The organism is Massilia sp. Root335 (assembly GCF_001425685.1).
GTDB lineage: Bacteria > Pseudomonadota > Gammaproteobacteria > Burkholderiales > Burkholderiaceae_D > Telluria > Telluria luteola.
In genome coordinates, this window is the sequence record NZ_LMCY01000037.1 from 197458 (window position 1) to 251852 (window position 54395).

The following is a 54395-nucleotide window of genomic DNA, read 5'->3' on the forward strand; positions in this document are numbered from 1 at the left end:
AAACATGTCGGCGTGTCGCGCTCGTCGCTCGAAGCCGCCTTTCGCCAGGAGCTGGGATGCAGCGTGCATGACGTGATCCTGAGCTTCAGGCTCAATGCCGCCAAGGCCGGCCTGGAAATCAGCAATTGCAGCATCGAGGACGTGGCGGTGGACAGCGGCCTGACGTCCATCCAGCACATGCATCGCGTGTTCAAACGCGAACTTGGCTGCACGCCGCGCGCCTACCGCGACCGCGTGCTCAGCGAGCGTGGACAGGAGTCGCCAGCGTAGAACCTAACGCGGTTTCACCTCCAATACAGCGCCATCGAAGCAGCTGATTGACCGTTATCGATAATAAAAGCAGGGAGACAGGACGTGCACCTCAAGCTCGTTCAATGCGGCAGCAAGCTGCCCGCAGACCTTTCCAACGTCCGCCTCGCGCACAGCCAGGCCTGGCCGGCCGGATCCGGCCGGCGCGACGCAGGCCGGCCCCCGCGGCCTCCCCGCGCAGCGCGCGTGTTTCCAATCCTGGCACGCTGCTTGTCCTGTGTTTTTGAAAACGTTTACATAACGACAGCGAGGCGACGCCAGTCCATACATCCTTGACCGGGACCATCGTCCATGCCGCCTAGCGGGGCAGGGACCATCTTTCCTTGTCATCGGCGTCGCCGGTGGCGAGCATTTTTAGAAAACGCAATAGAGAGGAAACATTAAAATGAGGAGACATACCATGGGATTCCAGCTTTCGGCCATCGGCCTTGCCTGCGCCACGCTGCTGGTCGGCTGCGGCGGCGGCGGCGCGGCCACGGGCGGCAAATCCCAGTCCATCGAATTTGCTTTCCCGGGCTCGCACTATCTGATGACGCCGGCCGCACCGCTGGTGGCGACCGCGTCGTCCGGGCTGCCGATCACCTTCACGTCGAGCACGCCGGCCACCTGCACCATGGATGGCGACAAGCTGGTAACGGTCAAGGCGGGCGAATGCTCGATCACGGCCAGCCAGGCCGGCGACAGCACCTACATGGCGGCCTCGCAGCAGCAGTTGTTCAATGTGCTCAAGCATACGCAGTTTGTCGACTTTCCCTCGCCCGGCTTCCAGTCGATCACCAAGACCCCGGATCCGCTCGTGGCAACTTCCGAGTCGGGCCTGCCGGTGACCTTCGCCTCGACCACGCCCGACGTGTGCACCGCCAGCGGCACCACGCTCACCCTGGTCTCCAAGGGTACCTGCTCGATCACCGCCGCGCAGGCGGGCAACGACACCTACGATGCCGGGTCTGCCAAGGCCGTCTTCATCGTTGGCGATGACAAACCGCCGGTGCTCACCATCATGAACGGCGTCGAGGCGGTCGACCGCACCGTCGACGGCGATCCGATCAACCGCTGGGCCGGCAGTAGCGTTGACGGCTGGGGTTGCGGCGACCCGAACTGGTGCAGCACGACGTTCAACGCCGCCGACAGCAGCTTCACCTACAAGTACGTGATCCAGACCAAGGACCCCAAGCATCCGTGGGACGGCAGCGATATCGGTGCCTACTTCGGCTTCGACGTGGTTCCCCACGGCGTGAAGGACGGCACCAGCGACGGCCTGCGCGTGAGCAATCAGACCACGATCAAGATCACGCTGGGCCAGAACGACGAGTGGGTCCAGACCGGCAACAATGACCTGTATCTGATCTTCGTGCTGGGCCACGTCAACAATAACTGCAACGTCGCCCCGCACGTGCTGCTCAAGCCCAAGGGCGGCGCGGTCGCCACGTATGAAGTTCAACTGAGCGACATCAAGGGCTACGACAACTCGTGCGGCTTGTCGAACCTGAATGAGGCCGACGAGATGAAAAAGTATCCGATCGTCGATTTCAAGGTGTACGGGCCGCGCTCGAACACCTCGGTGGCGGGCGCTTCACCGACCACGCCGGGCTATCCGACCGCGCTCACCGTCAAAGGCCCGATCACCATCCAGTAAGCCGGGGCGCCGGGAAGCGCTCGCGTTTCCCGGCCACCAGGCCAGATATTGCTTCCATGCCGCAGCAGCGCGCGGCTGGGCATTCGAGATTCGATCCAGAAAAGAGATAATGACATGAAGAGACCATTCAAAAAAACCGCGCTGTCCATCGCCGTGGCACAGGCCGCACTCATTTGCGGGGGCGCCGCGTTCGCACAAACCGCACCGGCGACCGAGGGCGGCGCCGTGAGCACCAACAGCGACGGCACCGTAACCGTCGTGGTGACCGGCCAGCGCGCGGCGCTGCAGTCGGCCGCCAAGCTCAAGCAGAACGCCGAAGAGATCATCGACGGCGTCGTCGCCGAGGAAGCCGGCAAGCTGCCGGACAAGTCGATCACCGAGGTGCTGCAGCGCGTGGTCGGCGTGACCATGGACCGCAACAGCCGCGGCGACCCGGAGCACTTCTCGGTCGAAGGGTCGGGCATCTCGGTGCGCGGCCTGACCTGGGGCTCGTCCACGCTCAACGGGCGCGAGTCATTCTCGGCCGGCTGGCCGGGACGCGAGCTGAGCTGGGGTGACGTGCCGCCGGAGCTGATGTCGGCCGTGATCGTGCACAAGAACCCGCCGGCCGAACTGGTCGAAGGCGGCGTCAGCGGCCAGGTCGACCTGCGCACCGCGCTGCCATTCGATTACAAGGTCGACAAGTTCGCCATCTCGACCAATGCCAATTACAACGCACTGGGCAAGAAATCCTCGCCGGGCGTGTCGGCCCTGGCCTCGAAACGCTGGGAAAACGATTTCGGCCAATGGGGCATGCTGCTGGACCTGTCGGCCAACCGCAGCAACGAGCACAACGACTCGATCCAGATCGACCCCTACTATCCGCGCACCAACGTCGTCGATGGCAAGACCGTCTGGGCGCCCAAGTCGGGCTCGTATCGCACCAACACCTCCCGCTACGACCGCGTCGGCGAGTATGCCGCGCTGCAGTGGAAGAAGAATGGGGTGGAGTCCTCGTTTACCGTGTTCAACTCGGCCTACACCAACAACAGCCAGGAACACGCCCTCTACACCGGCGTCGAGAACACCTACAAGACCAAGCTGAACAATGCCGTGTTCGACGCCAATGGCGTGCTGCAGTCGGCCAGGTACACCTATCCGGGCGGCCAGGGTGCGAACAATTTCGTCGAGGGCGGCCTGGAATTCAATTCGAACTCCACCGACTCGCTGGTCCACTCGACGACCCGCGAACTCGCCTGGAACACCAAGTGGACCGTCAACCGACGCCTGTCGTTCCAGAACGACTTGCAGTGGGTGCACGCCAAGGCCGACAGCACCTACCGCAACATGACCCTGTCGACCTTCGTGCCGAGCATGAACATCAGCGTGAGGGGCAGCGATCCGGCCGAAATCACCTTCGACGACGCGGCGACCCAGTTCCTGGCCGATCGGGGCCATTACTACCCGAACGCCTTTGTGCCGCAAATGGGCAAGGAAGACGGCGACCTGTACGCCTGGAAGGTCGACGGGCGCTTGAGGTTGGACCATCCGGTGCTGCGCGACCTGCGTTTCGGCGTGCGCGTGACCGACCGCAAGGCCACCCACGTCAAGGCCAGCGGCTCGGACTGGTACACCACGTCCCGGCCATGGGAGGTCGCCACGACCCAACGGCCGGGCACCCTGCCGACCTCGGCCGACACCGGGGGCTGGCAGCCGCGCGCCAGCTACGGCTACCTGAGCGATCCGCGCTACGGCGACCTGCTGCCGACCACGCTGTTCAAATACAACAACTTCTTCAACGGCAAGGTTCCGGCGCCGGCGGCGCTGGTGCAACCGACCACGGCGGCGATCCTGGGCTATCCCGATTCCTACGCGGTGGCGAAGAAGGTCGTCCAGTACCAGTGCGAGGACGGCGCCCAGCATTTCGGCACCACGGTGGACTGCTCGACGCAGGGCAACGACTGGACGCCGCTCTCCTACGACGGCGACCCGAGCAAGACCTTCAGCAACCGCGAGAAGACCCAGGCCGCCTATCTGTCGAGCCGCTTCGGCTGGGATGAGGTGCGCTTCCCGGTCGAGGGTAGCGTCGGCGTGCGCGTGGTGCACACCTCGACGACGGCGCATGGCTACACCGTGTTCAAGCCGACCTACGACACCCTCACGCCGCCGGCCATGCCGCGCTTCGGCAAGATCGACACCCCGCTCGACGGCAAGAACAGCTTCGTCGACGTGCTGCCGAGCCTGAACCTGAAGGCGGAACTGAGCGACAAGCTGCAGGCGCGCTTCGCCTTTGCCAAGTCGATGTACCGGCCCGGCTTTGGCGACCTGAGCGAGTACGTCACGCTCAGCCAGAACTACAACCAGGCCGTCGGCACCACGCCGGCGAGCGTCACCTATCAGGGCAGTGACACCGGCAACGTCAAGCTCAAGCCGACCCGCGCCTACAGCTATGACGTGTCGCTCGAGTGGTATCCGGGCAGCGGCAGCTCGCTGACGGCCGACGTGTTCTACAAGAAGGTGAGCGACATCATCTTGAATTCGGCCGTCAGCCACAGCTACGCCGACCTGGCCGGCAACTTGCAAAGCTTCATGATCCAGCAGAAGGACAACGCCTCGGACGGTTCCGTGGCCGGTCTGGAGCTGGCAGGGCAGACTTACTTCAACAACGTGCCCGGTTTGCAGGACGTGTTGCCGGAGTGGGCCAAGGGCTTCGGCATCTCGGCCAACTACACCTACATCAAGAGCAAGCAGGAGCTGCACCATCCGTTCGACCAGAAGTACTGCCCGGCGGCCGACTCGTTTAACGACGCCTCGCTCAACCTGTTCGGCTGCGACAGCAACGGTCTGCCGTTCACCACGATGCCGCTGCAGTACCTGTCGCGCAACGCCTACAACGTGGCCCTCATGTACGACAAGGGACCGTTTTCGGCGCGCCTGGCCTACAGCTGGCGCAGCCGCTTCCTGCAGGGCGTGAACGTGAACGGCACCTCGGGCAAGGACGCCACCAGTGCCGATCCGGCGCACCCGGGCGCCACCAACGTGGCCTTCGGCTTGCCGACCTGGCAGGAAGCGACCGGTCAGCTGGACTTCGGCATGGACTACCGCTACAACGAGCATCTGTCGGGTAGCGTCTCGATGACCAACCTCACCGACGCGACGGTTCGCCAGACCCAGCAGCAAGGGATCGGCATGATGGGCCGCGCCTGGTTCGAGTACGGCCGCGGCTACCGCGCCTCGCTGCGCTACCAGTTCTAAGCAGTGGCGGGGCGGCCCCGGGGCAGGGGTCGCCCCGCCGGCGGCGCGCAGGCCGGGCCACCTCGATGGGGGGCGCGGTGGCTTGAAAGGGGCAGCTTTGGCTGTTCCTTTTTATGCTGCGCTGGCGTTGATGGAAACACCAATCGGCAGTGATCGCCCGGCGTTGCGCTACGTTAGCCACGGGCAGAGGCGGTCCCGCCTGCGGGGCCATTGACCAAGTCCTTGCCGGCCTCGGCAAGGCATACATTAGAAAGTGACAACGATGAACGATAATCACATCCGTAAAGTCGTCATCGTCGGCGGCGGCACCGCCGGCTGGATGACGGCCGCGCCGCTGGCGCTCAAGCTGGGCGGGCGCTGCGAGATCGTGCTGGTCGAGTCGCCCGAGATCGGCACGGTCGGCGTGGGCGAAGCGACGCTGCCGACCATCCGCTACTTCAATCACGCCCTGGGCATCGATGATGCCGATTTCGTCAGGAAGACGCAGGCGACCTTCAAGCTCGGCATCGAGTTCAAGGATTGGGGTCATGTCGGCAACCGTTTCTTCCACGGTTTCGGCGACTTCGGCCCGCCGATCGAGCATCGCCCGGCCTATATGTACTGGCTGCGCCTGTCGCGCACCTTCAAGGATATGCCCTCGTACGAGCAATGGTCGATGGCTACGGCAATGGCGCGCAACAACCGCTTTGCCCCGCCGCACGACGAGATGCCCTCCGTGAGCGACGCCTATTCCTTCGCCTACCATTTCGATGCCGGCCTGTATGCCGCCTATTTGCGCGACTACGCGATGGGCCGCGGCGTGACGCGCGTCGAAGGCATGATCGACGGCGTCGAACAGCACCCCGAGACCGGCTTCATCACCGCCCTCAAGCTGCGCGACGGGCTGCGTGTCGAAGGCGACCTGTTTGTCGATTGTTCCGGCTTTCGCGGCCTGTTGATCGAAGGCGTATTCAAGGCCGGCTACGATGACTGGAGCGACATGCTGCCTTGTAACAGCGCGCAGGCCGTGCCCTGTGCCAAGGCCGAGCAGCTCACGCCCTACACGATTTCGACCGCCCAGAGCGCCGGCTGGACCTGGCGTATCCCGCTGCAGCACCGCACCGGCAACGGCCATGTCTACTGCGACGCCTTCACCAGCGACGAGGAAGCCGGGCGCGTGCTGATGGCCGGCCTGGATGGCGAAGCGCAGGGCGCGCCGCGCCAGCTGCGCTTTACCACCGGACGGCGGCGCAAGTCCTGGATCAAGAACTGCGTGGCCATCGGTTTGTCGAGCGGCTTTCTCGAGCCGCTCGAATCGACCAGCATCAACATCATCGAAGTGGCGGTCGGCTGGCTGGTCGAGTTTTTTCCCCAACGCGATTGCCGTCCCGAGCTGGCCGCCGAGTTCAACCGCATGATCACGGAACGCTACCAGTTTGTGCGCGACTTCATCGTCCTGCACTACAAGGTCACGCAGCGCTCGGATTCGGAATTCTGGCGCTACTGCGCCAACATGCCGATTCCCGATACGCTCAAGCACCAAATCGAGCTGTTCCGCGAAACCGGGCATGTGGCCATCTACGATCCGCAGGGGTTTTCCGCGTCCTCGTATTTCTCGATCCTGATGGGGCTGGGGGTGGTGCCGAAGGCCGACGATCCGCTGATCGACGCCCTGCAGTTCGACCAGCTGCTGGGGCATTTCGCCACCCGCCGCGAGTTCATCAACAAGATGGTCAACGCGATGCCCGATCACGGCCTCTACATTTCCCGGCACTGCAAGGCACCATGACACTCTCGTTCAAACGCATCGTGGTGGTGGGCGGCGGCACGGCCGGATGGATGGCGGCCGCCGCGCTCGCCACCGCCCTGAAGGGCAGTAGTGTCGAACTGGTCGAATCGGACGAGATCGGCATTGTCGGGGTAGGGGAGGCAACCTTTCCCTCGATCCGCAATTTCCACCGCCTGCTCGGTATCGACGAGGCCGAGTTTCTGCGCGCCACCAAGGGCAGCTACAAGCTGGGTATCGAGTTCCGCGACTGGCGCGCCGTCGGCGAAAGCTACTTCCACACCTTTGGCGATTTCGGCGAGCTGAGCGGCCCGAACGCGGTGTGGGGCCAGTATCACCGGCTGGGCGAGGCCAGCCTTGGCGCCCTGGGCGAGCAGTGCCTGTCCAGCGTGATGGCCAGCAAGGGCCGCTTCATGGTGCCGCGCGTAGAACACCGCTTCGATTACGCCTACCATTTCGATGCCGTGCTGTACGCCGCCTTCCTGCGCAAGCTGGCCGAGCAACGCGGCGTGCGGCGCACCGAAGGGCGCATCGTCGACGTGGCGCGGCGCGCCGACGGTGCCATCGACCGGCTCCTGCTTGCCGATGGGCGCGTGGTGGCCGGCGACCTGTATATCGATTGCTCCGGCTTCGCTTCGCTGCTGCTGGGGCGCGCACTGGAAGAGCCGTTTGTCGACTTCAGCCACTGGCTGCCGGTGGACCGGGCCTGGGCCGTTCCAAGCGAGCGGATCGGCACTGAACTGACGCCCTGCACGCGCGCCACCGCGCTGGAAGCGGGCTGGGCGTGGCGGATTCCGCTGCAAGACCGCATCGGCAACGGCCATGTGTTCGCGAGCCGCTACCTGGACGAGGAAAGCGCGCGCGCGCAATTGCTGCAGCAGCTGGACGGCCCTGCGCTGGCCGAACCGCGCTTGCTGCGCTTTCAGACCGGCCATCGCGCGCGTGCCTGGGTGCACAACGTGGTCGCGCTGGGCTTGTCGGGGGGCTTCCTGGAGCCGCTCGAGTCGACCAGCATCTTCCTGATCCAGCGCGGCTTGGGCAAGCTGATCGATTTGTTGCTGTCGGGCGCGCCGCTTAGCGAGCCGGTGGTGGCCGACTATAACGGCTTGAACGCCCGCCAGTTCGCGCGCGTGCGCGATTTCATCATCCTGCACTACTGCCTGAGCGCGCGCCGCGACAGCGCCCTGTGGCGCGCCATGACGACCATGGAGCTGCCCGACACCCTGGCCTTCAAGATCCACGCCTGGCGCAAGGCGGGCGCGCTGCAGCAGTACGACCTGGAGGGCTTCGATGCGACCAGCTGGCTGGCGATCCATGCCGGGATGGGGCACTGGCCCGAGCACACCGATCCCTCGCTGGGCGACATGACGCGCGCCGAGGCCCTGGCGGGGCTGCAATGGCGCCGCGAACGCATCATCGAAGCCGTGGCGGCCATGCCCACGCATGGCGCTTTCCTGCGCGGCATGCTGGGACGCTGAGTGCCCTGCTGTGCGCTCCTCGACGGCCGGCGCGAGGCGCCGCCAGCGGTTTGAGAAGTAATTCAGAAACGACGACACACACTGGAGTGATTTTGAAACGACGACAATTACTGAAGCATTTGGGTGCGGCGATTCCCGCCGTCGCCCTGTCGCCCTATGCGCGCGCCGCCGACGCGCTGACGCCCACTGGCACGGGCACGATCGCGGCCGGCCCGTTCGCGCCGACCTGGGATTCGCTGTCGACTTACCAGACGCCGGACTGGTTCCGCAACGCCAAGTTCGGCATCTGGGCGCACTGGGGACCGCAGTGCGAAGCGGAACATGGCGACTGGTATGCGCGCGGCTTGTACGAGGAAGGCAGCGACCACTACCGCTACCATGTGCAGAAGTACGGGCACCCGTCCAAGGTCGGCTTCAAGGATGTGATCCACCAGTGGAAGGCGGAGCGCTGGGATCCGGACGCGCTGCTGGCCCTTTACAAGAAGGCCGGGGCAAAATATTTCATGGCGCTGGCCAACCACCATGACAATCTCGACCTGTACAACAGCCGCCACCAGCCGGAATGGAATTCCACCAGGGTCGGTCCGGGCAAGGACTTGATCGCTGGCTGGAAGCGCGCCGCGCGCGCCAACGGCATGCGCTTCGGTGTGAGCGTGCATGCGGCGCACGCCTGGACCTGGTACGAGACGGCGCAGGGCGCCGACAAGAGCGGCCCCTACGCCGGCATCCCCTACGATGGCAAGCTGACCGCGGCCGACGGCAAGGGGACCTGGTGGGAAGGTCTCGATCCACAAGCGCTGTATGCGCAAAACCATCCCCTGAGCAAGAGCGGCGGCGATGGCGGCGTGTGGCAGGAGCAGTGGCACTGGGGCGGCGGCGCCGCCATTCCGGACAAGGCCTATTGCGACAAATTCTTCAACCGCACGCGCGACCTGATCGACAACTATGATCCGGACATGGTGTATTTCGACGACACCGTGCTGCCCTTGTTCCCGTTCAGCGACGTCGGCATGCGCCTGACGGCGCACATGTACAACCGCAGCATCGCCAGGAAGGGCAGGAACGAGGCGGTGGTCAACGGCAAGATCCTCAACGAACAGCAGCGCCAAAGCATGGTGTGGGACATCGAGCGCGGCCAGAGTCACCAGATCGAGCCCTTGCCATGGCAAACCTGCACCTGCATCGGCAACTGGCACTACGACCGGTCGCTGTACGAGCGCAAGGCCTACAAGAGCGCGCAGACGGTGGTGCATACGCTGATCGACGTGGTGAGCAAGAACGGCAACCTGCTGCTGAGCGTGCCGGTGCGAGGCAATGGCAGCATCGACGAACAGGAGCGCGCCATTGTCGAGGAAATCGGACGCTGGATGGCGGTCAACGGCGAGGCCATCTACGACACCCGGCCCTGGGCCGTGTACGGGGAAGGGCCGGTGGCGCAGGAGGCGGCCACGCCGATGTCGGGCGCAGGCTTCAACGAGGGCAAGGGCAAGCCGTTTTCCCCGGCCGACGTGCGCTTCACTGCCAAGGGCAGGACGGTGTTCGCCTTCGTCATGGGCTGGCCGGCATCGGGCAAGGTGTCGATCGAGGCCATGGGCAGTGCCAGTGCGCACATGTCGAGCCGCATCCGGCGGGTCGAGCTGCTCGGCGCCAAGGGTGCGCTGGCGTTCGAACAAACCGCACAGGGCTTGCAGGTCACACTGCCGGCCAATATACCCGCTCTGGCTTATGCCAACGCCTTGAAAATTTCTTGAGGAGAAAGACTTGAACATCGCAGCCTTCGTGCTTGCCGCATCGCTGGCAACACCCGTGCTGGCGCAGCCGGCGGCACCGGCATTTGCCGGCATCTTCGGCGACCATGCCGTGCTGCAGCGCGGCGAAGCTTTGACCTTGTGGGGCACGGCGCCCCCCGGACTTGGCGTGACGGTGCGCCTTGGCGGCAAGACCGCCGAGGCCAAGGCCGATGCGCAGGGCCGATGGCGGGCGAGCATGCCGGCCATGTCGGCCGGCGGACCGTACACGCTGTCCGCCAGCGGCGCCGGCGGTACCGCGACGCTCATGGACATCATGATCGGCGACGTCTTCCTGTGCGGCGGCCAGTCGAACATGGAGTTTCCGTTGCGCCTGTCGACGGGCGCGTGGCCGGCATTTCCCGCCAATCCGGACCTGCGCTTCGTCAATATTCAACGCATCAGCGAACTTGCCGTCCAGCAGGACTTGAAGCGGCCGGCGGTATGGAACGTGGTGACGCCCAAGACCGTCGGCGAGGCCTCGGCGGCGTGCTACTACATGGCGCGTACACTGCAGCAGAAGCAGAAGGTGGCGGTCGGCTTCATTGGGTCGGACTGGGGTGGTACCACGATCCAGGGCTGGATCGGCGAGGAATCGCTGAAGACCCTGCCGGCCTACGCCGAGCGGGTCGAGGCGCTGGCGGTGATGGCGTCCAATCCGTCCAAGGGGATGGCCGACGAAGCACGCCGCCTCGAGCGATGGTGGGACGCGCATGACCCGCAGGCCAAGGCGCAGCGTGCCTGGAGCTTGCCGGGATTCGACGACGCGGCATGGCCGAGCTTGTCGCCGAAGGGATCGTGGAAGGATGCCGGCGTCGCCGCGTTGGCGGGCTTCGACGGCGCCGCCTGGTTCCGCACCAGCGTGACGCTGAGCGAGGCGCAGGCGCGCGCGGCCAACGCCCTCCAGCTCGGTCCCATCGATACCTACGACAGCACCTGGGTCAACGGCGTGCGCGTGGGCGGCGGCACTATTGCGTGGATATCGCGCGACTATGCCGTTCCCGCGGGCGTTTTCAAACCGGGCCGCAACGTGATCGCCGTCCATGTTCTTGGGGGCGGCGGGCTGACCGGGCTGCCGGAACAGCGCGGCATCAAGACCGGCGACGGGCAGTTCATTGCCCTGTCCGCGCCGTGGAAATACCAGCTGGGCATGCGCGCCAAGGGCCTGACTATCCCGGCCGCGCCGTGGGAAGTGCCGATCAGCCTGTCCACGCTCCACAACGCGATGATCGCGCCGCTGGCCGGCTACAAGTTCAAACTGGCGGCCTGGTACCAGGGCGAGGCCAACACGGACGCCGCAAGTGAATACGAGACCTTGCTGCCGCTGCTGATCGCCGATTGGCGCAAGACCTTGGGCCAGCCGGAATTGCCCTTCCTCGTCGTCCAGTTATCCTCGTTCGGTTCGATCGCGACCAAGCCCGGGCCATCGAACTGGGCGCAGTTGCGCGAAGCCCAGGCCAGGACGGTGCGCAACGACCCGCATGCCGCGCTGATCGTGACGATCGACGTGGGCGACCGCACCGACATTCATCCCGCGCAGAAAGCCGTGGTCGGCGAGCGCCTGGCCCGCGCGGCGCGCGCGCTGGCCTACGGTGAAGCGATCACGCCTGGCGGCCCGGAAGCGGTCGGCGTGAAGCGGGAAGGGGAGGACCTGGTGGTCACCTTCAAGAACACCGGCGGGGGCTTGCGCACCTATAGTTCTAACCATGCGATCGGATTCGAAGCCTGTGCCGGCGCCGTGTGCCAGTTCGTGCTGGCGGTGGCGCAAGGCGACACGGTGACGCTGAAAGGCGCCAACCAGCCAGGCACCACGCGTGTGCGCTATGCCTGGGCCGATGCGCCGTATGTGAATCTGTACAGCGCCGACGACTTGCCTGCTGCGCCGTTCGAGATGGCGCTGTAAGCAGGCAGACGCCGGCCTATTGCATCACTCATTGAGCTTTCCCCTTGGGCTGTCGGCCATGTACTGCCTGCTCCAACCCGCCCTTGCGGAAACGGTCAAGGTGGACGATGTCCGATCCTTGCAGGCGGCCTTGGACAAAGCCCGGGTGAACAAGCGCATTACCCGCAACGAGCTGGCAGCGGGCACGTAGGCCTTGCGCGCGCCCATTGTCGTCGATGAGAGGCTGTCCGGCACGGCAGCGACACCGTTCGTACTGGCGGGCGCCACAGGCGCGCGTCCGTTGCCGACCGGTGCCGAACACCTGGCCAGCCTACACTGGGAGGCCTGGAACGGCGGCATCTGGCGTGCCACACTCGAGGACAAGGACTTCCAGCGCCTGTGGCTTGGCCCGTCGATGCTGGTCCGTGCGCGCTATCCCAACAGCGACCCCGCCAAGCTGGTCCTGGGCGCCCTGGCCAGTGGCGCCACGTCGAAGGAGCGCGTGGCGACCTGGCGCGATCCGGCTGGCGCCGTGCTGCATGGCCCTGCACGGCGGACGCTGGGGGGTGTCCATGTGCATCGAAGGCCGGCGCGCGCCTGTGCAGAACATCCGGATCGAGAACCTGGCGTTCGAGGACACCGACGCGACCGCTACTGGCATCCAGATCGCGCGGAAATGGATAGGCGACTGGCAGTGGAGCCTTCCCTGGCCACGCTGGACGCGATCGAACCAATTGTGATGCGGCGCAACCGCTTCGAGTGCGACCACGGCTGGGATGTTGATCTGGACGACGGCGCCTCGAATTACGTCATCGAAGAGAACCTCAAGTTGTCGGGCGCCCTCAAGCTGCGTGAAGGCGTGCACCGGGTCGTTCGCAACAATATCCTCGTGAACGGGAGCTTCCATCCGCATGTATGGTCACGGACGCGCACTCCGTTGCCGGCGCCCTTCGTGCATCCGGTCCGCGAAGTTGCATTCTTGGTACTTTAGGCATGTGTTGCGATCCTTGTAAGAGAGAAACTCAATATGAACGTAGCGCTAGCCGTTGCGTTTGAAAGATCGGTCGCTTTGTTGCACGGAAAATTCGCCGGACGCAACACCTGTTGAAAGTTAATTCTAAATTTCTAACATGGCTGTTGCGGACGAAACCGATCAGGTGCTTGAGCTCCAAAGCAACAAAGCATTGCGGGAAGGCAACAATGCAATGTGCCAGAAAGATTATTCCGAGTAAAATTCGTGCTCGCCCCCGCACGCCCAACCTTCAGGGCTCTCATCGTTGATCAGCTGGATAACTAAAGTGAAAGTCCAACAAATCGCCATACAGCAGCGCAAAATTATTCGAAATGCCCACATCGAACTGCGTACCGACAGGCAGCACCCAGCACTCGATCATGTCTATGGCAAGCTTTCCATTACTATGGTGGCTGGGCGTAATGGCTCAGGTAAGTCATCGCTACTGTCCTTTATCCCTCAGATATTCCACAACTTGGAGCGGAGCCCGGAGGACATTAAGGGGGAATTTTCGTTTCGCTATGTGATATCTCAGCCGCAGGGCGTAGAACTGCGATGTGAGCTGTACCAGACCTTCGATGGTACTGTTCGGTTAGCCGTTGGCGGCGTGTTCGACAAGAAGGTGGTTCGCGATAAGCTCGGTCGACGCGCAAAGGACGACGATGCGATCGCCTACGCCGACATCAAGGAATTTTTGCCGTCGAACGTAATCGTGTCAGGCTTCTCGATGAGCGGAGAATATCCCGCTGAACGGCTTGCAAATTTCAAGGGTGACCGGAGGCTGAGCGTCTTTGACATGAGCCAGCTCTACGGCCGAAATCACTACGGTTTTCCACCTTTCTCCCCAGGCATTGCCCGCCTGCTGACACTTTGGTTAGACCATGCCCCTGCCGTCCGGATGCTCGAAGTCATACTTGGTGCAAGCATCACAGGAATGGTAGTGGCGAGGGACAGGAACGTGCGGTCAGAGGACGAGGAATGGGTAGAGTTTTCCCCTACTCTCATTGAACGTGAAGCCCGCGGAGACATATGGTTGAACGACCTGGAATTGCGCTGTCGCGACGGGCGTATGATCACTTTGAGTATGATGAGTTCGGGTCAAAAGTTCTTGCTCGCGAGAATTCTTTCCATTCTCGGTGCGATCCGAGAACACTCTATCATCATCCTGGAAGAGCCCGAAATGCACTTGGATCCTAGCTGGGCACGCCAGGTCATCAGCCTCCTAGTGAGCTTTTTCAAAGATTACGCAGCGCACCTCTTTATTGCCACACACTCGTTCTCACTGCTGAATTCGGTGCCGGCACCATGGATCCTATTGGCAAATGCTGGTCGATTTACTAGCCTATCTGATGACGCGCGAACCTTGCTCGCCAATGAATCTGCGTTGGCGTATCAGCTCTACGAGCCATGGCCGCATTTGGTCGAACTCGAAATTCGCCAATGCTTGGAGAATGCATCGGTCAAGGAATTGCGGGAGTTACTTAGTATGCTGGGAGAATCCGCGCTGCGTTACGATGTTTTCCTTAAGCTGAGGGAGCAAAACGTTGATTTCGAGGAGGAAGGCGGAAACGAGGAGGGCGGCGAGAATGCGTAAAGTCATTAATCCCACGAACAAAGCCTTGTTGAAGACGCTGGGAGAGGAATTCATCGCACCCTTGCTGGAGGTGCTGGCTCATGCAAGGACACAGGGATGTCGGGTACAGACCCCACAGGCCTTAAAAGTTGTGTCAGCAACCCGCCAGAAGGTGCTTGTAGCGGCGTTTGCGATCTCGCTCGGGAAGTCAAACAGGAAGACCTTCGGCGCCCGCTGCAACGCTGCGATCAAGGCAGCCGATATCGCGGATCTGGCAAAGCTCTCAGGCGAATACGCAGCACAAGTCGCGGACCTGCGCGCCGGACGAAATCCACAGGTTACGGTTGTCGTCCCCAAATCCATTGTCGCACTATGCAAGGATATCATCTACGGCAAGTTGTTTGATCATAAAGACATCTGGACAGCGCTTGGCCTGCCCCCCCTTACACGCACGCAATTTCACGAGAACTTCAGGCAGGACAATGGCTATCCGAGCACCTGTCCTTACTGCGATCTGGATACGATGAATTCCGAAGGATCCAGCGTGGTTGAACACTTATTTCCCAAGTCAAAATTTCCTTTGCTCTCCGTGGATGGCTATAATTTGTTCAGTTCTTGCTGGGCCTGCAACGGCCCCGCCGGGAAAGGGAATCATACAGTCGCGCAGCTGGCTTCACCATATGACCACGAGGTCGGCATGCTTGTCGATTTCAAGCACGATGCCGCGCAGATGAAACTGGAAATCGTTGCGCAATCAGGGCGGCCCGATGTTGATGGCTATCTCCAATTACTGCAACTGCAGATCCGCTACGCGCGCCCAGGGGTCTGGAACCAATTCAATAGCCGCCGCGAAGCCATAGTAGAGTCTTTGCAGCAAAGGAAATTTGCAAGTCTCAACGAACTGGACGCCTATGTAGTGAAACAGCAGAAAGGCGCGGTGTTGACCTATGCGGTAGCACATTGGGCGCGTGCGGCGCTGCGGCCAGCACACGTCAAGCGCCCCCGTAAAGGCAAACCCTGAAATAAGAATCCGCCAGCCGGCCGCGTTATGCATCATTTAGCAGCGTGCTTTACGATCTTCGATTCTCTCGATCAGCTTGTGAGTGGCGTCTCTGCACTAATCCTTGCCGCGAACAACTAGGCCTCCCGGGCAAACTGCTAGTACGAGCGCCCTTGCAAAACGGAACTGAATCGCCCCGGATTTGATGGAGGCTCCAACTCTTGAGAGAATGGAGCTATGAACAAAAAGCCAAGCAAATTTTCGCCGGAAGTCCGGGAGCGCGCTGTCCGTCTGGTACGGGAGCAGCGTAATGAGCATCCTTCGCTGTGTAAGCGTCGTGCCTGCACCGTCTAGACACTAAATAGCACCAGTCGCCAAGATAGTCCCCACTAAATTTTGGTGGGGACTATTTTGGAGAGTGAAGTAAACCACGGCAGACGCCGGCGCAGCACGAACTACCCGCTGGAGTTCAAGCGGAAGCTGGCACAGCAGGCGTGCGAGCCAGGAGTGTCGGTTGCACAGCTCGCCCTGCAGCACGAGTTGAATACGAATATGGTGTTCAAATGGCGGCGCCAGTTGCGTGCCGGCGTGTTCGATCCACCAGGGCTGGTCGCGGTGACATTGGCTCCTATAGTACCGCCGCGACCTGTCATGAGCGATCAGCGCTGCGACGGCGTGATCGAAATCCGGCTGGGCAAAGCCACGATGCGCATTGAAGGCCGGCCCGATCCAGTAACGCTGGTAGCAGTCCTAGAAGGATTGCGCGGATGATCGGTCGGTCTGCGGGAACACGCATCTGGCTCGCGGCCGGCGTCACCGACATGCGCTCGGGCTTCAACGGTCTGGCGTCGAAAGTGCAGACAGCCCTGGAGGAAGATCCGTACAGCGGCCATGTGTTTGTTTTCCGAGGACGCCGCGGTGATCTGATCAAGGTTCTGTGGTGGACCGGTGATGGCCTGTGCCTGCTGTGCAAGCGCCTTGAACGTGGGCGTTTTATCTGGCCACAGGCCACCAGCGGTACGGTCACGCTGACGCAAGCCCAGCTGTCGATGCTGCTCGAAGGGATCGACTGGCGGCGACCGGAGCGCACCTGGCAGCCCCAGTCGGCCTTGTAAACGAACGAGGATCTGCGTAAACTAGACCGCATGCTGAACGCCGCCGACCTGCCCGACGATATCGCTGCCTTGAAGGCCATGCTGCTGGCAAGTGAGGCACGTGCAGCACAAAGCGAAGCGCGCGCAGTGCATCTGGCTGCCGAGCTGTCGACCCGCACCGCCGAAATCGAACACCTGAAGCTGGTACTGGCCAAGCTGAAACGCATGCAGTTCGGCCGCAGCTCCGAGAAGCTGGACCAACAGATCGAGCAACTGGAACTCCAGCTGGAAGACCTCGAAGCGGAAGAGGCGGTCGCCGAAGCCCAGGCACCGGTGGACGTGGCGCCTCGCAAAAAGGCTGAACGAAAGCTGCTGCCGCCGCATCTGCCGCGTGAAGAACGGGTGCAGACGCCAGCGGGCGATGCCTGTCCGGACTGCGGCGGCAACCTGAAATACCTCGGCGAAGATGTTTCGGAACAGCTGGAGTATGTGCCGGCCAGCTTCCGCGTGATCCGTCATGTGCGTCCAAAACTGGCTTGTGCCTGCTGCGACACGATCGTGCAGGCCCCGGCGGCCAGCCGTCCCATTGAACGCGGCATCGCTGGCCCCGGGCTGCTGGCCCATGTGCTGGTGGCGAAGTATGCCGACCACCTGCCGCTGTACCGCCAGAGCGTGATCTACGCCCGCGAAGGTGTGGAGCTCGAGCGCAGCCTGCTGGCAAGCTGGGTCGGTGCCGCCGGCATGCTGCTGCGACCGCTGGTCGATGCGCTGCGCCGTCATGTCTTTGCCGGTACCAAGCTGCACGCCGACGATACCCCGCTGCCAGTACTGGCACCAGGTAACGGCAAGACGCGCACGGCACGCCTGTGGACTTACGTGCGCGACGACCGCGCCAGCGGTGACGCAACGCCACCAGCAGTGTGGTTTGCCTACTCGCCCGACCGCAAAGGCGAACATCCGCAGGCGCACCTCGCCGGCTTCAAGGGCGTGCTGCAGGCCGATGCCTACGCCGGCTTCAACGCGGTCTATGAAACAGGCCACGTGCTCGAAGCAGCCTGCTGGGCACACGCGCGGCGCAAATTTTATGACCTGCATGTCGCTCGCCCGACCCCGCTCACGACCGAGGCGCTGCGCCGGATCGGTGAGCTGTATGGCACCGAAGAATCCATCCGCGGCAAGCCGCCCGATGACCGCCGGGCAGCCCGTCAGCTGCAGGCGAAACCGCTGCTCGGTGACTTGGAACGCTGGCTGCATGCCACACTGGCCACGCTGTCGCGTAAATCCGATACGGCAGCGGCGATCTTGTACGCCCTCAAGCTGTGGCCGGCGCTGACACGCTATGCCGACGACGGCCGCATCGAGATCGACAACTCGGCCGCCGAGCGCTCGCTGCGCGGCATCGCCCTGGGCCGGCGAAACTACCTGTTTGCCGGCGCCGACAGCGGTGGCGAACGCGCTGCCGCCATCTATGGGCTGATCGGAACGGCCAGGCTGAACGGAATCGATCCCGAAACCTGGTTGCGTCATGTGCTGACGCATATCGCCGATCATCCTGTGAATCGCGTCGACGACTTCCTGCCCTGGAACTGCGCCGCCATGCTGGCCGGCTGAATTCCGCTTCCCAGCGGTGTGGCAAGCATCATCTCGCTTCTTGCTGATCGGATCAAGACGGCACTGGGGCGACGCTTACTTCGCTGTGGGCAGCGGTCGAGTCAATCGCAGGGATGATCGGCTGCACGCCGCAAACGCTGCATGAATGGGTCAAGCGCGACCAAATTGACCAAGGGGAGCGCGCAGGAGCGACAACGGACGAGCGTGAGCGACTCAAAGCCCTGGAGCGCGAAAACAAGGAGCTACGGCGGGCGAACGAAATTCTGAAGCTGGCGAGCGCGTTTTTCGCCCAGGCGGAGCTCGACCGCCGTTTGAAGTCCTGAAGGCCTTTATCGATCAGCATCGCGACACCTTCGGGGTCGAGCCGATCTGCAAGATCTTGCGGATTGCCCCGTCGGGTTATCGGCGCCATGCAGCACAGCTTCGTGATTTGTCGAAGCGCTGCGCGCGGGCAAAGCGCGATGAGATTCTGCTGCCGGAAATCCGCCGGGTCTGGCAGGCCAACCTGCAGGTCTACGGCGCGGACAAGGTCTGGAAGCAAATGAATCGAGAACGCATCGCAATCGCTCGCTGCACAGTGGAACGTTTAATGAGGCGGCTGGGTTTGCAAGGAGCCGTGCGCGGCAAGAGAGTCCGAACAACGATTCCCGATGCTGCCGCCACGCGTCCGCTGGATCGTGTGAATCGGCAATTCTCAGCTGACCGCCCAAATCAGCTGTGGGTGTCGGACTTCACATACGTTTCGACGTGGCAGGGCTGGCTGTACGTAGCCTTCGTAGTGGACGTTTTCGCCCGACGCATTGTCGGCTGGCGGGTCAGTTCGTCGATGACGACTGACTTCGTTCTGGATGCGCTTGAACAGGCGCTGTATGCTCGCCAGCCCGGTGGCGATGGAACTTTGATCCATCACTCCGATAGAGGCTCGCAATACGTCAGCATTCGCTACAGCGAACGATTGGCCGAAGCGGGTGTCGAGCCGTCGGTCGGCAGCCGTGGCGACAGCTACGACAACGCGCTGGCTGAAACGATCAACGGCTTGTACAAGACGGAATTGATTCATCGCCGGACCTGGAAAACTCGGGAGTCTGTCGAACTGGCAACCCTGGAATGGGTGGCCTGGTTCAACCACCACCGGCTGATGGAACCACTTGGCTATATCCCGCCCGCTGAAGCTGAGGCAAACTACTATCGGCAACTTGATATCGCTGCCACTGAAACCGCTTTAACTTAAACCAACCAGCCTCCACGATTCCCGGGGCGGTTCAGTCGTGGTCGCTCAGCCAGGCCGGATACGCGCTGCACGCCACGGTCCGCGCATCAGTATGGCAAACGTGTTTTTTGTGCCGGACCGATGCTATGCCCAAAGCCGACGACGTGTCATTGAAATCTATTGCCATAGTTTTCGGGGCAGGAAAAGTCATCGAGACCTAAACCTCGGTTGGAAACAACAGGTCAATTTACAGGACCTAAACGTGTAGTGGAGACGTCAAAAGGCCTTAAATTCGTTTCGCGCTGACCGTTAGGTCTCGAATGGATATAGATTTAGGTCCGAGCGCTTACGTACTGCCATTTTTCGTGATGCGTTACGACGGCGGCGTGATTTCGCATAATCTATATTATGTTAAATCACATACCGACGCGTGGTCCCCGCTATAGGCAAGATTGGCAGGGTCCGTCGTCGCAGCGACATATCTCATCAGTGGAAGCAAACCTGCCATTTCACCGTAGAGTCCGGTGCAACTTTGCCGACGCCCCCGCCAGCGCTGCCCTTTTCGGCGCGACGCACCGCCCGCCGCTGACCCACTTGGCATTCTGTGGCTTGAAGTGGCCGACGACGCGTACAACGGCTTCTCGGGCACGTTCGTGCAAGACTCGGATTCGGGCGGCATCATCTGGTTCAACCTGTCCACGTTGTCGAACCGATTTATTCCGGGCTACGACTCGACGATCGCTCATGCATTTGAGTATGCGCCAGGTCATCCGACTGGCTTTATTGCCACGTCCAGCATCAATGGCTACTTCGATTCCATGATCGGTCCGGGCTTCGTGCCAGGTCCCACGCCCGGTACATTCTCGGTGGCCCCCAGTTCGTTCGCGTTATATGCGGAGACGTCGCTGAGTCCGCCCGTGACACACCAGATCCTGTCCGGTACCGTGACGGTGGGAACGATCGCGCCAAACCTGTTGTCCTACCTGGAAGATCCGAATTCCGGTCTGACTGTTTTTCTCCCCGCTAATTCTCCGGCGTCGGTGCCGGAACCGGGCAGTCTGGCGCTCATAGGCGTCGGCTTGGGCCTGAGTGGCCGTCTGCGCAAGCGCGCCAAGCCGGCGTGATGGAAGGGGGACGCGATAAGGCGCCCCACAGGGGCGCTGCAAAGCCAGTGCATATAACTCGACATTACAGAAAATAATGTCGAGTTATATGACATCACCCGGCAGAGCACGAGTTGCATGTCTTTATCCTCTTGCGATTGCGCTGATGCGGGCGCGCCACCAGGCTTCCGGAGCGGCGGCGCCGACGCCGACGCCCCGCTCGACGATACCCGCGCCTGGCCGGACACGGCTACAATGGGAAGTCGGTGTCGACGATCCTCCGGGAGAAAGGCGGCAACGCCCGCCTCGCGAACCGAAGCCGGGTGGCGTTCGTCAAACCGTTGGGCCACCTGAGCTGGCCAACCGGAACCCCGGTCCGCCTCGCTGCGGTTGATGCAGTTTCCGGCCCGCTCCGCTTTGCCGTGTCGTGACACCGGAAACGTCCAGGCGACGCGCTCGTTATCCCGGTCGTCCGACTGACGGACCGGGCGATCTCGCCATCGTCGATCATTCCAAACGGGGAGTCAATATGTGCATCAAACGCTTTCTGGCGGTAACCGCCCTCGCCCTCGCCAGTACCGTGACCTCCTCCGCCTTCGCGCACGCGAAGCTGCAGTCATCCGATCCCAAGGCCGGCAGTACGCTTGGCGGCGCACCGAAGCAGGTTCGCCTCAAATTCAACGAGGCGGTCGAGCCGGCCTTCAGCAAAATCATGTTGCTGGGCACCGGCGATAAGGAGATTCCAATCAGCGGCGCCACCGTCGACAAAGTGGACCCGACCGTCATGACGGCCCCGCTGCCGCCGCTCCCCGCCGGAGAATATCGCGTGCGGTGGTCGACGATGACCCATGACGGCCACAAGACGAAAGGTGACGTTCCGTTCACGATCAAGTGATGGGGCTCGACCTGCAGACCGTCCAGCGGCTCGTCACTGCATTGCTGAACCTGTCGGTGGCCGTGCTCATGGGGGCAAGCGTGGCCCGCTCATGGCTCGACCGCGACGCTTCCGACTGGGCTGCGGCGCGACGCCAGCCGGTCCGCAATGCCGCCATCGGCGCTGCCGTGGTCGCGCTTGCCGCCAGCGCCGCATGGCTGTGGCTCGAGTCGGCGGCAATGGCCGAGGTTCCGGTTACTCAGGCAGGAAGCGCCGTCTGGACGATGCTGAGCGCCACGCATCTCGGGCTTGCGTGCTGCGTTGGCATGGCCGGGCTGGCCGTTGCCATGGCCGGCGCCCTCCTCCGGGACGGCAGAAGCCGGCTTGCTGTGCTGCTGACCCCGGCGGCGCTCGCGGTGTTCTGGTACACGCGGAGCATGGTCAGCCACGCGGCAAGCGACGGCGACTTCAGCGTGCGGCTGCTGGCTGATTGGGTTCACCTGGGCCTCATCAGCCTGTGGGTCGGTGAAGTCGCCGTCGCCGGCGCCATCATCTTGAGAGCGCCTGGGAACATGGCTTCAACCGACCGGCGCGCCAGGGCGGCTTATGTCGTGTCGCTGTCGAATTCCGCAACCTTTGCATTGACCGGCATCTTCGCCACCGGGGTCTATGCGGTCTGGCGCAGCATCGGCGGATGGGCCGACCTGGTCGGCAACCCCTACGGCAACACCCTCGTGGCGAAAGTGCTGGTCGTCGGCCTGGCGGCCGCGCTGGGCGGGTTCAACCGCTTTTTCGTGATGGCGCCGTGGCTCGCACACGAGTCCGCGGGTCGTGCCGTGCCGGGCGTCTTGCCGGCGCGTTTCAAGCGTGTCCTCCGGATCGAGGCATTGCTGCTGCTGGCGGCCGTCGTGCTCGCGGCCTGGCTTGCATCGACGTCGCCACCGGGCGAGGCGATGTAAGGCGTACGGAAACCTGTCACTGGCAGGTCGTTTACGCCGCGCCCGCTGCGCCGGCGGCGCGGCCAGTCCCGCCAGAAGCAACCGCGCGGCGCCCGCCGATGCCCGCATACCGGTGCGCTGGCGCACTGATGGCTGTCAACGACGCTCAGTCCGTTTGTAACGATAGTGAGTGACGCGGGAATTCAGGATCGACCGCTTCGCGTTGCTGCGCGACATGCCGGCAGTCGGGAAGACTGCTCAGATTCCAGCGCTTGCAAGCCACTCAATGGAAAGGAATAATGCCGTGAAACATTCTTCAATCGAAGTCGGTCCGCAGCTCGAGGCCGCGGCGCCGCAGGTCAGGGCTGTCGAGACCATGCTGCGGGACATGCAGAACACCCCCGCCCCCGCTGCCCGCGCGGTCGCGCAAGCGAAGTCGAAGCTGTTCTTGCCGACCATGCCTGCAGATCAATACGAAGAGCTCAAGGCAACATTGCAGGCGCAGGGGCCGGCGGCCGAAAAGCCCTTCGACACCGAAACCGAAGCCGAGGCGTTGCCGCGCGCGCCGATCGGCCTGGTCGGCCCCAACGTGCCGGGCGCGACGGATGTCGATGGATTGATCCCGCCCGACACGCACGGCGCCATCGGGCTCGACCACTTCGTCGAGGTGACGAATTCGCACGTCGACATCTTTGTCCGGACCAACCCGAGCCAGCGCACCAGCATTTCGCTCGCGGCCTTCTTCGGCTATACCACCCGGGTCCTGTTCGACCCGCGCGCCGTCTACGACAGCGTCTGGAACCGCTGGATCATCACCGCCGACGCGTTCCAGGAATCGGACACCCGCCAGTTCCATTTCGTCGCGATCTCCACGACGTCGAACCCGCTCGGCTCGTATTTCATCTACGGGCTGAACGTCACGTTCAACGCCGGCGATTTCTGGGATTATCCGCAACTCGGCATGGACCAGGATTCGATCATCATCACGGCGAACGTCTTCACGTCGTCCGGCGGGTTCCGGGGCGCCGACATGTTCGCGGTCGCCAAGGCGCGCCTGTACAACGGGCTGGGTTTCGCGGTGCCCGTCTTCACGGGCCTGCGCGCCACGCTCGCGCCGCCGATCGTACTGGACCAGAACGCCAGGACGTTCCTGATCGCCGCGTCGGGCGGCAGCGCGCTGAGCCTGTACGCGCTCACCAATTCGAGCAGGCCGAACGCCATCCAGCTGACCGGGCCGGTAAATATTTCCGTGCCGTCGTATTCCGCCCCGCCCCCTGCCCCGCAACCGGGCACCAGTGCCGTGCTCGACACGCTCGACGGCCGGTTCGTCAACGCCAGCACGCAGACGGGCGATTTCCTGTGGCAGGTCCACACCGTCAACCTCGTCGGCTACGCGGCGCCCAAGTTCTACCAGATCAACACGGCCACCAACGCGCTCGTGCAAAGCGCGTTCTTCTTCGGGACGTCGACGTCGTTCGACTTCAACGCCTCGATCGCGGCCAACAGCGCCAACGACGTGTACGTGACGTGGACGCTGACCGACCCGCCCCGCGGCACCAACGCCCAGGTGCGGTTCTCCGGCTTCGACCACAACAACGGCAGCACGTACAGCCTGAGCCCGGGCACGGCGGCCTTCACGAGTCCGACGTGGTTCGGCGGCGGCCGCTGGGGCGATTATTCGGCGGTGACGGTCGATCCACGCAATACCAGGCGCGCCTGGCTGGTCAACGAGGACATCCTGTCGAACCATGACTGGGGCAGCCGTATCGTCGGCATCGGCTTTACGGCGTGAACCGGCGCGGGTCCGGCATCGTCACCGGATACCGCTGTCGTACACGATCCGGACCGACGTGACATGGTCCTTGACCACGGTCACCGTCTGGTCCGGCGCGTGCGGGTAGATCGCTTCGGACTCGGGGTGCAGGACGTACGTGCCCGGTTCGAGGATGATCTCGAAGCGGCCGTTCGCGTCGCTGCGCACCTCGGCCACCGGGCGCCCGGCCGCATCCGCCACGCCGATGACGGCCCGGTAAGGACGCTGGTTGGCCGAGCCGGGCCGTTCGACCGGGCTGAGCGGCCGCAGGATCACGTCGCCGTCGATGCCGCTGGCCATGTCGTGCGCTTGCATCATCATGCCTCAGTATAGGCACGATAGCGGCCGCATTACAGGATCCCGCGCCCGCGCGCGGACGCGATGATCTCGTCGTAACGCTCGTTGTCGGTCTTGTGCAGATAGGCGGCCGTCGTCGCGATGTTCGCGTGCCCGGCCGTGTCCTGCAGCGTCTTGAGCTGGACGCCGTTGTTTGCATGGTTCGTCAGCATGCTGTGGCGCAGCCAGTGCGCGGACGCCTGCCGCAGCGTGGCGGCCGTGTCGGCGTCGCCGCGGGTGTCGGCGACGCTTGCCGCGTCGGCGAAGACGGCCTTGATCGCTTCGGCGGCCGCTTCGTCGGTGATGCGCGCGAGGCCGCGGCTGCGGCTCGACAGGACGAGCGGCGTGCGGTCCGCGCGGTTCGCCTGCGGCAACAGATCAAACGCCTGGCGATAGGCGCGGAAGGCGTCCAGCATGTCCGGCGGGACCGGCAGGCGGCGCGGCTTGCCGCCTTTCCCGACGACGTCCAGCCACCAGCGGCCATTGCCTTCCGTGTAGATGGAACCCATCGCCGCGCCGACGATCTCGTTCAGGCGCGCGCCCGTGTGCGCGAACGCGACGAGCAGGAAACGGTCGCGCTCGCGCCGCTTGACGGCGGCCGGCGTGCCGGCCGGGCGCCGCGCGACGGTGTCCAGCGCCAGCGCGATCGCGCCCTGCGTCAGGTAGCGCGTGATGCGGCTGGCCGTCGGCGCCCGGACGTTGCGGACGAGCGCGGCCGGATTGCGGCGCAAATACCCCGTCTGCTCCGCGAAGCCCAGCAGGCCCTTCACGGCGATCATCGCCTGGCGCCGGCTCGCGTCCGACAGCGGCCCCGTGAACGGCCGGTAGCGCGCATCCGTGCGCGGCCACTTTGTCCTGGACACCCATTCGGGCGGCGGATTCTTGAGGAATTCCTTGTACGCGTTCAGGTCGGCGACGTTCAGCTGGCCCAGCGTCTTGCCGGGTTCTTCGCGGCACCAGGTCAGGAAGCGGAACAATTCCTTCTGCGTATTCTGGATGGATTTTGCGCTGAGCTCGCCGTGAGCGATGAACTCGCGTGCCAGTTCGATGTCGGTGGTCGCTTCCGTGATGGCATCGTCGGCCTGACGGTACATCTTGACGTGCAGCCGGCTGCTGGCACCGGGCGCGATCTCTTCCGGAAGCGTTGGACCGAGGTCGATGGGCGTAAAGGTCGGCATGAGGAAAGACATTACTGTGTTTTTGTACAGTATATCATCCGGCCGCGAAAGCGCCAGCGGGTCCGTTGCCGCGCACGCTTGAACGGCGTTTGCAGGCCGGCCGCGCCTACGGGACAATCGGCGTGACGCGGTCCGACTCGAAAGGAGCATGCATGAACATCACGGTGAAAAACACGACAGCCGACACGACCCGGGTCACTTTGTTCGGCGAACTGCGCGACGGCAGCTTCGACGCGAAGATCATGGCCGAGACCGACGTGCCCTACACACGCTGCTGGGATGACGAGGTCGAGCAGCGCATCGTCTACATCCAGCCCGATCCGGAGCAATTGCAGGCCATCCTCGCCGCCCTCAACGACCGCCGCCTGTCGCTCGAGCAGTTGCAGGCGTTCGGCAGCGTGGGCGGCGGCACGTCCGAGATCCCGGTCTGACCGGCAGAGCCGGCATCCTACACGCGCACGCAGCGCCTGCCGACAGACGGCTCGCCTGCGCGCGGCAACAATCGTTCATCGAGCTACGCACAGGGAGGCGGTATGAACGCACACACGACGAATCCGGGCGACGGCGCCGGCAAGGACCAGCAGAACGAGCAGTCGGCGACGATCGGCGTCGGCAACGCGACGAGCGGCGAACAGGGCAGTACGCCCACCCACGAGACGATGGCGGAAACGGGCGGCAGCGGCGGCCGTGCGCTGACGAAGCCGCGGCCGGAGGAAGAAGCGCCGTCGTCACGCGGCGCCAGCCAGTCCGGCGCGGCGGGCAGCCGCCAGGGCGGCCCCGATGACGAGGCCGAAGGCGCTGGCACGGCCGCGACGGCCATCAACCGCGGCTACCAGGACACCCGCAGCCGCCAGGCCAGCCCCGGTTCGACCGGACTGGGCGCGCCGGAGACCGGCGGCAACCAGACCGAGGCCGACCTGGCGCCGCGCCGCGATTGACCGGTCAGGCGCCCGCCATGCGCCGGCAGGCGTCCGCGCACGCGCGGCATGCCTGCGCGCAGGCCTGGCAATGGTCCATCGGATGCTTGCCGCATTCATCGCCGCAGGCCGCGCACACGTTCGCGCACAGCCGGCACAGGTCGCGCGCGAGGTCGCTGCCGCGCGCCATGAAGGCGGCTGCCGTCCGGCAGATCTGGGCGCAGTCCATGTCGAGCGCGATGCAGCGCGCCATCATCTTGACGTCGTCTTCCTGCAGACAGGCGGTCGAACAGCGGTCGCAGGCGGCCGCGCACGCGTTGCAGGCCTCGATACAGGCTTTGAAATCGTCGTAAGACATCGTTCCTCCTCGGTGGATTGGTGACATGTCCCGGACATCCCGATGAAGGCCGCGGCCGGTGTCTCCCGGCCTGCCGCCCCGCATATTATGGCGTGCTGCTCCGGATGACGGCGCCGCCCTTCATGACGAAGTTCACGCGCGTGAGTTCGGCCGGGTCCGCCAGCGGATCGCCGCTGACGGCGACGACGTCCGCATACTTGCCCGGCGTGAGCGAACCGATGCGGTCCTTCCAGCCCAGCAGGTCGGCGCCGTTGATTGTGGCGGCCTGGATCGCCTGCATCGGCGTCATGCCGTACTTGACCATGTAATGGAACTGTTTCGCGTTATCGCCGTGCGGATACACGCCTGCGTCGGTCCCGAACGCCATCTTGATGCCGGCCTTGAACGCCTTGCGGAAGTTGTCGCGCTGCAGTTGTCCGACCATGCGTTCCTTCTCCAGCGATTCCGGCAGCATACCGGCCCTGGCGCCTTCCTGCAGGATGAAGTCGTCGTTATAGATGTCCATCACGAGGTAGGTCCCTTTTTCGTGCGCCAGGCGGATGCCTTCGTCGTCGATCAGGCTCGCGTGCTCGACCGAGTCGACGCCGGCCAGGATCGCGTCGCGGATGCTGCTCGCGCCGTGCGCGTGGGCGGCCACGCGGCGCCCGAGCTTGTGCGCTTCCTCGACGATGGCCTTCATCTCCTCAAGCGTCAACTGCTGGGCGCCCGCCTCGTCGCCCTTCGAGAGCACGCCGCCGGACGCGCAGATCTTGATGGTGTCGGCGCCGTACTTCGCCATCTCGCGCACCTTGGCGCGCCCCGCCCACGGGCCGTCGGCCACGCCGTTCTCGACATAATGGAAATCGTGCGGCAGCAGGTTGTTGTCGCAGTGGCCGCCCTGGATGCCGATGGCGTAGCCGGCCACGCGCATGCGCGGGCCCGGCAGTTCGCCGTCATTGATGGCGTCGCGCAGCGCCACGTCGCCGAAGCCGCTGGCCCCGACGTTGCGCACGGCCGTGAAGCCGGCCTCCAGCGTGCGCCGCGCCGCGTAGGCGCCGTACATGGCGGCGCGGATGTCGGATACGCCCAGCGAACGGTAGCCGTGCAGGTTCGGGTCGCCCGTCAGGTGCACGTGCGCGTCGATCAGGCCCGGCAGCACGGTCTCGTGCGACAGGTCGATCACCCTTGCGCCGGCCGGCACTGTCGTGGCGGCGGCCGGACCCACGGCCGTGATGCGTTCGCCGCTGACGAGAATGGTCTGGTCGGTCAGCACCTTGCCGCCCACGACGTCGACCAGCCTGCCGGCGCGGATGGCGACGACCTGGTCGGCGCCGGCGGCGGAATACGTGAAGGCGAACATGGCCACCGCGGCCGCGAGCGATTTCTTGTTCATGGTTGAGAACTTTCGTAAGTGTGCGCATGTCTGGCGGACGCCGCCGCCACATGTCGCGCAGCCAGTCGGTACCAGTTGCGCCAGGAGACGACGGCGTTGACCCAGAAGCCGGCGTACAGCACGGCCGTCAGGACGAGGCCGCGGCTCAGATACAGGGGCGCGGCAATGCTGTTCACGAGCAGCCAGAACGCCCAGTTCTCGACCCGGCGCTGCATCATGAGGATCTGGCCGATGACGGAAAAGACGAGCACGGCCGAATCGAGGAAGGGCGCGTATGCGTTCGTCGTGAAGTGCAGCAGCGCGCCGTAGCCGGCCGTGGCGGCCACGCCCAGCGGCACGGTCCATGCCAGGTTCGTGGCGCTGGCGTGCGTGATCGGCAGCGGGTCGCCGTGGTCGCCGCGCGCCCATTTCCACCAGCCGGCGACGCTGGTGGCGACGAAGAAGACCTGCAGGGCGACGTCCGCATACAGCCGGTTCTGGGCGAACAGGATGGCGAACAGCGTGCAGCCGACGATGCCCGTCCACCACGTGTGGACGTTGTTGCGGCCGGCGAGCAGGATGGCCACGGCAGTGAGGCCGTTCGCCGCGAGTTCCAGCGGCCCTGTCATCGCACCCCGCCCTGCCCGTCCAGTTTCATCCACGCTCCCCGAAGAAGCGTGTACTGTACGCCAGCCCGTCCGATTATTGCAAGAGAGGAATGTTCAGCGCGTCGCGGTGCCTTACAGTTTCAGCGTACGGTGCTCCGCATCCAGGTCCGGCCGGGTGCCCGTCATGGCAGCCTTCGCGACGGCGAACAGGCGCACCATCTTGCTGTCGTTCGAATCCCAGTATTCGGCCGAGTGCGGCTCGACGCGGATCAGCACGGCGTGCTCGTCGTCCGGGCCGGCCGGGAACCACGCCTGCACGCCCGCGTTCCACATCGCGCGGATGCGTTCGCGGTCGACGACGCGCTCCGCGAGCCCGCTGACGGAGACGAACAGGCTGTCTTCCGGTTTCGCGAACGACAGGTTGACCTGGGGCCGGTGCGCGATGCAGTCCCACAGCGCGGTCTGCGTGGAGGTGAAGAACCAGACGCCGCCGCCGTCGTCGACCTCTTCCTGCGTCATTGGCTGGCTCAGCAGGTGGCCATGCTCGTCCTGCCACGTGAACATCGGGAAGCGGACTTCCCGGATCTTCGATTTCAGGTCGGCGATGTCTTTGGTGTCGTGTGTGCTCATGGTGGGTCCTCGTGCGGGTGGAAGCGCCATCCTAGCGTGCGCCTGGCCGGCGTTCGGTGCGGCGGCGTACACACCCGGTTGGACAAGTCCGGATCGCGGTTGCTGCACGTATTCGGCGCTTTCTTGAGACCAGTCAACGGCGCCGGAAAGCGAAAAAAACGCCCCGTTGCAGCGCAATATAATGAGCTCAGCGTCGACCGGGGCACCGGTCCGGCGCGCCCGTCAACGAGCGTGGAGCTGCCGCCATGAAGCATATCGACCGCCGTGCACGAACCCCTGGCCGCATCGGCAACGGCCGGGCCGAGCGCTGACGCGGGGCCGTATGGGCGCCCAGCATCCGCGCGCGTTGTCCCTGTGCGAACCGGACGCGCGCCCGCGCCTCGTCGTGCACGTGGTCGACGCGCTCGACACGGCGCAGACGGAAAACGGCCTGCTGAACCTCATCCGCCATCTGCCGCCCGAGCGCTATCGCCACGCCATCGTCTGCCTGCACGACCGCGGCGGCGACGAGGGCGGCATGCGCGAGCACGGCGTCGAGATCGTCAACCTGCACAAGCGCGCCGGGCGCGATCCGCTCCATTACCTGCGCATGTTCGGCGTGCTGCGGGCATTGCGGCCCGACCTGATCCACACGCGCAACGGCACCGGCCTGCCGGCACAGCTCGTCGCGGCGCTGGCCGGCGTCAAGCTGCGCGTGCATGCCGAACATGGACGCGCGGCGGTAGGCGCCGGCCGGTCGGCCGGGCTCGCCGCACGCGTGCTGCGCCGCATGCTGTGTCCGCTGATCGACCATTTCATCGCCGTCAGCGGCGACCTCGAACAATGGCTCATCGAATCCGTGGGCGCGGAGCCGGCGCGCGTGTCGCAGATCGCGAACGGTGTCGACAGCGTGCAATTCCATCCGCGGCTCGGGCCCCCGGCCGTCGTCGGCCCGCCCGGCTTCATGCATGACGGCGTCTTCGTCGTCGGCAGCGTCGGCCGGATGGACGACGCCGGCAACCACACGACGCTGGTCGAATCCTTCCTGCGCCTGATCGCGTCGCCGCACCCGGCGCACCAGCGGCTGCGCCTGCTGCTCGTCGGCGACGGGCCGGCCCGCACCGAATGCCAGGCGCTGCTGCACCGGGCCGGCGCGGCCGCGCGCGCGTGGCTGCCGGGCGCCCGTGCCGACGTCCCGCAACTGCTGCGCGCGATGGACCTGTTCGTGCTGCCTTCGCTGGCCGAAGACCGCTCCAACACGATCCTGCAGGCGATGGCGACGGGCCTGCCGGTCGTGGCCTCCGCCGTCGGCGGCAACACGGAACTGGTGCATCCCGGTTTCACGGGCATCCTCGTGCCGCCGATGTCGACGGAGCTATTGGCGTCGGCGGTCGCCGATTACTGCCGCATCCCCGCCATGGCGACGCGCCACGGCGCGCGGGCCCGCACTCAGGTCATCGCCCGCCACAGCATGCCGGCGATGGCGCGCGACTACCTGGCCGTCTACGATGCCCTCACGCGCAGCGAACCGGTGGACAGCCTGCGGCGAGTGCGCTGATGCGTGTCCTGCACGTGCTCGACGCGGCGTGCGCGCGCCCGACGGATTACGCCCTGCGCACACAAGCCCTGCTGGCGGCGTTGCGCGCGCAGGGCGTGCAGACCGTGCACCTGAGCGCCGCGGGCGCGTGCGCCGCCGATGACCGGGACGCCTGGCCCCATCACGCGTGGCACCTGTACCGCACGCCGGCGCCGCAGACGCCGCGGTGGCTGCTGCGCTGCTGCCCGGACGTGGCGAACGGCGCGGCGCTGGCCCTGCGCCTGCGCCGGATCACGCGGCTCACCCGGCCCGACCTGATCCACGTCCATGCGCCGAGCGTACACGCATCGGCCGCCTGGCCCGTGGCGCGGCTGGGCCGCTTGCCGTTCGTCGTCGATGCGGACCGCCGCGCCGCCGCGGGCGGCGGCAGCCGGCCGTTCGACCGCTTCGTCTGCGCCCGGGCCGATGCGCTGGCCGCGCCCAGCGTCGAAATGCGCGCGGCGCTGCGGGCCGGCGGCATCCGCCCGCGCCGCATCGCGATCCTGCCGCCGGCGGCCGACGTGATGGCCGCGTCCGGTTGCGTGGCGCGGCCGTCCGACACGCTGGATGCGCCGCTGCTCGCCTATGCCGGCGACCTCGATAGCGCGGCCGGCCTCGACCTGCTGCTGGCCGCGCTGCGCGACCTGCGCCGCAATCGTCCGACGCTGCGCCTGCTCGTCGCCGGCGGGGGCGCCGGCATGGAGACGCTCGAGGCGCGGATCGCGGCTACCGGACTGAACGGGTATGTGCGCGTCACGGGACGGCTGCCCGCCCGCCGCGCCGCCGACGTCCTGGCGCGGGCCGACATCGCCGTATTCCCCGCGCTGGCGGGAAGCGGAACGCTGGCGCCCTCGCGCCACCTGCTCAATGCGATGGCCCAGGGGTGTGCCGTCGTCGCGTCGGATATCCCGTGCCACCGCGACCTGCTCGTGCACGGGCACAGCGGGATGCTGTTCGCGGCCGGCAGCCGGCAGGCGCTCGCGGACGTGCTGGCGCGCCTGCTCGACGGGACGTATCGGCTGCGCCCGCTCGGACAGGCGGCCGCGCAATGCATCGCGGCCACGCACAACTGGACGGCGGCGGCGGCGCGTTACCGCCGGTTGTACGCATCCGTTCTCGCCGACGTACGGGGCGGCCGGCATGGATGCTGAACATCGCCCTCTCCCACATGTCCACGCCAAATCGTCTATAGTGATGCCTCTGTACAAAAGAAAAACCAAGAGAACGCGATGAAATTTGACGTAGCCATCGTCGGCAGCGGCCTGGCCGGCCTGTCGGTCGCCCTTCATTTGGCGCAGACCCGCAAGGTCGCCATCATCTCCAAGCGCGAACTGCTCGACGGCGCCAGCAACTGGGCCCAGGGCGGCATCGCCGCCGTGCTGGATTCCGGCGACAGCCATGACCAGCATATCGCCGACACGCTCGTCGCCGGCGCGGGCCTGTGCGACGAAGCGGCCACCCGCTACATCGTCGAGCACGGTCGCGAAGCGATCGAGTGGCTGATCGAACAAGGCGTGCCCTTTACCCGCGACGAGACCGCGGAACTGGGCTTCCACCTGACCCGCGAAGGCGGCCACAGCCAGCGCCGCATCATCCACGCGGCCGACGCCACCGGCCACGCCGTGCAGGTGACCCTGGAACAGAAGGTGCGCGCGCATCCGAACATCACCCTGTTCGAACACCATTGCGCGATCGACGTGATCACGTCGGACAAGCTGCAGCCGGGCGGCGTCCACGCGGGCCCGGCCCTCGTCGGCCAGCCGCGCTGCCACGGCCTGTACGTGCAGGACGAAAAAAGCGGCAAGGTGCTGACCTGCGAAGCGGAACACACGGTGCTGGCCACGGGCGGCGCCGGCAAGGTCTACCTGTACACGACGAATCCCGACACGGCGACCGGCGACGGCATCGCGATGGCCTGGCGTGCCGGCTGCCGCGTGTCGAACATGGAATTCATCCAGTTCCACCCGACCTGCCTGTACCACCCGTTCGCGAAATCGTTCCTGATCACCGAAGCCGTGCGCGGCGAAGGCGGCCTGCTCAAGCTGCCGCCCGAGGCGGGCCCGGCGGCCGGCACCCGCTTCATGCCGGCGCACGACGAACGGGGCGAGCTGGCCCCGCGCGACGTCGTGGCGCGCGCCATCGACTTCGAGATGAAGAAGCGCGGCCTCGACTACGTGCACCTCGACATCACGCACCAGAGCCCGGAATTCATCAAGGAACACTTCCCGACGATCTACGCGCGCTGCCTCGAACTCGGCATCGACATCACGAAGGAACCGATCCCCGTCGTGCCGGCCGTGCACTTCACGTGCGGCGGCGTCGTGACGGACATGGCGGGCCGCACCGACATCCCGGGCCTGTATGCGGTCGGCGAGACGGCGTACACGGGCCTGCACGGCGCCAACCGCCTGGCCAGCAATTCGCTGCTGGAATGCCTCGTCGTGGGCCGCGCCTGCGCGCACCAGATCGCCGCGGCGCCGCCCGTCGACCTGCCGCCGCTGCCCGCGTGGGACGAGAGCCGCGTGACGAACGCGGACGAGGAAGTGGTCATCGCCCACAACTGGGACGAGCTGCGCCGCTTCATGTGGAACTACGTCGGCATCGTGCGCACGACCAAGCGCCTGGAACGCGCGAAGCACCGCATCAAGCTGCTGAAGGAAGAGATCGACGAGTACTACCGCAATTTCCGCGTCTCGAACGACCTGCTGGAGCTGCGCAACCTCGTCGAAGTGGCGGAGCTGATCGTGCGCAGCGCGCTGTCGCGCCGCGAGAGCCGGGGCCTGCATTATTCCCGCGATTATCCGGACACGCTGCCCAAGGCCCTGCCCAGCGTGCTGACGCCGCGCCGCCGCTGACCGGGTTGATGAACCAGAAGCTGACGCCGTCCACCGCCCTGTTGCTGACCGTCCCGCCGCTGCTGTGGGCCGGCAACGCCATCGTCGGACGGCTCGTGCGTACGGCCGTCCCGCCGATGACGCTGAACCTGCTGCGCTGGACGATCGCGCTGGCGGTGCTGCTGCCGCTGGGCTGGGAAACCTTGCGCCAGGCCGGCGTACTGGCCGGCATCCGGGTCCGCTGGCGCCGGTATGCCTTGCTGGGCCTGCTCGGCATCGGCATGTACAACTCGCTGCAATACCTGGCGCTGCAAAGCTCGACGCCCATCAACGTGACCCTCGTCGCGTCCGGGATGCCTGTCTGGATGATGCTCGTCGGCCGGCTGTTCTACGGCATGGCCGTGCGGACGCGCCAGGTCGCGGGGGCATTGCTGTCGATCGCCGGCGTGCTCGTCGTCCTGTGCCGCGGCGACGTCGGTCAGTTGCTGGCCCTGCGCCTCGTCGCCGGCGACCTGTACATGATCCTCGCGACGATCGCGTGGTCGTTCTACAGCTGGATGCTGCTGCAACCGCAGGACGAGCCGCTGCTCCGCGCCGACTGGGCGGCGTTCCTCGGCACGCAGGTCGGCTTCGGCCTGCTGTGGTCGGGCGCCTTTGCCGGCGCCGAATGGGGACTGGGCGCGCACGCCATCGCGTGGAGCTGGCCCGTCGCGGCCGCGCTGCTGTTCGTCGCCGTGGGTCCGGCCGTGCTGGCGTTCGCGCTGTGGGGCGCCGGCATCCGCCGCGCCGGACCCGGCATCGGCGCGTTCTTCGTCAACCTGACGCCGCTGTTCACGGCGCTGCTGTCGTCAGCTTTCCTGGGCGAGCTGCCGCATGCGTATCACGTGCTCGCATTCCTGCTGATCGTCGGCGGCATCGTCGTGTCCGCCAAGCGTTGATACGTGGCCGCGGCGATGGCGGCGGGAATCGTGTTTTCGTCGGGGCATCGGTAATGTTACGATCCCATGCGGAAGGAGCACATCGATGGCCGAAGCATTCACCATCCACGACTACGCGGCGCGGATCGCCGCATTTCTCGACCGGCATCCGCGCGCCCTCGTGCTGACGGGCGCGGGGCTGTCGACCGCATCCGGCATTCCCGATTACCGCGACCGCGACGGCGCCCGGCGCGGCAAGCCGCCCATCCACGGTCCGGATTTCCGCAAATCCGACGCCGTGCAGCGGCGCTACTGGGCGCGCAGCATGATCGGCTGGCCCGTGCTCGCGCAGGCCCGGCCCAATCACGGCCACCGGGCGATCGCCGGGCTGGAGCAGCTGGCACGGATCGGTTCCGTGCTGACGCAGAACGTCGACGGCCTGCACGGCCAGGCCGGCAGTCACGGCGTGCTGGAATTGCACGGCAATATCCACACGGTCATGTGCCTTGACTGTTCGGCGGTGTTCCCGCGCGCGTTCGTGCAGGGACAGCTGGAAGAATTCAATCCGCAGATGGCCGGCGCGGACGCGACGCCGCTGCCGGACGGCGATGCGTCCGTCGAGCCGGCGGCGCTGGCCGATTTTCGCCTGCCTTACTGTACGTGCTGCGGGGGCACCTTGATGCCGAATGTCGTGTTCTTTGGCGATAACGTCCCGCCGGCACGCGCGGCCATCGCGCTCGCACAGATGGAGCGCGCCGATGCGCTGCTCGTCGTGGGATCGTCGCTGATGGTCTACTCGGGCTTCCGCTTCTGCCGCATGGCCCACGCCGCGGGCAAACCGATCGCCGCCATCAACCTCGGCCGCACGCGCGCCGATGACCTGCTCGACATCAAGATCGAGGAAACGGCCGAGCGCGTGCTGCCGCTTGCGCTGGAACTGCTCACCAAGGGTTCGGAACACACTGGAAGAGACACACCATCCATACCACTCGACGGGGGAATACTGTGACGACAACTTTGCGCAGCACGCCGATCAAGCCCTGGCAGGCCGGCGCCATGCTGGCCGGCCTTGGCCTTGCGGCATCCTATTTTTATGTACGTTCCAAAACGAAGCAGGCCGAAGCGGAGAATCCGCCCCAGGGCCGTTTCGTGAAAGCCGACGGCGTGCGCCTGCACTATGTGGAGCGCGGCAGCGGCCCCGTACTCGTGCTGCTGCATGGGAATGGCGTACTGGCCAGCGATTTCCAGACCAGTGGCCTGATGGACAAGGCGGCCGAGCACTACCGCGTGATCGCGTTCGACCGTCCGGGCTTCGGCTACAGCGAACGGCCGCGCGGCAAGGTGTGGACGCCGCAGGCCCAGGCGCGCCTGCTGCATCACGCGCTCCAGGAAATCGGCGTCGATTCGGCCATCGTCCTCGGGCACTCGTGGGGGACGCTGGTCGCGCTGTCGATGGCGCTGGAGGTGCCGGACTTCGTGCGCGGCCTCGTCCTGCTGTCGGGCTATTACTACCCGAGCCTGCGCGCGGACGTGCCGCTGCTGTCCGGTCCCGCGATCCCGCTCGTTGGCGACCTCATGCGCTACACCGTGTCGCCGCTCATCACGCGCATGCTGTGGCGGCCGCTGACGAAACGGGTGTTCTCGCCGCAAGCGGTCGACGCGCGTTTCCGCGAATTGCCGGTGTGGATGCTGCTGCGGCCGAGCCAGCTGCGCGCCAGCGCCGCCGAGACCGTGATGATGGTGCCGGCGGCGGTCGCGCTGGCCAAGCGCTATCCGGAACTGAAGGTGCCGGCGGTGATCATGGCCGGCACGCAGGACAAGATCGTCGATTTCAGCCACAACTCCGAGCGCCTGGACGAGCGCCTGCCGGACAGCGAGCTGCAACTGCAGCCGGGTGTCGGCCACATGACGCATTACGCGCATCCGGACAAGGTGCTGGCGGCCGTCGACGGGATCGCGGCGCGGGTGGGGGAATCCGTCTATCGGCGCAATCCGCAGGCGGAGGCGCTGGCGAGGGCCAGCGAGAGCGGGACGTAAGGAGCAAGACGCACAATGACCGTCGTTCGCGCGCAGGCGGGAGCGTGATTTCGGTGACGCATCATGAAATACTCGCGCTCCCGCGCAGGCGCGAGCTTAATTTCTGTGGTGCATCACGGAAAATTGGGTTCCCGCCTGCGCGGGAATGACGGTGTTTTAATGCGGCGTGAGTTGGCCAGCGCGAGTGGAACGCAAGGAACGTGACGCAACCGTGCGGTCGCTCCCGCGTAGGCACGAGCGTGATTTTGGCGACGGATCATGAACTACCCGTCGCTTGCGCGCAGCCACGAGCGTGATTTTGGCGACGGATCAAGAACCAACCGTCGCTCCCGCGCAGGCGGGAGCCTAATTTCTGTGGCGCATCACGGGAAATTGGGCTCCCACCTGCGCGGGAACGACGGAATTTTCGTGCAGCGTGAGACGCTCAGCCGACGATCCGCAGCGAGTAATCGGTTGCCTTCACATCCTTCGTGAGGCTGCCGATCGAAATGCGGTCGACGCCCGTCTCCGCGATCGCCCGCACCGTCTCCAGGTTGATGCCGCCGGACGCTTCCAGCAGCGCGCGCCCTGCGTTGATGCGGACCGCGTCACGCATCATGCCCAGGTCGAAATTGTCGAGCAGCACGGATTTGGCGCCCGCGACGAGCGCCTCCTCCAGCTCGGCGATAGACTCGACCTCGACCTGGATCGACACGCCCGCATCCAGCGCGGCGGCCGCCCGCAGCGCCGGCGTGATGCCGCCCGCGGCCGCGATGTGGTTTTCCTTGATCAGGATGCCGTCGTACAGCGCCATGCGCTGGTTCGCGCCGCCGCCGACACGCACCGCGTATTTCTGCGCGAGACGCAGGCCCGGCAGCGTCTTGCGCGTGTCGAGGATCCTGGCTTTCGTGCCGGCGACGACGTCCACATAGGTACGCGTGGCCGTCGCGACGCCGGACAGCAGCTGCAGGAAGTTCAGCGCCGCGCGCTCCGCCGTCAGCAGCGAACGCGGCGAACCCGTCATCGTGCAGACGATGCTGTCGGCCGCCATCACATCGCCTTCGGCGTAGCGCCAGTCGATCTCGATGTCCTGGTCGACGGCCAGCATGATGCCCTCGAACCAGGGCGCGCCGCACAGGACAGCCTGCTCGCGCACGAGCACGCGCGCCTGCGCGCGAGGTTCTTCCGGCACGAGCTTGCCGGTGAGGTCGCCGCTGCCGACGTCTTCCAGCAGCGCGGCCAGCAGGTTCTGTTCGAACGCGGCCTGCAGTTTCTCGTCGAACCGGCCTTCGTCGGCGTATGGATTGCGCAGTGTGCTCATGCAGGTCCGATCCCGTTGAAAAGTTTGGCTTCCTGTTCCAGCGCACCGGTCGGCAGGGCCTTCGCCTTCTTGGCGGCGGCGAAGTCGAGCATGCGGTCGATCGCGCGCCTGGCCTGCCTGCCGGTTTCCGGATCGACGAAGATCTCGTTCCTGCCGTCCGTCGCTTCCAGGACGTCGGCCAGGTTCTGCAGGCCGTTCATTGCCATCCACGGGCAGTGCGCACAGCTCTTGCAGGTGGCGCTGTTGCCGGCCGTCGGCGCTTCGATCAGCGTCTTGCCGGGCGCGGCCATGCGCATCTTGTGCAGGATGCCGTTGTCGGTGGCGACGATGAAGTGCGTCGCGTCCATCGTCTGTGCCGCATTGATCAGCTGCGTGGTCGAGCCGACGACGTCGGCCTGGGCGACGACGTTGGCCGGGGACTCGGGGTGCACGAGCACTTTCGCGTGCGGGTACTCGGCGCGCAGCAGGTCCAGCTCGACGCCCTTGAATTCGTCGTGCACGAGACAGGAGCCCTGCCACAGCAGCATGTCGGCGCCCGTCTGCTTCTGGATGTACGAACCCAGGTGGCGGTCCGGCGCCCACAGGATCTTCTTGCCCTGCTCGTGCAGGGACTTGACGATGTCCAGGCCGATCGACGACGTGACCATCCAGTCCGCGCGCGCCTTCACGGCCGCGGACGTGTTCGCGTAGACGACGACCGTGCGGTCCGGATGCTGGTCGCAGAACGCGGCGAACTCGTCGGCCGGACAGCCGAGGTCCAGCGAGCAGGTCGCGTCCAGGTCCGGCATCAGGATCGTCTTTTCCGGGCTCAGGATCTTCGCCGTTTCGCCCATGAAGCGCACGCCGGCCACGACGAGCGTCCTGGCCGGGTGGTCGCGGCCGAAGCGCGCCATCTCCAGCGAGTCCGACACGCAGCCGCCCGTTTCCTCGGCCAGGTCCTGCAGGTCGGCATCGACGTAATAGTGTGCGACGAGGACGGCTTCACGCTCCTTGAGCAGGCGGCGGATGCGGTCCTTCAGCGCGGTCTTTTCCGCGACTTCGAGCGGCGACGGGGTGCGGGCCCAGGCCTCGGCGGTGGAACAGACGCCGCCGACCGGGCGGTCGTATTCGAAGACTTTAACGGGGGCAATAGTATTCATGACTAGATTCTACTCTCCGAAACAAACGTGGGCACGGGGCGCCCACCCTACGGCACGCGACACGTAGGGCGGGCACCCCGTGCCCACCGATCAAGCGCGCTGGCGTATCAATCCAGGCCCTGGCTCTTGAGGTAATCCTCGTAATTGCCCTGGAAGTCGATCACGCCATCTTCCTTGATCTCGAGGATGCGGGTCGCCAGCGACGACACGAATTCGCGGTCGTGCGAAACGAAGATCAGCGTGCCGGCATACTTGTCCAGCGCGATGTTCAGCGACTCGATCGATTCCATGTCCATGTGGTTGGTCGGCTCGTCGAGCAGCAGCACGTTGTGGCGGCCCAGCATCAGCTTGCCGTACATCATGCGGCCCTTCTCGCCGCCGGACAGCACGCGCACCGACTTCTTGACCTCGTCGCCGCCGAACAGCAGGCGCCCCAGGATCGAACGTACGGCCTGGTCGTCGTCGCCTTCCTTCGTCCACTGGCCCATCCAGTCGGTGAGGTTCAGGTCGGTGGCGAATTCCTCGGTCGGATCCTGCGGCATATAGCCCGGGTTCGCGTTCTCGGCCCATTTCACGCGGCCGGTGTCGGCGTCGAGACCGGTGATCGGGGCGCTGCCGATCGAGCGCAGCAAGGTCGTCTTGCCGGCACCGTTGGCGCCGATGATCGCGATGCGTTCGCCTGCCTCGACCATGATCGAGAAATTCTTGAACAGCTGACGGTCGTAGGATTTCGACAGGCCTTCCGTCTCGACGGCCAGGCGGTGCAGCTTCTTCTCGCCTTCGAAGCGCACGAACGGATAGGCGCGCGACGACGGCTTGAATTCCTCGATCTTGATCTTCTCGATCTGCTTGGCGCGCGACGTCGCCTGGCGGGCCTTCGACTTGTTGGCGGAGAAGCGGCGCACGAAGTCCTGCAACTCGGCGACCTTTTCCTTGGCCTTGGCGTTGTTGGCCAGCTGCTGGTTGCGGGCCTGCGTCGACGCTTCCATGTAGTCGTCGTAATTGCCCGGGTAGACCTTCAGCGTGCCGTAGTCCATGTCGGCGACGTGGGTGCAGACCGAATTCAGGAAGTGGCGATCGTGCGAGATGATGATCATCGTCGAGTTACGCTGGTTCAGCATGTCCGCCAGCCAGCTGATCGTGTGGATGTCCAGGTTGTTGGTCGGCTCGTCCAGCAGCAGGATGTCCGGATCCGAGAACAGGGCCTGCGCCAGCAGCACGCGCAGCTTCCAGCCCGGCGCGACGGCGCTCATCGGGCCCTGGTGCAGGTCGGTGCCGATGCCCAGGCCCAGCAGCAGCTCGCCGGCGCGCGCTTCGGCCGAATAGCCGTCGTACTCGGCGACCTTGCCTTCCAGTTCGGCCGCTTTCATGTAGTCGTCGTCGGTCGCTTCCGGATTGGCGTAGATGGCGTCGCGCTCGCGGATGGCGTTCCACAATTCCGTGTGGCCCATCATGACGACGTCGAGCACGCGCACGTCCTCGTATGCGAACTGGTCCTGGCGGAGCTTGCCGAGGCGCTCGTTCGTATCGAGGCTGACGTTGCCGCCGGACGGCTCGAGGTCGCCGCCGAGGATCTTCATGAAGGTCGACTTGCCGCAACCGTTCGCGCCGATGAGGCCGTAACGGTTGCCGTCGCCGAACTTGACGGAAATATTTTCGAACAGCGGCTTGGCGCCGAACTGCATCGTGATGTTGGCTGTACTGAGCACTGGGAAACCTTATTGCGTGTGTTTTCGATTAACCGCGCATTTTACCACTGCGGGGGTGGCCTGCGTCAGGCACGCTGCAGTGTCGGGTAGGCGGACATGGTCAGCTTCCACTGTCCGCCGTCGCACAGCAGGCGGCCCTGGGCGCCGAACGGAATCGTCACGCGGCGCGGGATGTGGCCGAACTCCAGCCCCGTCAGCACGGGCACGGGCAACGTGGCGCGCACATGGGCGAGCATCTCGTCGAAGTTGTAACCGTTGTCCGCGGGCGCCAGCCGGTAGCCGGAGAAATCGCCCAGCACGACGGCGCGCTGGCGCGCGAGGACGCCCGTGTGCATCAGTTGCAGCAGCATGCGTTCGACGCGGTAGGGATGCTCGGCGATGTCTTCCAGGAACAGGATGCCGCCGTCGATCCGCGGAAAGTACGGCGTGCCCGCCACCGACATGACCATCGCGAGATTGCCGCCCCACACCGTGCCGGTGACGTCCAGGCGCGGATTCGCGGCACCGTGCCCGGACACGGTGTGCGTGGGGCCGGCCAGGCAGTGCCAGAAATCGTCCAGCGTGAAGGCGACGGGGTCCTGGGCGCCGAAGTCGCCGGCGAACATCGGTCCGGCATAACTGGGCGCGCCCGTCCTGGCGTACAACCCCATCTGGAAGGCGGTCATGTCGGAGTAGCCGACGAAGATCTTGCCGCTCGCGGCCATGCGTTCGAAGTCGATGTCCGCCAGCAGCCGGGTCATGCCGTACTGGCCGCGGATGGCCATCACGACCTGCACGTCCGGGTCGGCGGCGGCCGCCTCCAGCTGGGCGAGGCGCTCGGCGTCTGTCGCGCCGAAGCGCTGGTGCCGCTCTTCGTGCTTGTAGTAATTGTGGACCAGGATGCCGTGGGCTTCGAGGCGCGCGATGCCGCGCGGGATGGCGTCCGGCTCGGGGGCGCAGCCGCCCGGCGCGACGAGGGCGATGCCCAGCTTGGAAATAGTCACTGTTTGACGAAGAGCCTTGGAGTCGAGTCGGGCGCCATCTTACCGTGCGCGTGGGCGTCGATCAAGGCGAGGAGCCGTTCCAGCAGCTGGGCCGGCAGGTCGTGGCCCATGCCTTCGATGACCTCGAGGCGGGCGCCGGGGATGGCCTGCGCGGTGTCGACGCCGCAGGCCGGCGGCACGAGCGGATCGGCCGCGCCGTGGATCACGAGCGTGGGCGCGGCGATCGTCTGCAGTTGCGGGGTGCGGTCGCCGCAGGCCGTGACGGCCAGCATCTGGCGCACGACGCCACCGGGACAGCAGTTGCGGCGCAGCGCGCGCGCGACGCGGCGGCGCAGGTGTTTTTCCGGCGTCGGATACGCGGGGCTGCCGATGGCCTGCAGCAGCTGGACGTTGTAGTCGACGGCGCTGTCGATGTCGCCGGCGCCGTTCCAGCCGCGCGGCCGGCGCAGCAGTGCGCGGCGGGCGGCCTGCGTCGGGCCCGGCAGGCCGCGGCGGCCGCTGCTGGACATGATCGACGTGAGGCTGAGGACGCGCGCCGGGAACCGCGCCGCCATCAGCTGCCCGACCATGCCGCCCATCGATATCCCGACGATATGGGCACGCGCCACGCCGAGCGCGGACAGCACGCCGATGGCATCGTCGGCCATGTCTTCCAGGCGGTACGGCGGGCTCGAGGGCAGGCGCAGCACGGACTTCAGCCAGGCCAGCGTGAGGCTGGGCGTGCCGGCATGCTCGAACTTGGTGGACAGGCCGCTGTCGCGATTATCGAAACGGATCACGTAAAAGCCCAGCTCGACGAGGCCTTCGACGAATTCGTCGGGCCAGGCCGTCAGTTGCAGGCCGAGGCCGGAAATCAGCAGCAGTGGCACGGCTTTCGGATCGCCCGCAGTGTCGAAGGCGATGCGGATCCCGTTGGCGTTCAGACTAGGCATGGCGGCGTCGCCGGCACCGGGTCGACCGGATCAGGTAGGGGTGCCGAAAGTTGAGCGGTTGATCCAAGATGTACTCCCTGCCGTGGTGCAGCAGCGGCATGGAACCAGCATACCATTTTCGGCAAAGCGGTGGCGTCAGCGATGCGCGCCGGCGCGCGCCCGGTCAGTCCGTGGACGCGGGCGCGGCGGCAGCAGCTAGAGGCGTGCGCCGGGCGGCGCGGCGTTCGGCGAAGAAGGCCTTGAGCATGGCGCTGGCTTCATCGGCCAGCACGCCGCCGACGACGTCCGTGTGGTGGTTCAACTGCTCCAGCGCGAACAGGTCGAGGATGGAGCCGCACACGCCCGTCTTCGGGTCCGGGGCGGCATACACGACGCGCGCCAGGCGCGCATGCATCATGGCGCCCGAGCACATCGCGCACGGCTCCAGCGTGACGTACAGTTCGCAGCCCGGCAGGCGGTAATTGCCGAGCTTTTCCGCGGCCGCGCGCAGGGCGACGATTTCCGCGTGCGCCGTCGGGTCGTGGCGGCCGATCGGCTGGTTGAAGCCGGCGGCGACGACCTCGCCATCGCGCACGACGACGGCGCCCACGGGCACCTCGCCCGCCGCCCAGGCCTTGCGCGCTTCCTGCAGCGCCAGGCCCATCCAGGCGGCGTCGTCCGGGTCGGCGATGGCGATCGGGTCAGGCATCCGTGATTTCGGCCCAGCAGTTCGGCGTTTCGTGCAGCACGAGCTTTTGCAGGCGCAGCCCGGTGCCGTAGCGGTCCTTGTAGACGGCCTTGAGGATGTTCCACGCCACCTGCGCGAGGTTCTCGACGGTCGGGATGCGGTCGATCACGACGGTCTTGTGGCCCGGCAGGCTGGCGAGGAAGCCGCGCACGGACTCGTCCTTCTCATAGACGAGGAAGGCATGGTCCCAGACGTCGACGAGGTGCTCCTTCGCGAGCGCCTTGATGTCCGAGAAATCCATGATCATGCCGTTGTCGGAGTTGCCTTCGACGTCGATGACGGCGCCGGTCAGCGTGATTTCCAGCGTGTAGCGGTGGCCGTGCAGGTTGCGGCACTGGCTCTTGTGGTCGGGGATGCGGTGGCCGGCGTCGAATTCCAGCTTGCGGGTAATGGTCAGCATGTGTGCTTCAGGGAATGTTCAGGAGTTTATGGGTCTGGAGGCTGAGCTTCCACCTGGGATTGCGGCGGCACGTGTCGATGGCCAGTTGGGTGTTGAACCGGGCCAGCGGACCGTCCATCGGCTGGACGAAGAAATTCTCGAAATCCAGGTGCTCATAGGCGGACAGGTCCTGCCCCGCCTGCGGGATGACGACCTTGATTTCGTTGCCGCGCTCGACCACCAGCGTCGAGCCCACCTTGGGGCTCACGCAGATCCAGTCCACGCCGGCCGGCACGGGCAAGGTGCCGTTCGTCTCGATGGCGATCGTGAAGCCGACCGCGTGCATGGCATCGATCAGCGCGGCGTCCAGCTGCAACAGCGGCTCGCCGCCCGTGAACACGACGTATTTGCTGGCCGGATAGGTGTCTGGCCACAGGCTGGCGATGTCCGTGGCCAGGCTGGCGGCGTCCTTGAACTTGCCGCCGCGTTCGCCGTCCGTGCCGACGAAATCGGTATCGCAGAACTGGCAGACGGCCGTGGCGCGGTCGCTCTCGCGTCCCGTCCACAGGTTGCAGCCGGAAAAGCGGCAGAACACGGCCGGCCGGCCGGCATGGGCGCCCTCGCCCTGCAGGGTATAGAAGATCTCTTTGATGCTGTAAGTCACGGTAAAAATCCGGGGAAGTTCGCGTCAACCTTCCATTATACCGCGTTGGCACGGGGGCGCAGAAGCGGCCCGCTTTTGGCTGCGACGTGCCGTAAAGACGTCAAAATTGACGACGAGCAAAAACGCGTCGTTCGGAAAGTCGTACCTTTGAATACGGAAAGTTCCTAATCGCGTCGTCCTAGTCCTCGTCGAAGGGATCGTCATGAAAACCGTGCTGCTCCAGTCGCTGCGCGTCACCCTCGGGGCCCTGCTGGTGCTGACCCTGTGGATCGGGTTCGCCGGCCATGCCCGCGTGCTCGCCATGCCCGAGCGCATGCAGGCGGGCGTTCTGGTACTCGTGATGATGGGCGTGCTGTTCGCCGCGCTGTTCCGGCGTGTGCGCAGCGAAGACCGGATCGCGCGCCTGGAGGCTGCGCTGTGCCGCGAACAGAAGGCGCGCAGCCAGGCCGACCAGGCGCTGGCGGAGTCCGACATGCTGCTGGGCCGTCTGACGGGCGGCGCCGAAGCCCGCCGCGGCAGCCTCGATCCGCTCGCGCAGCTGGTGGCGATCCAGTCCGAGCTGCTGCAGGTGCGCCGCCAGTACGCGCTCGAAGATCCGCTGCTGGCCTCGCGCATCGACTTGTTGTGTACCCGCGTCGACCGGGTCGCCCACGCGATCGTCTCGGCCCACGCTTTCGACCCGGGGTGAAGCACCGCTGATCTCTCTTGCTAAAGATCAAGGGGGCGCCATTGTCCGGGGCGCACAATCGGTTCTCGTCAGCAAGTAATTGCTCAACAGACAGAACCGAAGGACGCCTCATGACAAGCACAACAACAATACAGCGCCTCATGGATTCCTCGGGCGCGACCGGCGCGCCGGTCGCTGCTGATCGCGCTTTCTCGCACCAGCTGATGGAGACGCTGGCCATTCCCATCTTCGTCCTCGACACGACGTCCCGCGTGATGTTGTGGAATCGCGCGTGCGAACGCCTGACGGGCGTGCCCGCGCACGAGATCATCGGCACGCGCGAGCACTGGCGCAGCTTTTTCGAAGACCGCCGCCCTACCCTCGCCGACCTGCTGATCGAAGAGCGCGCCGCGGAAGCGGGCCGGATCCAGTCGCGTCACGGCCTGGCCGACGATACGCACCTGTCGGCCGAGAGCTGGTGCGACATGCCGCGCCTTGGCCGGCGGCGCTATCTCGCGGCCGACGCCTGTCCCATCTACGACGACCGGGGCCGGCTGGCGGCCGTCGTCGAGACGCTGCGCGACATGACGGACGAAAAGCTGGCCCAGATCGCCCTCGAACAACTGGCCACGCGCGACGGCCTGACCGGCCTGGCCAACCGCCGCTGCTTCGACGAGACCCTGCACGCCGAATGGGCGCGCGCGCTGCGCCAGCGCCAGCCGCTCTCGCTGCTGATGGTGGACGTCGACAATTTCAAGGCCTATAACGATGCGAACGGCCACCTGGGCGGCGACGAATGCCTCAAGCGCATCGCCACGGCCGTCGCGAGCGAAATGCGCGCGAACGACCTCGTGGCGCGCTACGGCGGCGAGGAATTCGCCGTCATCCTGCCGAACCAGTCCCTGAAAGGCGCGGCCAGCGTGGCCGAGCGCATCCGTACCCGCGTCGAACAACTGCAGGTCCCGAACCGCCTGGCGGACGGACAGCACGTCACCGTCTCCATCGGCGCGGCCACCGCCATCGCCGCCCCCGACAACAGCGCCAGCGAACTGGTCGCCATCGCCGACGCCGCGCTGTACCGCGCCAAACACATGGGCAGGAACCGGATCAGCCTGCCGCTGACCGAGCCGGCCTGAGCCGACTCCTCGCGGTCACAACGTGGCGCGGTCCCACCCGTGCCGCACGGCCGCCTTCATCTTGTCCCAGGTCGACGCGCTGTCCTTGCCATAGCGCGCATCCCAATCCGAACGCAGGTCGTTTTCGACGTCGGACCAGTCGCGGTTGCGGTATCGGACGTCATTGCGCATCTGGGCGCCGTAGCGGTAGGCCGGGGCGGTGTCGTCGTAGCTCGTGCCGGTCGATGAATACGTGTCCGACCAGTGGGTGCGGTAGTGGGTATCGTCGTCCGTGCCGGCCGTCTCGCCCGTCATCTTGTCCCAGCCGTGGCGCACGGCCGCCTTGATGCGCTCCCAGGCCGACGGCTCGTCGTGCGCGCCGTACTTGCTGTGCCAGTCGTTCTTGAGGTCGCCCTCGACGTCGTCCCACGCGCGATCGCGGTAAGCGTCGCTGCTGCGCATTTCGTTACCGTAGCGGTAGGCCGGCGCCACGTCGTCGTAGTCGGTGCCGGAGGCGGCGTAGGTCGACTCGTAGTGCGTGTGGTAGTAGGTCGACTCGTCCATGTCCGGCGTAATCTTGTTCCAGCCATGGCGCACGGCGTCCTTGAATTTGTCCCACGTCGACGTCCCGCTCGTGTAGCGCGATTCCCAGTCGGCCTTGAGGTCGGCCTGGGCATCGTCCCAGTGGCGGCTGCGGTACTTCTGCAGGCGGCGCGCTTCGTCGCCGTAGCGGTAGGCCGGCAGGTAGTCGTCGTACTTGTCGGACGCGTTCGAGTACTTCGCGTTCCAGTGGCTGCGGTAATAGCTGTCGTCGTCGATGTCCGGCGTGATCTTGTCCCAGCCGCGGCGCACGGCGGCCTTGAACTTGTCCCACGTCGACGCGCCCGGATGGCGCTTGTCCCAGTCGCTCCTGAGGTCGGATTCGACCTCGTCCCACGAGCGGTCGCGGTACCTGGTGCTCGTGCGCATCTCGGTGCCGTAGCGGTAAGCGGGTGCGTATTCGTCGAAGCCGGCGCCCAGGCTCGAGTAATTGTCGTGCCAGTCGGAGTGATACCAGTCGTCCTCGTCCATGTCCGGCTTGAAGCGGTCCCAGCCGTGGCGCACGGCGGCCTTGAACTTGTCCCAGGTCGAGGCGCCCGGATTGCGCGCTTCCCAATCGCTGCGCAGGGTCTGCTCGACGTCGGACCAGTCGCGGTCGCGGTATTTCTCGTCGCGGCGCATCTCGTTGCCGAAGCGGTAGGCCGGCGCGTAGTCGTCGTAGCTGCCGCCCCCGCTCGCGTAATTCCGGTTCCAGTCGTTGCGGAACGTGTCGTCGTACGTGCTGTCCGCGCCCGTGTCGCGGGAGTACACGCGCACGTTGCCGCGCGCGCCCACGTCGCGCTGCTGCGAGCCGCTCAGGGTCGAATCGCGCTGGAGCGAGCCGGAACGGTTGCCCATCATCGCGGTGCCGCCCAGCGACGTGTCGTCCGAGCCGGGGATCGACGCCGTACCCTGCAGCGTCGAGCCGCTCTGGTTCAGCGAGCCGCCCTGCGCCGACTGGAGCGACGAACCCGTCGCCGGATTCTGCGCCGAGCTCTGCGTGCCGCTCAGGGTATTGCCGCCGGTGGCGCTGTCCATCGAGCCGCCCGACTGCTCGTTGGCGCCCTGCGGCTCTTCGTAGGTCTGGCCCTTGGGAACCGGGTCGTTGATGTTCTGCATGCCGAAGAAATTGCGGTCGTCGTGCCCGGTGAACTGCAGCGAACCCGGCTCCGTGCCCGCTGGCGTGCCCTGGTACGAACCGGACGACGATGCCGTCGACCCGCTGGCGGAACCCATGCCGCCGGACTGCGCCGACATGCTGCCCGACTGCTGCAGGCCGGCCGACGCGGGGGGCGACGCGGCGGCCGCGCCGCGCGTCCACTCGTCATGGTGTTCGTCGATGTCGACGGGACCGAAGCGCTCGATGATGTCCGCCGCGCGCTCCACTTCCGGCTCCGAGTCCGTCGTCAGGGTGAGCACGTGGTGGCCGCGCGTGACGGCGTACGAATACTTCATCGCGTGCTCGTTCGTGTCGGAGCCGAACAGGGTCGTGAAGAAATGCTTGAGCGAGGCGCCGAAGCCTTCCTCGTGTTCGCCGGCCAGCCGTTCATCCTCGCCGGTGACGCTGTTCGACTGGCCCGTGGGATCGGCACTCGAGATGCTCACATCGGTGCGCGCAAAGCCCGAGGCCAGCAATTCGTCCAGGGCGTTCCGGGCATCGCTTCGATTGTCGAAGACTGCTACTAGGGTATGTCGCATGATGTTTCCTCCGCTGTCATCGTGTGGGGTTGCCGACCCTGCCGAAGCGCGCCACGCCGACCTGCTCGCCGCCGAGCATGACGTATTCCGCGTGGAGATCCTCGTGCAGGTACTGGTCGAGAGTACTCCAAAGCGGCCGCGTTGCGCGCACCATTGACCCCTTACAACTCATGCGTATCCCGCCACGAAAAACGGGCCGCGCGGCCCGTGTTATCGATGACTTCGGTGAGTCCGCGCACCGACCGGCCCGCGGCTTGCCGGCCGGCGCGTGCGGTGCGGTCAGCCGAACGGATTCGCCACCGTCTTGACGTCCGGCGGCGGCAGGCGGTCCGGCAGGTCCCGCCCTTCCAGCCCGGCCACGATCCGGCCCAGCAGGTCGTGCAGCTGGCGCGCCCTGGCCAGGCCGTCCTTGTCGGCCGTGAGGTCGACGTCGCCCGAGATCGTGATCCGGTCGAGCCGGTTCTCCAGCATCAGGTTGCCGATCTCCACGACGTCGGCCTCGTTCGCGTACGGTGCGAAATTCGGTTTGCTGCTCATGGCTCTCCTCTCAATGGCGGTTGCGGTTGCGGGGCGGCTTGTCGTGGATTTCGGGCAGGTCCAGCACGCGCTCCTTCTCGGCGTCGGTCAGCGCGGGCAGCAGGTTGATGCCGATGATGCGTTCCAGTTCAGGGATCGGGATCACGTTCGCCTTCGCGTCCGGCGCGTTCTCGACGAACCAGGCGGCGCCGGCGCGCTGGCGCGGGCTGTACACGAGTTTATACAAATGGGTCGGCACGAGCACGTTGCCGATCTTGCGCAGGTCCGAGCCGAGGAAGGCCGGCCCGGTGACGACGTACAGGTCGCCCTCCTGCTTTGCCATCCTGCGCACGGCGCCTTCGATGCCGGCCCACAGGTTGCGGTTGTTCTCGCCGTTCTGCGGCACGATGTTGGCGAGGCTGAAGCTGTCGCGCTGGCTGTCGCGGTCCGGCATGTCGCCGTTCGGCGCCATATGGCCGCGGTCGTAGCCGCTGCGCGCGTAGTCCGACAGTTCGGCGCGCTGGTCCGACTGCAGGCGCGGCTCCGAATGGAAGGAATTTTCGCGCGACAATTCCTGCGCCGCCGCGATGTTTTGCGCCTGCAGGTGTTCCGCCGACCACAGCGGCGTGCGCGTGATCCCGGAGTGCAGCACGCTGAAGACGTTGAAGCACAGGGCTTCGGTGGCTTTGCCCAGCTTCGGATTCGTGATCCGCGGCGCCTCCCCGTCGACGAAATGGTCGTTGCAGGATTGCGGCCGCGGCGCGCCGCCGCCCCGCGCCACGGCCGCCCCCGCGTCGGCATGGGCACGGGCGTCCGGCCGATGCGGGGATTCGCGGTGGCAGGCGCCGAGCGACAGCAGGGATGCCAGCACGAGAGCCGGCGTGAACAACTTCTTAAGCATGATGATTCGACAAAATCAAAGAGTGTGTCATTTTATCCGACGCGCGCTTGCCCTTCCTCAGGAGTCTCCATATTGCATGCGCGCGCACGCTTCGACACAATTCCCTGCATTTCCGTCCGGAATGCTATAAGATTACGCTTTCAAAAAGCTAAGTATATTTGTCCAAACACGATGGCGATGGATAACCCCTCCATACCTGAGGACCTCCGGCGCTTTGTGCTGACCAGCATCCCTTCGGTTCCGTTCCTGGAGGCACTGCTGCTGATGCGCGCGGATCCGAACCAGGCATGGCGCCGCGACACGCTGGCGCGTCGGCTGTACGTCCGCGAAAAGACTGCGGAAGACTTGCTGGCCGAGCTGTGCACGGCCCGCATCGCCGTTCCCTGCCCCGAGCCCGGGGCGGAAGGCTACCGCTATGACCCGGCGGACGCCGGGCTGCGCGAGCGCATCGACCGCGTGGCCGACCTGTACGCGACCCATCTGGTCGAAGTGACCCACCTGATCCACTCCTCCCTCGACCGCAAGGCCCAGCAGTTTGCGGACGCCTTCAAATGGCGAAAGGACTCATGATGGCGATTACCATCTATGTGCTGTGCACCCTGACGTCGCTTGCCTGCGCCTGGCTGCTGCTGGGCAGCTATCGGCGCACCGGCCACCGTCTCCTGTTCTGGAGCGGCACCTCGTTTGTGGCGATGACTGTGAACAATGTTTTCCTGGTGCTCGACAAGGTCGTGTTTCCCGACGTGTACCTCCTCCCCGTGCGCCAGGTATCCGCACTCGTGTCCGTACTTCTTTTGCTGTACGGCCTGATTTACGAGAAGGAATGACATGCGCAATGAATTGAACGACCTGTTTGCCGGCGGCATCGCCATGGCCTCCTTCGTCATCGCGCTGTGCTTCCTGCGCTTCTGGCGCAGTTCGCGCGACCGGTTCTTCCTGTATTTCGCGCTGTCGTTCGGCATCGAGGGCGTGCATCGGGTCGTGTCCGCGCTGTCGTACGACGACAACGAGGACTCCCCGCTGCACTATCTTGTCCGGCTGCTGGCCTATGGCCTGATCCTGTGGGCGATCCTGGAAAAGAACCTGCCCGCCCGCGGCGGGCGGCGCGACGGCGGAAATTAGCGTGCGCCCGGCCGCCGTCCCCTGCGCCATAATCGGCCGCGACACCATTCGAGGAGGACGGCATGACGACACAGGACAAGCAGGACAAGCAGGACAAGCAGGACAAGCAGGACAAACGCAAGGACGGCACGAACCGCAACCTCCAGCGCGCCGATCCCGGGCCGGCGCAGCGGTCGCACGACCGCTCGGAAAACCTGCTGCCGGACGACGATGCCCAGGACGGCCGCTACGACGTGGCCGAGGAAGTGAACCTCGACCAGCAATCGGACCAGCTGCGCCGGGTGGGCAAGCCGCCCAGGGACGTCGGGCCCGGCTAACCCGTCAACCCCATGCGCAGGCCTTCGATCGTGTGGGCCTGCTCGATGCTTTCCAGCGCCGGCACGATGCGGCAGCGCAGGTGCTCGCGCACGGCGGCCGGGAGCGCGTCCCAGTAGGCCTGCGTCACCTGCAGGTCGTGCTTCTCGGCGTTGCGGCCGTCCGGCGCATCGACCCCGAGCACGAGCACGGGCCGCGACTGGCGGCTGCGGTTCGCCGTGCCGCGGTGGATCGTCAGCGCGGATCGGGCCGAGATGTCGCCCACTTGCGGCAGCTTGCGCTGGGCGCGCGCCTCGTAGCGCGGGTACAGCGCCGGATCGGGGAACATCGGGTCGCCGCCCGCGAGATCGTCCCACTGCGTGCCCGGCGCGATTTCGAACGGGCCGACCTCCTCCGTCACGTCGACCGTCGTGAGGTTGAACGCGAGCGAATTCAGGCGGCGCCCGACGAGCGTCTCGGGCGGCGCCGGGAAGTCGCGGTGCCAGGGCTGGTGCATCGCGCCCGGGAACGGGATGTCGAACCCCACTTCCACGATCTTGTAGTCCGGCCCGAGCACGGCCCGGCACACGGCGACGACCCACGGATGCGTCGCCAGGTCGACGAACCCGCGCAGCCGTTCCGGATGCACCTCGACGTAGAAGCGGCAGGGGCCGCGCTCGAGGGCGCCGCGGGGACGGGCGCGCGCCTCGGCGAACAGGGTCTCGATGTCGTCCTTGAGTTGCGCCACCCATTCGGCGCTGAAGGCGCCCTTGCAGGCGATGATGCCGTCGCCGTACAGGCCGCCCATGATGGCGCCCACGTCGTAGCCGGCGCTCCCGTTCGATGCTTGCATGGTGTCCTCCTTGCTGTGCCGCGGCCCCATCCTACCGGCGATCCACGCCGCATGGCGCCCGGCTGCCGACGGTTGACAGCCGGGCGCGCAACTTCTACAGTCGCAACACGATGATCCCCACACCCTGCGCATGCATTCCGCGGTAAATACCGCACCCGCTTATCGGGCCGCTTTTCGGGCCGCTTATCGGGCCCTTTGCCGGCCCGTCCGCTGGCCGGCGCCGGCCCACGCCGCGCGCGGGAGCGACGCATGAGCGGGCCGATCCAGGGGCGGGTCCTGTTCCTGTGCGGGCGCGCCGTCTCCGATCCCGCCGTCGGCGCCGTGGCCGCCGAGATGGGCTACGATCTCGTGCGCGCCCGCACGCTGGACGAAGCGCTCATGCATGCGCGCCACGGGGACGAGCTGCCCGGCTTCGCGCTCGTGCTGGCCGGCTATTCCGGCGACACCGAGGCATTGTTCGACAGCCTGCGCCGCCTGCGCGCCGCCCTGCCGCAGGCGCCCGTGATCGCGCACGGCATCCCCGCCGCGCCGCCGTTCACGCTGGAGTCGCTGTACGACGCCGGCGCGCTCGCCGTGCTGCACGATCCGGTGTCGATCCCCATCCTCAAGGCCAAGGCGCGCTTCTTCCTGGAAGCGTATGCGACGGCGGCCGAGCGGCGCCGCGCGGAAGCGGCGCTGCGCGACACCCGCGCGCGCCTCGAGGCCATCATCGCCGCCGCCGAAGTCGCCGTGTGGTCGCTGGACATCGCCAGCGGCCGGGTCCGCGCCGACGCGCGCATGAACGAGATGTTCGGCCTGCGTCACGAAGACGGGGACGGCGTGGACGTGGCTGCGTATTTCGCCGTGATCCATCCGGACGACGTGCCGCCCACGCAAACCCTGCTCGGACGCGCCATGGAGACGGGCGCGCCGTACGACGCCACGTTCCGCGTCCGGACGCCGGCCGGGGGCTGGCGCTGGGTCCTCGCGCGCGGCCAGCTGGACCGCAGCGCCGGCCCGCGCGGCATGATGCGCGGCGTCGTGATCGACGCCAGCGTCCGCAAGCAGGCCGAGGAACGCCTGCAGGCCAGCGAGGAACGCTACCGCACGCTGTTCGAGGCGATCGACGAGGGCGTGTGCGTGATCGAGATGCTGTACGACCCGGCCGGCAAGCCCTGCGACTACCGCTTCCTGGAAGTCAATCCGGCGTTCGTCAAGGCCACCGGCCTCGAAGGCGCCGTCGGGCGCACGATCCGGTCGATGCTGCCGGACCACGAGCCGCGCTGGTTCGAGGTCTACGGCAAGGTCGCGGCCACGGGGGAGCCGATGCATTTCGTCGACGAGGCCGCGCAGCTCGGCCGCTGGTACGACGTGTACGCGGCGCGCGTGGGCCCCGCCGGCAGCAGCAAGGTCGTCGTGCTGTTCACCGACATCACGCAGCGCCGCCGCACCGAGGTCGAACTGCGCCGCCTCGCCGACGACCTGGCGGAGCAGGACCGCCGCAAGACGGAATTCCTCGCCACCCTGGCGCACGAGCTGCGCAATCCGCTGGCGCCGATCCGCAGCGGCCTGCAGCTGATGCGGCGCGCACGCTCCGATCCGGCCGCCGTCACGCGCGTGCAGGACATCATGGACCGCCAGCTCGATCACCTCGTGCACCTCGTCGACGACCTCCTCGACGTGGCCCGTATCACGCGCGGCCAGGTGGAGCTCAAGCCGGCCCTGATCGCCCTGGCCGACGTGCTGAACGCGGCGGTCGAGACGAGCCTGCCGCTGATCGAGGCGGCCCGCCACCAGC

51 protein-coding genes, 1 pseudogene and 1 other annotated feature are annotated in these 54395 nt (G+C 65.8%); of the genes and pseudogenes, 34 read left to right on the forward strand and 18 right to left on the reverse strand.

Translation table 11 applies throughout. The annotated features are described in order from the left end of the window. The 18 genes and pseudogenes from ASC93_RS32310 to ASC93_RS20560 all read left to right on the forward strand — a co-directional run. The coding region (locus tag ASC93_RS32310) for a helix-turn-helix transcriptional regulator (RefSeq protein WP_229412812.1) at positions 1 to 270 on the forward strand (270 nt) is incomplete at its 5' end. A 439-nt stretch (positions 271 to 709) separates the two neighbouring features. After that, on the forward strand, positions 710 to 1945 hold the full coding sequence (locus ASC93_RS20480) for a hypothetical protein (protein WP_056446678.1): 1236 nt from the start codon (positions 710 to 712) through the stop codon (positions 1943 to 1945). Positions 1946 to 2059: 114 nt separating this feature from the next. Further along, complete coding sequence (locus tag ASC93_RS20485; RefSeq protein WP_056446681.1) at positions 2060 to 5179, forward strand: TonB-dependent receptor; 3120 nt, start codon at positions 2060 to 2062, stop codon at positions 5177 to 5179. Positions 5180 to 5441: 262 nt separating this feature from the next. Next, positions 5442 to 6947 (forward strand): tryptophan halogenase family protein, encoded by a 1506-nt coding sequence (locus ASC93_RS20490; protein ID WP_056446683.1) that lies wholly within the window; start codon positions 5442 to 5444, stop codon positions 6945 to 6947. Further along, positions 6944 to 8422 (forward strand): tryptophan halogenase family protein, encoded by a 1479-nt coding sequence (locus ASC93_RS20495; RefSeq protein ID WP_056446686.1) that lies wholly within the window; start codon positions 6944 to 6946, stop codon positions 8420 to 8422. Before ASC93_RS20490 ends, ASC93_RS20495 begins: the two co-directional genes overlap by 4 nt. Positions 8423 to 8514: 92 nt before the next feature. Beyond that, entirely contained in the window at positions 8515 to 10173 is a 1659-nt protein-coding gene (locus tag ASC93_RS20500) for an alpha-L-fucosidase (protein ID WP_056446689.1), read from the forward strand. A 10-nt stretch (positions 10174 to 10183) separates the two neighbouring features. Next, positions 10184 to 12112, forward strand: coding sequence for a sialate O-acetylesterase (locus ASC93_RS20505; protein WP_082548205.1), 1929 nt, complete (start codon positions 10184 to 10186; stop codon positions 12110 to 12112). Positions 12113 to 12305: 193 nt separating this feature from the next. Beyond that, positions 12306 to 13082, forward strand: coding sequence for a hypothetical protein (locus ASC93_RS31000; protein ID WP_157202041.1), 777 nt, complete (start codon positions 12306 to 12308; stop codon positions 13080 to 13082). Between the two features lie 307 nt (positions 13083 to 13389). Next, positions 13390 to 14697: an ATP-binding protein gene (locus tag ASC93_RS20515; RefSeq protein WP_056446695.1), complete on the forward strand. Its 1308-nt coding sequence runs from the start codon at positions 13390 to 13392 to the stop codon at positions 14695 to 14697. Then, on the forward strand, positions 14690 to 15697 hold the full coding sequence (locus ASC93_RS31005; RefSeq protein WP_157202042.1) for a hypothetical protein: 1008 nt from the start codon (positions 14690 to 14692) through the stop codon (positions 15695 to 15697). The genes ASC93_RS20515 and ASC93_RS31005 overlap by 8 nt, the downstream gene beginning before the upstream one ends. Before the next feature lie 390 nt (positions 15698 to 16087). Continuing rightward, complete coding sequence (locus tag ASC93_RS30095) at positions 16088 to 16447, forward strand: transposase (protein WP_229412813.1); 360 nt, start codon at positions 16088 to 16090, stop codon at positions 16445 to 16447. Beyond that, positions 16444 to 16791: an IS66 family insertion sequence element accessory protein TnpB gene (gene tnpB, locus ASC93_RS20525; RefSeq protein ID WP_056446701.1), complete on the forward strand. Its 348-nt coding sequence runs from the start codon at positions 16444 to 16446 to the stop codon at positions 16789 to 16791. Before ASC93_RS30095 ends, tnpB begins: the two co-directional genes overlap by 4 nt. Positions 16792 to 16821: 30 nt before the next feature. Next, positions 16822 to 18381 carry an IS66 family transposase gene (locus ASC93_RS20530; RefSeq protein WP_056446704.1) on the forward strand — a complete coding sequence of 520 codons (1560 nt, stop codon included), beginning with the start codon at positions 16822 to 16824 and terminating at the stop codon, positions 18379 to 18381. An 80-nt stretch (positions 18382 to 18461) separates the two neighbouring features. Beyond that, positions 18462 to 19612 (forward strand): annotated as a pseudogene (locus ASC93_RS20540) (IS3 family transposase); the annotation flags it as partial. Continuing rightward, positions 18659 to 18775: a sequence feature (AL1L pseudoknot), on the forward strand. It overlaps the preceding pseudogene by 117 nt. 593 nt (positions 19613 to 20205) lie before the next feature. Continuing rightward, positions 20206 to 20715 carry a PEP-CTERM sorting domain-containing protein gene (locus ASC93_RS20545; RefSeq protein ID WP_056446714.1) on the forward strand — a complete coding sequence of 170 codons (510 nt, stop codon included), beginning with the start codon at positions 20206 to 20208 and terminating at the stop codon, positions 20713 to 20715. 508 nt (positions 20716 to 21223) lie between these two features. Next, positions 21224 to 21589 carry a copper resistance protein CopC gene (locus ASC93_RS20550; RefSeq protein ID WP_082548206.1) on the forward strand — a complete coding sequence of 122 codons (366 nt, stop codon included), beginning with the start codon at positions 21224 to 21226 and terminating at the stop codon, positions 21587 to 21589. Further along, positions 21589 to 22527, forward strand: a complete 939-nt coding sequence (locus tag ASC93_RS20555; protein WP_056446716.1) for a copper resistance D family protein — start codon at positions 21589 to 21591, stop codon at positions 22525 to 22527. The genes ASC93_RS20550 and ASC93_RS20555 overlap by 1 nt, the downstream gene beginning before the upstream one ends. Positions 22528 to 22810: 283 nt before the next feature. After that, complete coding sequence (locus ASC93_RS20560; protein ID WP_056446718.1) at positions 22811 to 24298, forward strand: hypothetical protein; 1488 nt, start codon at positions 22811 to 22813, stop codon at positions 24296 to 24298. Positions 24299 to 24319: 21 nt separating this feature from the next. On the opposite strand, the gene ASC93_RS20565 is transcribed toward ASC93_RS20560, so the two are convergent. Beyond that, complete coding sequence (locus tag ASC93_RS20565) at positions 24320 to 24637, reverse strand: hypothetical protein (RefSeq protein WP_056446722.1); 318 nt, start codon at positions 24635 to 24637, stop codon at positions 24320 to 24322. Between the two features lie 32 nt (positions 24638 to 24669). Beyond that, positions 24670 to 25845, reverse strand: coding sequence for a tyrosine-type recombinase/integrase (locus ASC93_RS20570; RefSeq protein WP_229412814.1), 1176 nt, complete (start codon positions 25843 to 25845; stop codon positions 24670 to 24672). Between the two features lie 140 nt (positions 25846 to 25985). Between ASC93_RS20570 and ASC93_RS20575 the strand changes: the two genes are divergently transcribed. Both ASC93_RS20575 and ASC93_RS20580 read left to right on the forward strand, forming a co-directional pair. Then, entirely contained in the window at positions 25986 to 26264 is a 279-nt protein-coding gene (locus ASC93_RS20575; protein ID WP_056446728.1) for a hypothetical protein, read from the forward strand. 102 nt (positions 26265 to 26366) lie between these two features. After that, positions 26367 to 26771 carry a hypothetical protein gene (locus tag ASC93_RS20580; RefSeq protein WP_056446732.1) on the forward strand — a complete coding sequence of 135 codons (405 nt, stop codon included), beginning with the start codon at positions 26367 to 26369 and terminating at the stop codon, positions 26769 to 26771. A 4-nt stretch (positions 26772 to 26775) separates the two neighbouring features. On the opposite strand, the gene ASC93_RS20585 is transcribed toward ASC93_RS20580, so the two are convergent. From ASC93_RS20585 to ASC93_RS20600, 4 genes are all read right to left on the reverse strand, one after another. Further along, positions 26776 to 27108, reverse strand: a complete 333-nt coding sequence (locus ASC93_RS20585) for a four-helix bundle copper-binding protein (RefSeq protein WP_056446734.1) — start codon at positions 27106 to 27108, stop codon at positions 26776 to 26778. Between the two features lie 85 nt (positions 27109 to 27193). Beyond that, positions 27194 to 28480 (reverse strand): amidohydrolase family protein, encoded by a 1287-nt coding sequence (locus ASC93_RS20590; protein ID WP_056446739.1) that lies wholly within the window; start codon positions 28478 to 28480, stop codon positions 27194 to 27196. Continuing rightward, entirely contained in the window at positions 28477 to 29088 is a 612-nt protein-coding gene (gene pnuC, locus ASC93_RS20595; RefSeq protein ID WP_056446742.1) for a nicotinamide riboside transporter PnuC, read from the reverse strand. The genes ASC93_RS20590 and pnuC overlap by 4 nt, the downstream gene beginning before the upstream one ends. 111 nt (positions 29089 to 29199) lie before the next feature. Continuing rightward, positions 29200 to 29697: a pyridoxamine 5'-phosphate oxidase family protein gene (locus tag ASC93_RS20600; RefSeq protein ID WP_056446745.1), complete on the reverse strand. Its 498-nt coding sequence runs from the start codon at positions 29695 to 29697 to the stop codon at positions 29200 to 29202. Between the two features lie 322 nt (positions 29698 to 30019). Here ASC93_RS20600 and ASC93_RS20605 point away from each other — a divergent pair, with 322 nt between their 5' ends. From ASC93_RS20605 to ASC93_RS20630, 6 genes are all read left to right on the forward strand, one after another. Beyond that, the gene (locus ASC93_RS20605; RefSeq protein WP_056446748.1) at positions 30020 to 31234 is read left to right on the forward strand and encodes a glycosyltransferase; all 1215 of its coding nucleotides are present in this window, start codon (positions 30020 to 30022) and stop codon (positions 31232 to 31234) included. Continuing rightward, complete coding sequence (locus ASC93_RS20610; protein ID WP_056446751.1) at positions 31234 to 32403, forward strand: glycosyltransferase family 4 protein; 1170 nt, start codon at positions 31234 to 31236, stop codon at positions 32401 to 32403. Before ASC93_RS20605 ends, ASC93_RS20610 begins: the two co-directional genes overlap by 1 nt. Before the next feature lie 30 nt (positions 32404 to 32433). Then, positions 32434 to 34107, forward strand: coding sequence for an L-aspartate oxidase (gene nadB, locus ASC93_RS20615; RefSeq protein WP_267874966.1), 1674 nt, complete (start codon positions 32434 to 32436; stop codon positions 34105 to 34107). 8 nt (positions 34108 to 34115) lie between these two features. Continuing rightward, positions 34116 to 35024 (forward strand): DMT family transporter, encoded by a 909-nt coding sequence (locus tag ASC93_RS20620; protein ID WP_056446757.1) that lies wholly within the window; start codon positions 34116 to 34118, stop codon positions 35022 to 35024. Positions 35025 to 35109: 85 nt separating this feature from the next. Continuing rightward, entirely contained in the window at positions 35110 to 36012 is a 903-nt protein-coding gene (locus ASC93_RS20625) for an NAD-dependent protein deacetylase (RefSeq protein ID WP_056446760.1), read from the forward strand. Then, positions 36009 to 37040: an alpha/beta fold hydrolase gene (locus tag ASC93_RS20630; RefSeq protein ID WP_056446763.1), complete on the forward strand. Its 1032-nt coding sequence runs from the start codon at positions 36009 to 36011 to the stop codon at positions 37038 to 37040. The genes ASC93_RS20625 and ASC93_RS20630 overlap by 4 nt, the downstream gene beginning before the upstream one ends. Before the next feature lie 424 nt (positions 37041 to 37464). Here the strand turns inward: ASC93_RS20630 and nadC are convergent, their stop codons facing one another. From nadC to queE, 8 genes are all read right to left on the reverse strand, one after another. After that, on the reverse strand, positions 37465 to 38340 hold the full coding sequence (gene nadC / locus ASC93_RS20635; protein ID WP_056446766.1) for a carboxylating nicotinate-nucleotide diphosphorylase: 876 nt from the start codon (positions 38338 to 38340) through the stop codon (positions 37465 to 37467). After that, positions 38337 to 39479 (reverse strand): quinolinate synthase NadA, encoded by a 1143-nt coding sequence (gene nadA, locus ASC93_RS20640; protein ID WP_056446769.1) that lies wholly within the window; start codon positions 39477 to 39479, stop codon positions 38337 to 38339. Before nadA ends, nadC begins: the two co-directional genes overlap by 4 nt. Positions 39480 to 39586: 107 nt before the next feature. Then, the gene (locus tag ASC93_RS20645; protein ID WP_082548207.1) at positions 39587 to 41188 is read right to left on the reverse strand and encodes an ABC-F family ATPase; all 1602 of its coding nucleotides are present in this window, start codon (positions 41186 to 41188) and stop codon (positions 39587 to 39589) included. Positions 41189 to 41253: 65 nt separating this feature from the next. After that, positions 41254 to 42171, reverse strand: a complete 918-nt coding sequence (gene ldcA / locus ASC93_RS20650) for a muramoyltetrapeptide carboxypeptidase (protein ID WP_056446774.1) — start codon at positions 42169 to 42171, stop codon at positions 41254 to 41256. After that, a complete protein-coding gene (locus ASC93_RS20655; RefSeq protein ID WP_056446776.1) occupies positions 42168 to 43103 on the reverse strand; it encodes an alpha/beta fold hydrolase in 936 nt (311 codons plus the stop codon). The genes ldcA and ASC93_RS20655 overlap by 4 nt, the downstream gene beginning before the upstream one ends. 163 nt (positions 43104 to 43266) lie before the next feature. Next, complete coding sequence (tadA, locus tag ASC93_RS20660; protein WP_056446778.1) at positions 43267 to 43791, reverse strand: tRNA adenosine(34) deaminase TadA; 525 nt, start codon at positions 43789 to 43791, stop codon at positions 43267 to 43269. Further along, on the reverse strand, positions 43784 to 44230 hold the full coding sequence (queD, locus tag ASC93_RS20665; protein ID WP_056446781.1) for a 6-carboxytetrahydropterin synthase QueD: 447 nt from the start codon (positions 44228 to 44230) through the stop codon (positions 43784 to 43786). Before queD ends, tadA begins: the two co-directional genes overlap by 8 nt. Before the next feature lie 7 nt (positions 44231 to 44237). Beyond that, complete coding sequence (gene queE / locus ASC93_RS20670) at positions 44238 to 44873, reverse strand: 7-carboxy-7-deazaguanine synthase (RefSeq protein WP_056446784.1); 636 nt, start codon at positions 44871 to 44873, stop codon at positions 44238 to 44240. 202 nt (positions 44874 to 45075) lie between these two features. Between queE and ASC93_RS20675 the strand changes: the two genes are divergently transcribed. Together ASC93_RS20675 and ASC93_RS20680 are read left to right on the forward strand one after the other, a co-directional pair. Further along, positions 45076 to 45561 carry a hypothetical protein gene (locus ASC93_RS20675; RefSeq protein ID WP_056446787.1) on the forward strand — a complete coding sequence of 162 codons (486 nt, stop codon included), beginning with the start codon at positions 45076 to 45078 and terminating at the stop codon, positions 45559 to 45561. A gap of 140 nt (positions 45562 to 45701) precedes the next feature. Beyond that, entirely contained in the window at positions 45702 to 46676 is a 975-nt protein-coding gene (locus ASC93_RS20680; RefSeq protein ID WP_056446791.1) for a diguanylate cyclase, read from the forward strand. Between the two features lie 15 nt (positions 46677 to 46691). Here the strand turns inward: ASC93_RS20680 and ASC93_RS20685 are convergent, their stop codons facing one another. Then, positions 46692 to 48932: a general stress protein gene (locus ASC93_RS20685; RefSeq protein ID WP_157202043.1), complete on the reverse strand. Its 2241-nt coding sequence runs from the start codon at positions 48930 to 48932 to the stop codon at positions 46692 to 46694. Here ASC93_RS20685 and ASC93_RS31010 point away from each other — a divergent pair. Further along, the gene (locus ASC93_RS31010) at positions 48931 to 49089 is read left to right on the forward strand and encodes a hypothetical protein (protein ID WP_157202044.1); all 159 of its coding nucleotides are present in this window, start codon (positions 48931 to 48933) and stop codon (positions 49087 to 49089) included. The two genes, ASC93_RS20685 and ASC93_RS31010, sit on opposite strands and share 2 nt — an antisense overlap. A 122-nt stretch (positions 49090 to 49211) precedes the next feature. Here ASC93_RS31010 and ASC93_RS20690 read toward each other — a convergent pair whose 3' ends face one another. Both ASC93_RS20690 and ASC93_RS20695 read right to left on the reverse strand, forming a co-directional pair. Then, a complete protein-coding gene (locus ASC93_RS20690; protein WP_056446798.1) occupies positions 49212 to 49469 on the reverse strand; it encodes a hypothetical protein in 258 nt (85 codons plus the stop codon). Positions 49470 to 49479: 10 nt separating this feature from the next. Continuing rightward, entirely contained in the window at positions 49480 to 50349 is an 870-nt protein-coding gene (locus tag ASC93_RS20695; RefSeq protein WP_082548208.1) for a DNA/RNA non-specific endonuclease, read from the reverse strand. 177 nt (positions 50350 to 50526) lie between these two features. Between ASC93_RS20695 and ASC93_RS20700 the strand changes: the two genes are divergently transcribed. The 4 genes from ASC93_RS20700 to ASC93_RS20715 all read left to right on the forward strand — a co-directional run bounded on the left by ASC93_RS20700 (position 50527) and on the right by ASC93_RS20715 (position 51788). Further along, a complete protein-coding gene (locus tag ASC93_RS20700; RefSeq protein ID WP_056446801.1) occupies positions 50527 to 50919 on the forward strand; it encodes a hypothetical protein in 393 nt (130 codons plus the stop codon). Beyond that, positions 50916 to 51176: a DUF5985 family protein gene (locus tag ASC93_RS20705; RefSeq protein WP_229412815.1), complete on the forward strand. Its 261-nt coding sequence runs from the start codon at positions 50916 to 50918 to the stop codon at positions 51174 to 51176. Before ASC93_RS20700 ends, ASC93_RS20705 begins: the two co-directional genes overlap by 4 nt. Before the next feature lies 1 nt (position 51177). Then, positions 51178 to 51471: a DUF5985 family protein gene (locus tag ASC93_RS20710; protein WP_056446806.1), complete on the forward strand. Its 294-nt coding sequence runs from the start codon at positions 51178 to 51180 to the stop codon at positions 51469 to 51471. Positions 51472 to 51533: 62 nt separating this feature from the next. Further along, complete coding sequence (locus ASC93_RS20715; protein ID WP_056446808.1) at positions 51534 to 51788, forward strand: hypothetical protein; 255 nt, start codon at positions 51534 to 51536, stop codon at positions 51786 to 51788. On the opposite strand, the gene ASC93_RS20720 is transcribed toward ASC93_RS20715, so the two are convergent. Next, on the reverse strand, positions 51785 to 52618 hold the full coding sequence (locus tag ASC93_RS20720; RefSeq protein ID WP_056446818.1) for a phytanoyl-CoA dioxygenase family protein: 834 nt from the start codon (positions 52616 to 52618) through the stop codon (positions 51785 to 51787). The two genes, ASC93_RS20715 and ASC93_RS20720, sit on opposite strands and share 4 nt — an antisense overlap. 249 nt (positions 52619 to 52867) lie before the next feature. On the opposite strand from ASC93_RS20720, the gene ASC93_RS20725 reads away from it, so the two are divergent. Next, a partial coding sequence (locus ASC93_RS20725; protein WP_229412816.1) for a PAS domain-containing sensor histidine kinase occupies positions 52868 to 54395 on the forward strand: 1528 nt, incomplete at its 3' end.

What these genes read in the sequence shown, in the direction of transcription:
- ASC93_RS20480 (WP_056446678.1), top strand. Translation starts at nt 710, where the DNA reads ATGGGATTCCAGCTTTCGGCCATCGGCCTTGCCTGCGCCACGCTGCTG.
- ASC93_RS20485 (WP_056446681.1), top strand. Translation starts at nt 2,060, where the DNA reads ATGAAGAGACCATTCAAAAAAACCGCGCTGTCCATCGCCGTGGCACAG.
- ASC93_RS20490 (WP_056446683.1), top strand. Translation starts at nt 5,442, where the DNA reads ATGAACGATAATCACATCCGTAAAGTCGTCATCGTCGGCGGCGGCACC.
- ASC93_RS20495 (WP_056446686.1), top strand. Translation starts at nt 6,944, where the DNA reads ATGACACTCTCGTTCAAACGCATCGTGGTGGTGGGCGGCGGCACGGCC.
- ASC93_RS31005 (WP_157202042.1), top strand. Translation starts at nt 14,690, where the DNA reads ATGCGTAAAGTCATTAATCCCACGAACAAAGCCTTGTTGAAGACGCTG.
- tnpB (WP_056446701.1), top strand. Translation starts at nt 16,444, where the DNA reads ATGATCGGTCGGTCTGCGGGAACACGCATCTGGCTCGCGGCCGGCGTC.
- ASC93_RS20530 (WP_056446704.1), top strand. Translation starts at nt 16,822, where the DNA reads ATGCTGAACGCCGCCGACCTGCCCGACGATATCGCTGCCTTGAAGGCC.
- ASC93_RS20550 (WP_082548206.1), top strand. Translation starts at nt 21,224, where the DNA reads ATGTGCATCAAACGCTTTCTGGCGGTAACCGCCCTCGCCCTCGCCAGT.
- ASC93_RS20555 (WP_056446716.1), top strand. Translation starts at nt 21,589, where the DNA reads ATGGGGCTCGACCTGCAGACCGTCCAGCGGCTCGTCACTGCATTGCTG.
- ASC93_RS20565 (WP_056446722.1), bottom strand. Translation starts at nt 24,637, where the DNA reads ATGATGCAAGCGCACGACATGGCCAGCGGCATCGACGGCGACGTGATC.
- ASC93_RS20570 (WP_229412814.1), bottom strand. Translation starts at nt 25,845, where the DNA reads ATGTCTTTCCTCATGCCGACCTTTACGCCCATCGACCTCGGTCCAACG.
- ASC93_RS20575 (WP_056446728.1), top strand. Translation starts at nt 25,986, where the DNA reads ATGAACATCACGGTGAAAAACACGACAGCCGACACGACCCGGGTCACT.
- ASC93_RS20580 (WP_056446732.1), top strand. Translation starts at nt 26,367, where the DNA reads ATGAACGCACACACGACGAATCCGGGCGACGGCGCCGGCAAGGACCAG.
- ASC93_RS20585 (WP_056446734.1), bottom strand. Translation starts at nt 27,108, where the DNA reads ATGTCTTACGACGATTTCAAAGCCTGTATCGAGGCCTGCAACGCGTGC.
- ASC93_RS20590 (WP_056446739.1), bottom strand. Translation starts at nt 28,480, where the DNA reads ATGAACAAGAAATCGCTCGCGGCCGCGGTGGCCATGTTCGCCTTCACG.
- pnuC (WP_056446742.1), bottom strand. Translation starts at nt 29,088, where the DNA reads ATGACAGGGCCGCTGGAACTCGCGGCGAACGGCCTCACTGCCGTGGCC.
- ASC93_RS20600 (WP_056446745.1), bottom strand. Translation starts at nt 29,697, where the DNA reads ATGAGCACACACGACACCAAAGACATCGCCGACCTGAAATCGAAGATC.
- ASC93_RS20605 (WP_056446748.1), top strand. Translation starts at nt 30,020, where the DNA reads ATGGGCGCCCAGCATCCGCGCGCGTTGTCCCTGTGCGAACCGGACGCG.
- ASC93_RS20610 (WP_056446751.1), top strand. Translation starts at nt 31,234, where the DNA reads ATGCGTGTCCTGCACGTGCTCGACGCGGCGTGCGCGCGCCCGACGGAT.
- ASC93_RS20620 (WP_056446757.1), top strand. Translation starts at nt 34,116, where the DNA reads ATGAACCAGAAGCTGACGCCGTCCACCGCCCTGTTGCTGACCGTCCCG.
- ASC93_RS20625 (WP_056446760.1), top strand. Translation starts at nt 35,110, where the DNA reads ATGGCCGAAGCATTCACCATCCACGACTACGCGGCGCGGATCGCCGCA.
- nadC (WP_056446766.1), bottom strand. Translation starts at nt 38,340, where the DNA reads ATGAGCACACTGCGCAATCCATACGCCGACGAAGGCCGGTTCGACGAG.
- nadA (WP_056446769.1), bottom strand. Translation starts at nt 39,479, where the DNA reads ATGAATACTATTGCCCCCGTTAAAGTCTTCGAATACGACCGCCCGGTC.
- ASC93_RS20655 (WP_056446776.1), bottom strand. Translation starts at nt 43,103, where the DNA reads ATGCCTAGTCTGAACGCCAACGGGATCCGCATCGCCTTCGACACTGCG.
- tadA (WP_056446778.1), bottom strand. Translation starts at nt 43,791, where the DNA reads ATGCCTGACCCGATCGCCATCGCCGACCCGGACGACGCCGCCTGGATG.
- queD (WP_056446781.1), bottom strand. Translation starts at nt 44,230, where the DNA reads ATGCTGACCATTACCCGCAAGCTGGAATTCGACGCCGGCCACCGCATC.
- ASC93_RS20675 (WP_056446787.1), top strand. Translation starts at nt 45,076, where the DNA reads ATGAAAACCGTGCTGCTCCAGTCGCTGCGCGTCACCCTCGGGGCCCTG.
- ASC93_RS20680 (WP_056446791.1), top strand. Translation starts at nt 45,702, where the DNA reads ATGGATTCCTCGGGCGCGACCGGCGCGCCGGTCGCTGCTGATCGCGCT.
- ASC93_RS31010 (WP_157202044.1), top strand. Translation starts at nt 48,931, where the DNA reads ATGATGTTTCCTCCGCTGTCATCGTGTGGGGTTGCCGACCCTGCCGAA.
- ASC93_RS20685 (WP_157202043.1), bottom strand. Translation starts at nt 48,932, where the DNA reads ATGCGACATACCCTAGTAGCAGTCTTCGACAATCGAAGCGATGCCCGG.
- ASC93_RS20690 (WP_056446798.1), bottom strand. Translation starts at nt 49,469, where the DNA reads ATGAGCAGCAAACCGAATTTCGCACCGTACGCGAACGAGGCCGACGTC.
- ASC93_RS20695 (WP_082548208.1), bottom strand. Translation starts at nt 50,349, where the DNA reads ATGCTTAAGAAGTTGTTCACGCCGGCTCTCGTGCTGGCATCCCTGCTG.
- ASC93_RS20700 (WP_056446801.1), top strand. Translation starts at nt 50,527, where the DNA reads ATGGATAACCCCTCCATACCTGAGGACCTCCGGCGCTTTGTGCTGACC.
- ASC93_RS20705 (WP_229412815.1), top strand. Translation starts at nt 50,916, where the DNA reads ATGATGGCGATTACCATCTATGTGCTGTGCACCCTGACGTCGCTTGCC.
- ASC93_RS20710 (WP_056446806.1), top strand. Translation starts at nt 51,178, where the DNA reads ATGCGCAATGAATTGAACGACCTGTTTGCCGGCGGCATCGCCATGGCC.
- ASC93_RS20715 (WP_056446808.1), top strand. Translation starts at nt 51,534, where the DNA reads ATGACGACACAGGACAAGCAGGACAAGCAGGACAAGCAGGACAAGCAG.
- ASC93_RS20720 (WP_056446818.1), bottom strand. Translation starts at nt 52,618, where the DNA reads ATGCAAGCATCGAACGGGAGCGCCGGCTACGACGTGGGCGCCATCATG.